Annotated in this window: 53 protein-coding genes (2 of these 53 running past the window's edge); 41 read left to right on the top strand and 12 right to left on the bottom strand. The window is 65.2% G+C overall.

The features are described 5' to 3' along the window. Both IB275_RS26720 and IB275_RS26715 read left to right on the top strand, forming a co-directional pair. Nucleotides 1-562: the 3' portion of an AraC family transcriptional regulator gene (locus IB275_RS26720; RefSeq protein ID WP_081520040.1), read on the top strand. Its footprint begins 446 nt before the window's first position; the window shows 562 of its 1,008 coding nt (coding positions 447-1,008); its start codon lies beyond the left edge, outside the window; the stop codon is at nucleotides 560-562. Nucleotides 563-626: 64 nt separating this feature from the next. After that, nucleotides 627-1,031 (top strand): EF-hand domain-containing protein, encoded by a 405-nt coding sequence (locus tag IB275_RS26715; protein WP_192292771.1) that lies wholly within the window; start codon nucleotides 627-629, stop codon nucleotides 1,029-1,031. A gap of 263 nt (nucleotides 1,032-1,294) precedes the next feature. On the opposite strand, the gene IB275_RS26710 is transcribed toward IB275_RS26715, so the two are convergent. Continuing rightward, a complete protein-coding gene (locus IB275_RS26710; protein ID WP_192292769.1) occupies nucleotides 1,295-2,650 on the bottom strand; it encodes a 3-oxoacyl-ACP reductase in 1,356 nt (451 codons plus the stop codon). A 166-nt stretch (nucleotides 2,651-2,816) separates the two neighbouring features. Between IB275_RS26710 and IB275_RS26705 the strand changes: the two genes are divergently transcribed. Continuing rightward, nucleotides 2,817-4,094 (top strand): acetyl-CoA C-acetyltransferase, encoded by a 1,278-nt coding sequence (locus IB275_RS26705; protein ID WP_192211212.1) that lies wholly within the window; start codon nucleotides 2,817-2,819, stop codon nucleotides 4,092-4,094. A 213-nt stretch (nucleotides 4,095-4,307) separates the two neighbouring features. Here IB275_RS26705 and IB275_RS26700 read toward each other — a convergent pair whose 3' ends face one another. Further along, the gene (locus tag IB275_RS26700; protein WP_081520044.1) at nucleotides 4,308-4,754 is read right to left on the bottom strand and encodes an Lrp/AsnC family transcriptional regulator; all 447 of its coding nucleotides are present in this window, start codon (nucleotides 4,752-4,754) and stop codon (nucleotides 4,308-4,310) included. A 165-nt stretch (nucleotides 4,755-4,919) separates the two neighbouring features. On the opposite strand from IB275_RS26700, the gene yedA reads away from it, so the two are divergent. The 7 genes from yedA to IB275_RS26665 all read left to right on the top strand — a co-directional run bounded on the left by yedA (nucleotide 4,920) and on the right by IB275_RS26665 (nucleotide 13,136). Then, nucleotides 4,920-5,807: a drug/metabolite exporter YedA gene (gene yedA / locus IB275_RS26695; protein ID WP_081520344.1), complete on the top strand. Its 888-nt coding sequence runs from the start codon at nucleotides 4,920-4,922 to the stop codon at nucleotides 5,805-5,807. A 171-nt stretch (nucleotides 5,808-5,978) separates the two neighbouring features. After that, nucleotides 5,979-6,881, top strand: a complete 903-nt coding sequence (locus IB275_RS26690) for an acyl-CoA dehydrogenase family protein (protein ID WP_192292767.1) — start codon at nucleotides 5,979-5,981, stop codon at nucleotides 6,879-6,881. A gap of 218 nt (nucleotides 6,882-7,099) precedes the next feature. After that, a complete protein-coding gene (gene tauA, locus IB275_RS26685; RefSeq protein ID WP_138214168.1) occupies nucleotides 7,100-8,119 on the top strand; it encodes a taurine ABC transporter substrate-binding protein in 1,020 nt (339 codons plus the stop codon). 194 nt (nucleotides 8,120-8,313) lie between these two features. Further along, nucleotides 8,314-9,117 carry a taurine ABC transporter ATP-binding protein gene (locus IB275_RS26680; RefSeq protein WP_192292765.1) on the top strand — a complete coding sequence of 268 codons (804 nt, stop codon included), beginning with the start codon at nucleotides 8,314-8,316 and terminating at the stop codon, nucleotides 9,115-9,117. Beyond that, nucleotides 9,107-9,925, top strand: coding sequence for an ABC transporter permease subunit (locus tag IB275_RS26675; protein ID WP_192292763.1), 819 nt, complete (start codon nucleotides 9,107-9,109; stop codon nucleotides 9,923-9,925). The genes IB275_RS26680 and IB275_RS26675 overlap by 11 nt, the downstream gene beginning before the upstream one ends. An 85-nt stretch (nucleotides 9,926-10,010) precedes the next feature. Continuing rightward, nucleotides 10,011-10,847 (top strand): taurine dioxygenase, encoded by an 837-nt coding sequence (gene tauD / locus IB275_RS26670; protein ID WP_192292761.1) that lies wholly within the window; start codon nucleotides 10,011-10,013, stop codon nucleotides 10,845-10,847. Between the two features lie 249 nt (nucleotides 10,848-11,096). Then, a complete protein-coding gene (locus IB275_RS26665) occupies nucleotides 11,097-13,136 on the top strand; it encodes an OPT family oligopeptide transporter (protein ID WP_192292759.1) in 2,040 nt (679 codons plus the stop codon). Between the two features lie 58 nt (nucleotides 13,137-13,194). On the opposite strand, the gene betT is transcribed toward IB275_RS26665, so the two are convergent. Further along, nucleotides 13,195-15,153 (bottom strand): choline BCCT transporter BetT, encoded by a 1,959-nt coding sequence (gene betT, locus IB275_RS26660; RefSeq protein WP_139791660.1) that lies wholly within the window; start codon nucleotides 15,151-15,153, stop codon nucleotides 13,195-13,197. A gap of 772 nt (nucleotides 15,154-15,925) precedes the next feature. Between betT and IB275_RS26655 the strand changes: the two genes are divergently transcribed. Further along, nucleotides 15,926-16,261 carry a hypothetical protein gene (locus tag IB275_RS26655; RefSeq protein ID WP_015478994.1) on the top strand — a complete coding sequence of 112 codons (336 nt, stop codon included), beginning with the start codon at nucleotides 15,926-15,928 and terminating at the stop codon, nucleotides 16,259-16,261. A 68-nt stretch (nucleotides 16,262-16,329) separates the two neighbouring features. Here IB275_RS26655 and IB275_RS26650 read toward each other — a convergent pair whose 3' ends face one another. From IB275_RS26650 to IB275_RS26640, 3 genes are all read right to left on the bottom strand, one after another. Further along, complete coding sequence (locus IB275_RS26650; protein ID WP_192292757.1) at nucleotides 16,330-17,271, bottom strand: sigma 54-interacting transcriptional regulator; 942 nt, start codon at nucleotides 17,269-17,271, stop codon at nucleotides 16,330-16,332. Between the two features lie 19 nt (nucleotides 17,272-17,290). Beyond that, the gene (locus tag IB275_RS26645) at nucleotides 17,291-18,481 is read right to left on the bottom strand and encodes a trans-sulfuration enzyme family protein (protein ID WP_192292755.1); all 1,191 of its coding nucleotides are present in this window, start codon (nucleotides 18,479-18,481) and stop codon (nucleotides 17,291-17,293) included. Nucleotides 18,482-18,599: 118 nt separating this feature from the next. Beyond that, nucleotides 18,600-19,379, bottom strand: coding sequence for a MetQ/NlpA family ABC transporter substrate-binding protein (locus IB275_RS26640; protein WP_081520055.1), 780 nt, complete (start codon nucleotides 19,377-19,379; stop codon nucleotides 18,600-18,602). A gap of 477 nt (nucleotides 19,380-19,856) precedes the next feature. On the opposite strand from IB275_RS26640, the gene IB275_RS26635 reads away from it, so the two are divergent. The 3 genes from IB275_RS26635 to IB275_RS26625 are packed head-to-tail and all read left to right on the top strand — an operon-like array spanning nucleotide 19,857 to nucleotide 22,465. Then, nucleotides 19,857-21,293, top strand: coding sequence for a cytochrome ubiquinol oxidase subunit I (locus tag IB275_RS26635; RefSeq protein ID WP_081520056.1), 1,437 nt, complete (start codon nucleotides 19,857-19,859; stop codon nucleotides 21,291-21,293). Between the two features lie 3 nt (nucleotides 21,294-21,296). After that, a complete protein-coding gene (gene cydB, locus IB275_RS26630) occupies nucleotides 21,297-22,304 on the top strand; it encodes a cytochrome d ubiquinol oxidase subunit II (protein ID WP_138214178.1) in 1,008 nt (335 codons plus the stop codon). 11 nt (nucleotides 22,305-22,315) lie between these two features. Beyond that, nucleotides 22,316-22,465, top strand: coding sequence for a DUF2474 domain-containing protein (locus IB275_RS26625; protein ID WP_192292753.1), 150 nt, complete (start codon nucleotides 22,316-22,318; stop codon nucleotides 22,463-22,465). 84 nt (nucleotides 22,466-22,549) lie between these two features. Here IB275_RS26625 and IB275_RS26620 read toward each other — a convergent pair whose 3' ends face one another. Then, nucleotides 22,550-23,761, bottom strand: coding sequence for an MFS transporter (locus IB275_RS26620; RefSeq protein ID WP_192292751.1), 1,212 nt, complete (start codon nucleotides 23,759-23,761; stop codon nucleotides 22,550-22,552). 321 nt (nucleotides 23,762-24,082) lie between these two features. Here IB275_RS26620 and IB275_RS26615 point away from each other — a divergent pair, with 321 nt between their 5' ends. The 5 genes from IB275_RS26615 to IB275_RS26595 are packed head-to-tail and all read left to right on the top strand — an operon-like array spanning nucleotide 24,083 to nucleotide 30,198. Continuing rightward, on the top strand, nucleotides 24,083-26,914 hold the full coding sequence (locus IB275_RS26615) for a xanthine dehydrogenase family protein molybdopterin-binding subunit (protein ID WP_192292749.1): 2,832 nt from the start codon (nucleotides 24,083-24,085) through the stop codon (nucleotides 26,912-26,914). Further along, nucleotides 26,907-27,446: a (2Fe-2S)-binding protein gene (locus tag IB275_RS26610; protein ID WP_024764769.1), complete on the top strand. Its 540-nt coding sequence runs from the start codon at nucleotides 26,907-26,909 to the stop codon at nucleotides 27,444-27,446. Before IB275_RS26615 ends, IB275_RS26610 begins: the two co-directional genes overlap by 8 nt. 2 nt (nucleotides 27,447-27,448) lie before the next feature. After that, a complete protein-coding gene (locus tag IB275_RS26605) occupies nucleotides 27,449-28,660 on the top strand; it encodes a cytochrome c (RefSeq protein ID WP_192292747.1) in 1,212 nt (403 codons plus the stop codon). 3 nt (nucleotides 28,661-28,663) lie between these two features. Continuing rightward, on the top strand, nucleotides 28,664-29,635 hold the full coding sequence (locus IB275_RS26600) for an XdhC family protein (RefSeq protein ID WP_192292745.1): 972 nt from the start codon (nucleotides 28,664-28,666) through the stop codon (nucleotides 29,633-29,635). Next, entirely contained in the window at nucleotides 29,632-30,198 is a 567-nt protein-coding gene (locus tag IB275_RS26595) for a nucleotidyltransferase family protein (protein ID WP_192292743.1), read from the top strand. Before IB275_RS26600 ends, IB275_RS26595 begins: the two co-directional genes overlap by 4 nt. Before the next feature lie 124 nt (nucleotides 30,199-30,322). Here IB275_RS26595 and IB275_RS26590 read toward each other — a convergent pair whose 3' ends face one another. Together IB275_RS26590 and IB275_RS26585 are read right to left on the bottom strand one after the other, a co-directional pair. After that, nucleotides 30,323-31,186: an alpha/beta fold hydrolase gene (locus IB275_RS26590; RefSeq protein ID WP_225601721.1), complete on the bottom strand. Its 864-nt coding sequence runs from the start codon at nucleotides 31,184-31,186 to the stop codon at nucleotides 30,323-30,325. A 65-nt stretch (nucleotides 31,187-31,251) separates the two neighbouring features. Further along, nucleotides 31,252-32,376, bottom strand: a complete 1,125-nt coding sequence (locus tag IB275_RS26585; protein ID WP_192292741.1) for a methyltransferase — start codon at nucleotides 32,374-32,376, stop codon at nucleotides 31,252-31,254. Nucleotides 32,377-32,713: 337 nt separating this feature from the next. On the opposite strand from IB275_RS26585, the gene IB275_RS26580 reads away from it, so the two are divergent. The 3 genes from IB275_RS26580 (at nucleotide 32,714) to IB275_RS26570 (ending at nucleotide 36,383) form a co-directional block, all read left to right on the top strand. Then, the gene (locus IB275_RS26580; RefSeq protein WP_192292739.1) at nucleotides 32,714-33,706 is read left to right on the top strand and encodes a TRAP transporter substrate-binding protein; all 993 of its coding nucleotides are present in this window, start codon (nucleotides 32,714-32,716) and stop codon (nucleotides 33,704-33,706) included. Between the two features lie 120 nt (nucleotides 33,707-33,826). Beyond that, complete coding sequence (locus IB275_RS26575; protein WP_024764776.1) at nucleotides 33,827-34,603, top strand: ferredoxin--NADP reductase; 777 nt, start codon at nucleotides 33,827-33,829, stop codon at nucleotides 34,601-34,603. 229 nt (nucleotides 34,604-34,832) lie between these two features. Next, a complete protein-coding gene (locus IB275_RS26570; protein WP_192292737.1) occupies nucleotides 34,833-36,383 on the top strand; it encodes a TerC family protein in 1,551 nt (516 codons plus the stop codon). 36 nt (nucleotides 36,384-36,419) lie between these two features. On the opposite strand, the gene mscL is transcribed toward IB275_RS26570, so the two are convergent. After that, nucleotides 36,420-36,836 (bottom strand): large-conductance mechanosensitive channel protein MscL, encoded by a 417-nt coding sequence (gene mscL / locus IB275_RS26565; RefSeq protein WP_045216609.1) that lies wholly within the window; start codon nucleotides 36,834-36,836, stop codon nucleotides 36,420-36,422. A gap of 182 nt (nucleotides 36,837-37,018) precedes the next feature. Between mscL and IB275_RS26560 the strand changes: the two genes are divergently transcribed. From IB275_RS26560 to radA, 3 genes are all read left to right on the top strand, one after another. Beyond that, nucleotides 37,019-37,261, top strand: coding sequence for an HP1242/YdcH family protein (locus IB275_RS26560; RefSeq protein WP_081520069.1), 243 nt, complete (start codon nucleotides 37,019-37,021; stop codon nucleotides 37,259-37,261). 76 nt (nucleotides 37,262-37,337) lie between these two features. Further along, nucleotides 37,338-37,580: a hypothetical protein gene (locus IB275_RS26555; RefSeq protein ID WP_081520070.1), complete on the top strand. Its 243-nt coding sequence runs from the start codon at nucleotides 37,338-37,340 to the stop codon at nucleotides 37,578-37,580. Between the two features lie 199 nt (nucleotides 37,581-37,779). After that, entirely contained in the window at nucleotides 37,780-39,159 is a 1,380-nt protein-coding gene (gene radA, locus IB275_RS26550; protein ID WP_081520071.1) for a DNA repair protein RadA, read from the top strand. A 68-nt stretch (nucleotides 39,160-39,227) separates the two neighbouring features. On the opposite strand, the gene IB275_RS26545 is transcribed toward radA, so the two are convergent. Further along, entirely contained in the window at nucleotides 39,228-39,596 is a 369-nt protein-coding gene (locus tag IB275_RS26545) for a PilZ domain-containing protein (RefSeq protein WP_081520072.1), read from the bottom strand. A gap of 179 nt (nucleotides 39,597-39,775) precedes the next feature. On the opposite strand from IB275_RS26545, the gene IB275_RS26540 reads away from it, so the two are divergent. From IB275_RS26540 to yjiA, 4 genes are all read left to right on the top strand, one after another. After that, complete coding sequence (locus IB275_RS26540; protein ID WP_081520073.1) at nucleotides 39,776-40,285, top strand: DUF3015 domain-containing protein; 510 nt, start codon at nucleotides 39,776-39,778, stop codon at nucleotides 40,283-40,285. A gap of 185 nt (nucleotides 40,286-40,470) precedes the next feature. Beyond that, a complete protein-coding gene (locus IB275_RS26535) occupies nucleotides 40,471-42,537 on the top strand; it encodes a carbon starvation CstA family protein (RefSeq protein WP_081520074.1) in 2,067 nt (688 codons plus the stop codon). A 12-nt stretch (nucleotides 42,538-42,549) separates the two neighbouring features. Beyond that, nucleotides 42,550-42,753, top strand: a complete 204-nt coding sequence (locus tag IB275_RS26530) for a YbdD/YjiX family protein (RefSeq protein WP_015478970.1) — start codon at nucleotides 42,550-42,552, stop codon at nucleotides 42,751-42,753. Nucleotides 42,754-42,846: 93 nt separating this feature from the next. Further along, a complete protein-coding gene (yjiA, locus tag IB275_RS26525) occupies nucleotides 42,847-43,845 on the top strand; it encodes a GTPase (protein WP_192292735.1) in 999 nt (332 codons plus the stop codon). 143 nt (nucleotides 43,846-43,988) lie between these two features. Here the strand turns inward: yjiA and IB275_RS26520 are convergent, their stop codons facing one another. Next, nucleotides 43,989-44,675: a GntR family transcriptional regulator gene (locus IB275_RS26520; protein WP_081520076.1), complete on the bottom strand. Its 687-nt coding sequence runs from the start codon at nucleotides 44,673-44,675 to the stop codon at nucleotides 43,989-43,991. A 140-nt stretch (nucleotides 44,676-44,815) separates the two neighbouring features. Between IB275_RS26520 and IB275_RS26515 the strand changes: the two genes are divergently transcribed. The 12 genes from IB275_RS26515 to IB275_RS26460 all read left to right on the top strand — a co-directional run. Further along, on the top strand, nucleotides 44,816-45,886 hold the full coding sequence (locus tag IB275_RS26515; protein ID WP_192292734.1) for an ABC transporter ATP-binding protein: 1,071 nt from the start codon (nucleotides 44,816-44,818) through the stop codon (nucleotides 45,884-45,886). Between the two features lies 1 nt (nucleotide 45,887). After that, entirely contained in the window at nucleotides 45,888-46,799 is a 912-nt protein-coding gene (locus IB275_RS26510) for an ABC transporter permease (protein ID WP_081520077.1), read from the top strand. Further along, nucleotides 46,796-47,587 carry an ABC transporter permease gene (locus IB275_RS26505; protein ID WP_192292732.1) on the top strand — a complete coding sequence of 264 codons (792 nt, stop codon included), beginning with the start codon at nucleotides 46,796-46,798 and terminating at the stop codon, nucleotides 47,585-47,587. Before IB275_RS26510 ends, IB275_RS26505 begins: the two co-directional genes overlap by 4 nt. Before the next feature lie 64 nt (nucleotides 47,588-47,651). Continuing rightward, nucleotides 47,652-48,704, top strand: coding sequence for an extracellular solute-binding protein (locus IB275_RS26500; protein WP_192292730.1), 1,053 nt, complete (start codon nucleotides 47,652-47,654; stop codon nucleotides 48,702-48,704). 242 nt (nucleotides 48,705-48,946) lie between these two features. Continuing rightward, entirely contained in the window at nucleotides 48,947-50,146 is a 1,200-nt protein-coding gene (locus tag IB275_RS26495) for an amidohydrolase family protein (protein WP_192292728.1), read from the top strand. Further along, a complete protein-coding gene (locus IB275_RS26490; RefSeq protein ID WP_192292727.1) occupies nucleotides 50,143-51,642 on the top strand; it encodes an amidohydrolase family protein in 1,500 nt (499 codons plus the stop codon). The genes IB275_RS26495 and IB275_RS26490 overlap by 4 nt, the downstream gene beginning before the upstream one ends. Nucleotides 51,643-51,653: 11 nt before the next feature. Beyond that, nucleotides 51,654-52,325 (top strand): flavin reductase family protein, encoded by a 672-nt coding sequence (locus IB275_RS26485; protein WP_192292725.1) that lies wholly within the window; start codon nucleotides 51,654-51,656, stop codon nucleotides 52,323-52,325. 886 nt (nucleotides 52,326-53,211) lie between these two features. Further along, nucleotides 53,212-53,868 (top strand): ABC transporter permease, encoded by a 657-nt coding sequence (locus IB275_RS26480; RefSeq protein WP_192292723.1) that lies wholly within the window; start codon nucleotides 53,212-53,214, stop codon nucleotides 53,866-53,868. Between the two features lie 29 nt (nucleotides 53,869-53,897). Beyond that, complete coding sequence (locus IB275_RS26475) at nucleotides 53,898-54,566, top strand: ABC transporter ATP-binding protein (protein ID WP_412548192.1); 669 nt, start codon at nucleotides 53,898-53,900, stop codon at nucleotides 54,564-54,566. Nucleotides 54,567-54,577: 11 nt separating this feature from the next. After that, complete coding sequence (locus IB275_RS26470; RefSeq protein WP_192292720.1) at nucleotides 54,578-55,333, top strand: glycosyltransferase family 2 protein; 756 nt, start codon at nucleotides 54,578-54,580, stop codon at nucleotides 55,331-55,333. A gap of 2 nt (nucleotides 55,334-55,335) precedes the next feature. Further along, on the top strand, nucleotides 55,336-55,953 hold the full coding sequence (locus IB275_RS26465) for a PI-PLC domain-containing protein (protein ID WP_192292718.1): 618 nt from the start codon (nucleotides 55,336-55,338) through the stop codon (nucleotides 55,951-55,953). 4 nt (nucleotides 55,954-55,957) lie between these two features. Beyond that, nucleotides 55,958-56,261, top strand: the start of a protein-coding gene (locus IB275_RS26460) for an HAD family hydrolase (RefSeq protein ID WP_038803369.1). 341 nt of this gene lie beyond the right edge of the window; 304 of the gene's 645 nt are visible here — the first part of the coding sequence; its start codon is at nucleotides 55,958-55,960; its stop codon lies beyond the right edge, outside the window.

Here is a 56,261-nt window from a genome sequence, read left to right as displayed (position 1 = left end):
TACCGAGGGCGACTTCAAGCCCCAGCAAGTACAGCTGATGCACGAGGAAGGCGCGCCCGCCGAGCGTTACCGCGAGGTCTACGGCTGCCCGGCGGTGCTGGGCGCTGATCGCTATGCGCTGGTATTCGACGCCGAAGTGCTGGAGAAGCCCTCACGCCATGCCGCGCCGGAACTGCTGCGCATGCACGAGTCCCTGGCGCGCCGGCAACTGGCGGAAGTGGAGCGGCTGGACTTGGTGCGCAAGGTGCGCGAACTGATCGGCGTGCTGCTGGTGGATGGCGGCGCGACGCTGGAGCAGGTCGCCGCCCGTCTCGACATGCCCGCCCGCCGTCTGCGCGAGCGTCTGGCCATGGCCGGGGTGCGCTTCAACGATCTGGTCACCGACTACCGCTGCCGCCTGGCCAAGGAGCTGCTGCTCAAGACCGATGAGCGCATCGAGGTGATCGTCGAACGCACCGGCTTCTCCGAGCCGAGCACCTTCTACCGCGCCTTCAAGCGCTGGGTCGGCGAGACCCCGGTGGAGTTCCGCCGCCGCGGCCGCCCGCAACCGCCGGCGGAGTGATCGAACCGTTTCGAGTCCGCCTCTGGCTAGGCTTTGCCGGTCAACTCCCGCCAAGGTACGCCCGATGCAAAGCCGAATCCGCCAGACCCTGCTGCTGTCCACCGTCCTGCTGCTGAGCGCTGAGTACGCCGTGGCGGGGGAAATGGAGCAGACGGCATTCTCCCGTCTGGACCGCGATGGCAGCGGCTTCATCGAGGCCGATGACCTGTCCGCCATGCGTGTGCGCATGTTTCACCGGCTGGACCGCAACCAGGATGGCCTGCTCACCCGCGAAGAAGTGACCCCGCCCAACCCCAGCGTGAACGTCTCCCCCAACGCCATTGCCTGGCCGGACCGGGATGGCGACGGCAAGGTCAGCCAGGCGGAGTTCATGACCCAGGAGCCGGCGCTGATCGTGCGCGCGGACCGCGATGGCGATCACCGGGTGAGTGCGGAGGAGTTTCGCGAACTGGTGGCGGCGCGCAGCTGATCTTTTGCCCTGGCTCGTTTAACGGCCTGTCGGCCGGAGTGGGGACAAAGTCCATTCCTGCCGGGGTGTTCCTCTGCGCACGTTAACCCTCTCCCCCCGCCCTCTCCCTGAAGGGAGAGGGAGCCATTCGGCGTTTATCGGCTAGCACGGAAGTTCGCCTGACACTGCACAGTCCCCTCTCCCTTCAGGGAGAGGGTTAGGGAGAGGGAAAACCCAGGTACGGACTATCAGAGAACGACAGCTTTCCCCACAGAGAAACGCGATCAGGCACCCAACAAACTCTGCCCGCAAACCCGCAGCACCTGGCCGCTCACCGCGCCGGAACCCGGCTGAGCGAACCACGCCACGGCTTCGGCAACGTCCTGCGGCAGGCCGCCCTGGCCCATGGAATTCATGCGTCGGCCGGCCTCGCGGATGGTCAGCGGGATGGCGGCGGTCATCTGGGTTTCGATGAAGCCCGGCGCCACCGCGTTGATGCTGATGCCCTTCTTGCCCAGCGCCGGCGCCCAGGCCTGCGCCAGTCCGATCAGGCCGGCCTTGCTCACCGCATAGTTGGTCTGGCCCATGTTGCCGGCGATGCCGCTGATGGAGGCGAGCAGCACCACGCGGCCGTCGTCGTGCAGCTTGCCGGCGTCCAGCAGCGCCTGGGTCAGCACCTGCGGGGCTTTGAGGTTCACGTCGATCACCGAATTCCAGAAGGCTTCGCTCATCTTGGCGACCGTCTTGTCGCGGGTGATGCCGGCGTTGTGCACCACGATGTCCACGCCATCGGGCAGTGCTGCCACCAGCTGAGCACCGGCGTCGGCGGCGCAGATGTCCAGTGCCACGCCACGCCCGCCCAGGCGCGCGGCCAGCGCATCGAGGGCGTCCTTCGCCGGCGGCACGTCCAGCAGCACGACCTCGGCACCGTCACGGGCGAGGGTCTCGGCGATGGCCGCGCCGATGCCACGGGCGGCGCCGGTTACCAGCGCGCGCTTGCCCACCAGCGGGCGGCTCCAGTCCTGTACCTGCTTGTCGTAGGCAGACAGGCGCACGACCTGCCCGGACACATAGGCGCTCTTGGGCGAGAGGAAGAAGCGCAGCGCGCCTTCGAGTTGGTCTTCGGCGCCCTTGCCGACGTACACCAGTTGGACGTTGCCGCCCCGGCGGATTTCCTTGCCCAGCGAGCGGCTGAAGCCTTCCAGGCTGCGCTGCACGCTGGCGGCGATGGGGTCTTTGACCGATTCCGGCGCGCGGCCGAGGATCACCACATGCGGGCATTTGTCCAGGCCCTTGAGGGCGCCCTGGAAGAAGGTGCGCAGCTCGAGGGTCTGCTCGAAACGGGTCAGGCCGCTGGCGTCGAAGACGATGGCCTTGAGCTTCGGCCCATGCTCGGCAGTCCAGCGTGGCAGGCCGTACTGGCCGTCGCTGAAGGAGAACACCGCATCGGTCAGGCGCTCGGCGAAGGGCAGCACCGCCTCGTTCAGGCTGCCCTCGCCGCCGAGCAGCAGCGCCCCGTCCACCGGCCGCGTGCGCCCGGCGCTCCAGCGCTCCAGGCGGACCGGCGCAGGCAGGCCGAGGGCTCCGACCAGGCGGCGGCCGACGTTGGAGTTGGCGAAGGCGATGTAGCGATCGGTCATGGAACGGGCTCCTGCACAGGGTCTCTAAAGTGCTGACCACTCTACGCAGCGGCGGGTTCGGCGCAATTGACCGCGCTGACCTGCGCAACGGCGGGGCGGCCAATGCGACACAAGCGGCTAAGGTTAGCCTTGACCGCACTTCAACGCTCATTCTCAGGAGCCCTGCATGACCCAACTGCGCCGGGTCGCCATCGTCGGCGGCAACCGTATTCCCTTCGCCCGCTCCAACACCGTGTATGCCACGGCGAGCAACCAGGAGATGCTGACCTCCGCGCTGGACGGGCTGATCGAGCGCTACAAGCTGCACGGCGAGCGCCTGGGCGAGGTCGTCGCCGGCGCGGTGCTCAAGCATTCGCGCGACTTCAACCTGACCCGCGAGTGCGTGCTGGGCACGCGTCTGGCGCCGGAAACCCCGGCCTATGACATCCAGCAGGCCTGCGGCACCGGCCTGGAAGCGGCGATCCTGGTGGCCAACAAGATCGCTCTCGGGCAGATCGACTGCGGCATTGCCGGCGGCGTGGACACCACTTCCGACGCGCCCATCGGCGTCAACGAAGGGCTGCGCAAGATCCTGCTGGAAGCCAACCGCGGCAAGTCCAACGGCGAGAAGATCAGGAGCCTGCTGAAGATTCGCCCGCGCCACCTGATGCCGCACATCCCGAAAAACGGCGAGCCGCGTACCGGGCTGTCGATGGGCGAGCACTGCGAACTGATGGCGCAGACCTGGGCCATCCCGCGCGATGAGCAGGACAAGCTGGCCTTCGAGAGTCATCACAAGCTGGCTGCTGCCTACGACGAAGGCTGGCAGAACGACCTGATGACGCCCTTCCGTGGCCTGGTACGCGACCAGAACCTGCGCCCGGACATCAACCTGGAGAAGATCGGCACCCTGAAGCCGGTGTTCGAGCGCGGCTCGCGCGGCACCCTGACGGCGGCCAACTCCACGCCGCTGACCGATGGCGCCTCGGTAGTGCTGCTGGCCAGCGAGGAGTGGGCGAAGGAGCGCGGCCTGCCGATCCTGGCGTACTTCAAGGATGGCGAAGCGGCGGCGGTGGATTTCGTCGGCGGCCACGAGGGCCTGCTGATGGCGCCGGTCTACGCGGTGCCGCGCCTGCTGGCGCGCAACGGCCTGACCCTGCAGGACTTCGACTTCTACGAAATCCACGAAGCCTTTGCCGCGCAGGTGCTGTGCACGCTCAAGGCCTGGGAGGACGCGGACTACTGCAAGACCCGCCTCGGCCTGGACGCACCATTGGGCTCGATCGATCGCAGCAAGCTCAACGTGAAGGGCAGTTCGCTGGCCGCCGGCCACCCGTTCGCGGCCACCGGTGGGCGCATCGTCGCCAACCTCGCCAAGCTGCTGGATGGCGCTGGCAAGGGGCGCGGGCTGATCTCCATCTGTGCGGCAGGCGGTCAAGGTGTGACCGCGATCATCGAACGGTAATCCAATACAGCGGGACCGATGTTTTTCGGTCCCGCGATGTAGCAACTCCGTGACTTCAGGCGGCACCGCGCGAGCGGCGCCGCCTTTTTTTTATCCGTGATTGCGGGCGTTACCTGTAGGAGCGGGCCATGCCCGCGATCGCGGACAAAGTCCGCTCCGGCAAGGGGACGCCGTCGTTTGGGGGCGTGCGCAATTTTCTTCTAGATGCGCACCTCAACCGCCCTGCAACATTCCCGGATGGATTCGCCGCGAGAACGGGGTGGAAAGCACCAGCGAGGTCTTGCTGGTTCCGAACTGGGCGAGGCGGTCGATCAGCTCTTCCAGCTCCTGGGTGCAACTGACCGCCACCTTGAGCATCACGCAGGCCTCGCCGGTGATGCGGTAGCAGTCGATGATCTGCGGGATTTCCAGCAGCGGGTCGAGCATGCTCTTGCTGCGGTGGTCGTTCAGGCGCATCTCGATCAGGCACTGGATCGAGCGGCCCATCTTCGACAGGTCTACGCTGGCGTGGTACCCGGTGATCACTCCTTCGGCCTCCAGGCGCGCCACGCGATCGGCCACGGCGGGCGGGGAGAGATTGATCCGCCGGGCCAGTTCGGCGAAGGACAGGCGGCCGTCTTCCAGTAGGGCGGCGAGCAGGGCGCGGTCATACTTGTCCATGCGAAGGCTCCGGTTTTGATTCGACGGCAAGGCTCGCGAAAATCCATCGAATGAAAAGTGTTATGCCCGTAATGGCGTTGTCTGTGCCTTATCCGGGGCGGTTGACCTGCATAAAATGAAGCGCTCCGCCTGCCTTGTCGAGCCCCACCCATGACCACGATGCCCATGCCCAGAGCCCGCGTCTCACTGACCCTGATTGCTGCCTTCTTCGCCCTCTACTTCATCTGGGGCTCGACCTACCTGGTGATCCGCATCGGCGTGGAATCCTGGCCGCCGATGCTGATGGCCGGCTGCCGTTTCATCATCGCCGGGGCGATCCTGTTCGTCTGGATGCTCACCCGCGGCGCACCCTTGCCGACGCTCAGGCAGTGCCTGTCGGCGGGCGCCATCGGCATCCTCCTGCTCAGCTGCGGCAATGGTGGGGTGACGGTGGCCGAGCACTGGGGCGTGGCCTCGGGCGTGGCGGCGCTGGCGGTGGCGACCGTGCCGCTGTTCACCCTGGTGTTCGGGCGTTTCTTCGGCAACCGCACCAACGCGCTGGAATGGGCCGGCATCGCTCTGGGCCTGTTCGGTATCGTGCTGCTCAACCTCGGCTCGAACCTGCAGGGCAGCCCGGCGGGCGCGGCGCTGATCCTCTTCGCGGCGGCGACCTGGGCGTTCGGTTCGGTGTGGAGCCGGCGCCTGGACCTGCCCGGCGGCGCCATGGCCAGCGCGGTGGAGATGCTGGTGGGCGGCGGCGTGCTGCTGCTGGGCAGCTTCCTCACTGGCGAGCGCCTGGAGCAGATGCCCACCGCTGCCGGCTGGGGCGCGCTGGCTTACCTGGTGGTGTTCGGCTCGATCATTGCCTTCAGCGCCTACATGTACCTGCTGGCCAACGTGCGCCCGGCGGCGGCCACCAGCTACGCCTACGTCAACCCGGCGGTGGCAGTGATGCTCGGCGTGGTATTCGCCGGCGAGCACATCGGCCTGGCGGAATCCCTGGCAATGGCGGTGATCATCAGCGCGGTGGTGCTGATCGGCCTGCCGCAGTGGCGGCGCAAGGAAGCCATCTGAGTCGCGGCATGAGCTAAGCCCGAAAGGTTATTTCGCGCGTCTCGCGCGATTCGCTAGGGTATGCAACGGCCTCCGTTCGGAGGCCGTTCTTCTTTGTTTCTTTCCTCCCTTTCAGTACACCCGCGCGCCATACGCCCAGGCCACTGATCCACCCTTCGAGCCGAGGTGTGCATGAGCCTGGTGGTGCCGTTTTCCACGCTTTCCGAATTGCCCCCCACCCAGCGCTGGAGCGATGCCCTGCGCGCGTCCAGCCTGCTGGCCCTGTCCGTACCGAGCGAGTACGGCGGCCGTGGTGCCGGCTGGGACGAGGTGCTGCAGACCCTGCGCGATCTCTCCGAGCGCGACGGCACCCTGGCTCGGCTGTTCGCCCTGCATCACCTGCAACTGGCCAGCGTGTTGCTGCTGGGCAGCAGCGAGCAGCGCGAGCGCCTGCTGCCACTCAGCGTGGAGCGCGAATGGCTGTGGGGCGAGGCGGTGGATCACCAGGAAAGCCGCCTGCTGGCGCGCGAGCATCGGCGCGGCGGTTTCCTGTTGCAGGGTGGCCGCCATGACTGCTTCGGCGCCGAGGCGGTGGACTGGCTGCTGATCTCGGCGCGCCATGCGCCCAGCGAGGGTTTGCTGATCGCCGCGCTGCCGGCGGATCGCAGCGGGCTGGATCGATTCGAGCCCAGCGGCGGCGGTCTGCTGCATTGCCATGAAGTGCGCCTGCATCCCGAAGACATTCTGCTGCCGCCCGGCCTGCCGTGGACGCCCCGTGCGCAACTGCGCGGCAGCCTCTCCGCATTATTGCAGGCGAACATTGCCCTGGGCCTTGCCGTGCAGGCCTTCGAGAACCTGCCGGCGCGGGCGGCTGCGGGGGAATTGCAGCGGCTGCTGGCGCTGGGGCTGCGGCTGTCCGAGCAGTCGGCAGTGGCCTTCGAGTCCGCCCAGGCGGCGGGCAACGGCCTGAGCTTCAGCCGCAGCGCGGCGCTCGCGACCCTGGTGGCGGAAACCGCAGCAGTGGCGCAGCACGCGGTGCAGGTCGGCTTGCGCCAGGAGGGCACTCGCGCCCGTGTGCTCGCCGGTGCTACCTGAGGCGCCGTAGCACGGGGCCTGTAGCCGAAACGAGACAAGCGCTGGTGCTCATAAGTTAAGAACTAAAAATTATTTATTCGAAGTTTTTTATATCGGTAATCTAGCTCTACCGGACCACCGGACAAAGTTCCTGCACCAGGCTTCTCCCCATCGAACCCCGTCCCGTGGTCCGTCCCCTCTGTGAGGCCGGCACCGCCGTTACCTTCAGAGGAAACACCATGAACAAACCTCGTTTCGTACGCCGTGCCGTGGCCGGCGTCGCTGTGGCGGCTGCCTTGTCCTTCCAGAGCGCCGCGTTCGCCGACATCGTCCTGGGCTACCAGACCGGCATCGACCCGACCAAGGTTCCGCAAGCCGATGGCACCTATGAAAAGGTCATCGGCGAGAAGCTCGACTGGCGCCGTTTCAACAGCGGCCCGGAAGTGGTCGCCGCGATCGCCTCGGGCGATGTGCAACTGGGCAACCTCGGTTCCAGCCCGCTGGCCGCCGCCACTTCGCGCGGCCTGCCGATCGTGGCCTTCATCGTCTCCGCGCAGATCAATGCCGCCGAGGCCCTGGTGGTGCGCAACGGCAGCAAGATCGAGAAACCCGAAGACCTGATCGGCAAGACCATCGCCACCCCCTTCGTCTCCACTTCGCACTACAGCCTGCTGGGCGCACTCAAGCACTGGCAGATCGACCCGACCAAGGTGAAGATCGTCAACCTCAACCCCACCGAGATCGCCGCCGCCTGGCGCCGTGGCGACATCGATGGCGCCTTCGTCTGGTCGCCCGCCCTGGGCGAGATCAAGAAGTCCGGCAAGGTGCTGACCGACGCCGCCGAAGTCGGCCAGTGGGGCGCACCGACCTTCGAGGTCTGGGTGGCCCGCAAGGACTTCGCCGAGAAGCACCCGGAAGTCATCGCCAAGTTCGCCCGCGTGAGCCTGGACTCCTTCGCCGACTACAATGCGCACAAGGCGCAGTGGACCGCCGATTCCGAGCAGGTGAAGAAGATAGCCCGGCTGACCGGCGCCGATCCGAAGGACGTGCCCGAGCTGCTGGCCGGTTCTGCTTTCCCCGAATCCCAGGCGCAGCTGTCGTCCGCCCTGCTGGGTGGCGGAACCGCCAAGGACATCGCCGGCACTGCCGCCTTCCTGAAAGAGCAGAAGCGCGTGCCCTCGGTGCTCAAGGACTACTCGCCCTACGTCAGCGCCGATTACGTGCGCCAGGCGGAGAGCGTGCAGGTCGGGCAGCGCTGAGCAGCTTGCAACTCCATTCGCGGGGGCACCCTCTCCCCCCGCCCTCTCCCTGAAGGGAGAGGGAGCTGTCCGTGCCGGCTGACGCCAAGGTTGCAACCTGCACCGAACGGTCCCCTCTCCCTTCAGGGAGAGGGTTAGGGAGAGGGAAAGCACCGCACCGAAACATCCCTTTCTCACCCTACGGAGGGCAGAACATGAGCCGTCTGACGGCCGAGGCAGTCAGCCTCACTTTCCAGCAGCGCGGACGCGAGCGCGTCGTGCTGCAGGACCTCACTCTCAGCCTGGCCAAGGGCGAATCGCTGGTGGTGCTCGGCCCGTCCGGCTGCGGCAAGTCCAGCCTGCTCAACGTGCTGGCGGGCTTCCAGGCGCCGGACAACGGCCGCGTGCAGATCGACGGCCGTACCCTCAGCGGCCCCGGCGGCGAGCGCGGCGTGGTGTTCCAGGACGACGCGCTGATGCCCTGGCTGAGCGCGCTGGATAACGTCGCGCTGGGTCTGCGTATCCGTGGCGTTGGCGCTGCCGAGCGCAACGCCCGCGCCCATGAAGTCCTCAAGCTGGTGGGCCTGGGCGAGCACGCGGACTACCGCATCTCGCAGCTTTCCGGTGGCCAGCGGCAGCGCCTGGGGCTGGCTCGCGCGCTGGCGGTGGAGCCGGATTTCCTGCTGCTCGACGAACCCTTCGGCGCCCTCGACGCGCTGACCCGCGAGCGCATGCAGGTGCTGACCCTCGACCTGTGGCGCAAGACCGGCAAGGGGCTGTTCCTGATTACCCACAGCGTCGATGAAGCGCTGTTCCTCGCCACCGACCTGGTGGTGATGGACGGCCCGCCGGCGCGCATCGTCAAGCGCCTGCCGCTGGACTTCGCCCGCCGCTACGCCGCTGGCGAGCCGGTGCGCTCGATCAAGTCCGACCCGGAATTCGCGCGCCTGCGCCAACTGCTGCTGGATCTTTTTTTGGAAGAGACGCTTGAGGAACCGGAGGCCGAACATGCCCACTGATACCCTCGCCGGCAAACTCCCCGCCGCCGTGCCTAATGCCCGCAGTGTTCCGCGCGACTACCGTCGCTGGGCCGCCGCCGGCAGCGTCGGTTCGATCTTCGTGCTCTGGTGGCTGGCCACGCACCTGGGCTGGGTCGACACGCTATTCCTGCCTGCGCCGGAGCAACTGGTGGAAGCCTTCCAGCGCCTGCTCGCCGAGGGCTACGTCGATGCGTCGCTGTGGCAGCACATCGGCACCAGCCTGCTGCGCGTACTGCTGGCCCTCGGCGCGGCGGTGCTGACGGCCATTCCGCTGGGCATCCTGATGGGCCTCAACCCGCTGGTGGGTGCGGCGTTCGATCCGCTGGTGGAGTTCTACCGCCCGGTGCCGCCGCTGGCCTACCTGCCGCTGATCGTCATCTGGTTCGGCATCGGCGAGCTGTCCAAGGTGCTGCTGATCTACCTTGCGCTGTTCGCGCCGCTGCTGATCGCCACCGCCGCCGGCGTACGCCGCGTGGACAAGTCGCGCATCCAGGCCGTGCGCTGCCTGGGCGCCAGCCACCTGCAGGTGGTGCGCCACGTGATCCTGCCCAGCGCGTTGCCGGACGTCCTCACCGGCCTGCGCATCGCCCTGGGCGTGGGCTGGTCGACCCTGGTCGCCGCCGAGCTGATCGCCGCCAATCGCGGCCTGGGCTTCATGGTGCAGTCCGCCGCGCAGTTCCTCGCCACCGATGTGGTGGTGCTGGGAATCCTGCTGATCGCCGCCATCGCGCTGAGCTTCGAACTGGGCCTGCGCTGGCTGCAGAAGCGCTTCGCTTCCTGGGAATAACAAACCGATTCGACACCCTCGCCTTGCCGGCGAGGGGTAGGGGAGAGCGTGGCTCTTCCCGTGAACCTCACGAGAGAACACGAACATGACCACCCTGAGTATCGAACCCATCAGCCCGGCCCTGGGCGCCATCGTTTCCGGCGTACGCCTGGCCGACCCGCTGGACGACGGGGCGCAGCGCCAGATCGAGCAGGCCCTGCTCGACCATCACGTGCTGTTCTTCCGCGACCAGCCGCTGACGCCGACCCAGCAGGCGAACTTCGCCGCGCGCTTCGGCGACCTGCACATCCACCCGATCTACCCCAGCTCGCCCGAACAGCGCGAAGTCATCGTCCTCGACACCGCTGTCACCGACGTGCGCGACAACGCCATCTGGCACACCGACGTGACTTTCCTGGAGACCCCGGCGCTGGGCGCCGTGCTGGCCGCCAAGCAGTTGCCGCCCTACGGTGGCGACACCCTGTGGGCCAGCGGCATCGCGGCGTTCGAAGCGCTGTCCAAGCCGCTGCAGCAGTTGCTCGACGGCCTCACCGCGACTCATGACATCAGCAAGTCCTTCCCCCAGGAGCGCTTCGGCGCCACCGACGCGGACCTGGCTCGCCTGGAAGAAGCGCGCAAGAAGAACCCGCCGCGCAGCCATCCGGTGATCCGCACGCATCCGGTCACCGGGCGCAAGGCGCTGTTCGTCAGCGATGGCTTCACCACTCGCATCAACGAGCTGGAGCCGGCGGAAAGCCGCGCCATCCTCGACCTGCTGTTCGCCCACTTCGCCCGCCCGGAGTTCACCGTGCGCTGGCGCTGGAAGGAGAACGACGTGGCCTTCTGGGACAACCGCGTGACCCAGCATTACGCGGTGGACGACTACCGCCCGCAGCGCCGGGTGATGCACCGCGCGACGATTCTTGGCGACAAGCCGTTCTGACGGTTCTAGTAGGGCGCATAACCCCGGAACGGGTTATCCGCCCTACGATCCGATCGGCTTTTCGTAGGAGCGAGCTTGCTCGCTCCTACGAGGGCAGTCGTGCCGTTCTCGGCGCAATATTTCCTGCGATCCCCGTGACTTGCGGCAACAAAGCCGCACCGCAGACCGCATTCGTCGCCATTCTGGGTCGCGGTGGTTGGCTCGCTGTCCTACGCTTTGGCGGTCGTGTTTATGTATGAGACTGCCTACATGCAAGAAAGGATTCCGGACGAGTCCAACCTCGCCGAGCTGACGGTTCGCGGCCTGATCCTCGGCGCGCTGATCACCGTGGTGTTCACCGCTTCCAATGTGTACCTCGGCCTCAAGGTCGGTCTGACCTTCGCCTCGTCGATCCCTGCGGCGGTCATTTCCATGGCCGTGCTGCGCTACTTCTCCGGCTCCAACATCCTCGAGAACAACATGGTGCAGACCCAGGCCTCGGCGGCCGGCACCCTGTCCTCGATCATCTTCATCCTTCCCGGCCTCTTGATGATCGGCTACTGGAGCGGCTTCCCGTTCTGGCAGACCGCCGCCATCTGCTCCATCGGCGGCATCCTCGGCGTGCTCTACACCATCCCGCTGCGTCGGGTGATGGTGGTGCAGAGCAACCTGCCGTACCCCGAGGGTGTGGCGGCGGCGGAGATCCTCCGCGTCGGCAGCCAGGACGAGGAAGAGGAAAAGGCTGGGAAGCCCGCGAAAGCCGGTGGCCCGGGCCTGCGTGACATCCTCGCCGGTGGCGTGGTCGCTGCCGCGTTCAGCCTGCTCAGCAGCGGTTTCAAGGTGCTCGCCGAAGGCTTCAGCTTCTGGCTCACCGCCGGGCAGGCGGCGTTCCGCCTGTCCACCGGCTTCTCCCTGGCGCTGGTGGGCGCCGGTTACCTGATGGGCATTACCGCCGGTATCGCCATCCTGATCGGCGTGGTCATCGCCTGGGGCGTGGCCGTGCCGCTGCTCTCGGTGAACAGTGTGCTGGCCGCCGGGCAGAGCCTGCCGGAGCTGGCCACCAAGCTGTGGAGCAGCCAGGTACGCTTCCTCGGCGCCGGCACCATCGGTATTGCTGCGCTGTGGACCCTGGCCACGCTGTTCAAGCCCATGGTGCAGGGCGTCTGGTCATCGCTCAGTGCCGTGCGCGGACGCGGTGAAGTGAGCGACCTGCGCACCGAGCAGGACCTGTCGGCGAAGTGGATCGTTACCATCGCCGGCCTGCTGCTGGTGGCGCTGTTTGTGGTGTTCTCCTACTTCCTCGGCGAGGCCGCACCGGACCTGCACGGCTTTGGCTTCTGGGGCCTGGTGGCGGTCTGCGTGATCTTCGCCTTCTTCTTCGGCTTCCTGATTGCCGCTGCTTGCGGCTACATGGCCGGCCTGGTGGGCTCGTCGAGCAGCCCGATCTCCGGTATCGGCATCATCGCGGTGATCCTGGTGTCGTTGCTGATCCTCGGCGTTGGCTCGCTGGAAACCGGCTTCCTCGACCAGCAGGGCGGCAAGCTGGCCATCGCCCTGGCGCTGTTCACCACCTCGGTGGTGATCGCCATCGCGGCGATTTCCAACGACAACCTGCAGGACCTGAAGACCGGTTACCTGGTCGGCGCGACCCCGTGGCGCCAGCAGGTGGCGCTGATCGTCGGCTGTCTGGTCGGCGCCCTGGTGATCCCGCCGGTGCTGGAGCTGCTGTTCAACGCCTACGGCTTCACCGGCGCCCTGCCGCGCGAGGGCATGGACCCGAACGCCGCGCTGGCCGCGCCGCAGGCGACGCTGATGACGGCGATTGCCAGCGGCATTTTCCACAATGCGCTGAACTGGAACATGATCCTCATCGGTGTGGCGCTGGGCATCGCGCTGATCCTGGTGGACGTGCTGTTGCGCCGCACCGGCAAGGCCAGCCTGCCGGTGCTCGCCGTCGGCCTGGGCATCTACCTGCCGCCGACCATCGGCATGACCCTGGTGGTCGGCGCCGTGATCGGCTGGTTGCTGGAAACTGCACTGGCCAAGCGCGCGGTAGCCGCCGGCAAGGATGTGGAGAAATTCTCCGACGAGCCCAAGCGCCGGGGTGTACTGCTGGCTTCGGGCCTGATCGTCGGCGAGAGCCTGATGGGCATCCTGCTCGCCGCCATCATCGGCACCACCGGCTCGGCCACGCCGCTGGCGCTGGTCGGCGACGGCTTCGAGGACACTGCGCAGTGGCTGGGCCTGGTGGTGTTCGTGGCGATCTGCGTGCTGTTCTACCGCAAGGTGCTGACCGGCACCCGCGGCTGATCCTTCGCCATGATGCGAAAAAGGCGCCTGCGGGCGCCTTTTTCGTCGGTTTACGGGCTCAGCGCACCAGGTGCAGGAACTGCAGGTGCCGTTCGTACTGGTCGAGCATGTCGTTGATGATCTGCTCCTTGCTGTAGCCCATCAGGTCGTAGTCCTGGCTGCCTTCGGAGAGGTGCACTTCGGCGCGGAAGTAGCGGCGGTTCTTCAGGTGCAGGCCGCCCATGCCGGCGCGGGCGAAGGACGGGGTGAAGTAGCCGCGCATCGAGACCTGGTAGAGGAACGGATGCTGCGCGCCGTGGCCGATCTCCAGGCCGATTTCCAAGTTGCTCAGGTCCAGGTCGGAATCGACCTGCAGGCCCTTCTCGCGGAACACTTCGGAAACTTCGGCGATCGCCGGGCTGACCACGTCGACCATGTAACGGTACACCTCGTCGCGGGTAGGGAAGTGCACCGCCTGGGAAATGCGCCGCTTCCAGCCGCCGGGCTTGGCCGAGGGCGGCGGCGCCAGCGAGTGGGTGCGTGCGCGCTGACGCTGGGACTCCAGGTAGAACGCCTTGTGCAGGCCCCACATCATCAGCAGCAGGATCAGCGAGAAGGGCAGCGAAGTCAGCACCACCGCTGACTTGAGCGCATCGATGCTGCCGGCGAACAGCAGGCCGCCGGTCACCAGCGCGGTGGCTACGCCCCAGAACACCCGCAGCCACTTTGGGCCGTCGTCGTCGGCGCTGCCGCCGTGGGCGGAGAGGGTGGAGAGCACCACGGTGCCGGAGTCCGCCGAGGTGACGAAGAAGACGAAGCTGACCAGCACCGTCACCGCGATCACCACGCGGCTGGCCGGATAATTCTGCAGCATCTGGTAGAGCGCCATGGACGGATCGCTGATGGCAACGCGGCCCAGCTCGCTGAAGCCATGGTTGAGCACCTGGTCCAGGGCGCTGTTGCCGAAGATCGACATCCACGCCAGGGTGAAGCCCAGCGGAATGAACAGCACGCCGAAGACGAACTCGCGAATCGTCCGCCCACGCGAGATGCGCGCGATGAACAGGCCGACGAAGGGCGCCCAGGCGATCCACCAGGCCCAGTAGAACACCGTCCAGCCACCCAGCCAGTCGCTGCCATCCTTGCCGTAGGCGTAGAGGTCGAAGCTCTTGGTCGGCAGGGCGCCGAGGTAGTCGCCGATGTTCTGCACCAGGGTGTTGAGCAGGTGCTGGGTGGGGCCGGCGAACAGCACGAAGAGCAGCAGCGCGCAGGCCAGCAGCATGTTGATGTCCGACAGCAGGCGGATGCCCTTGTCGACACCCGATACGGCGACCAGGATGGCCGCGCCCATCATCAGCGCGATCAGCGTCATCTGCACCGGATGGCTGTGGGCGATGCCGAACAGGAAGTCGAGGCCGGCGTTGAGCTGCAGCACGCCGAAGCCCATGTCCGCACCCAGACCGAATACCGTGGCGATGATGCCGAAGCAATCCACGGTGTAGCCGATGGGGCCATTGATGCGCTTGCCGATCAGCGGGTAGAGCGCGGAACGCAGCGCCAGCGGCAGGTTGTGACGGTAGGCGAAGTAGGCCAGCGCCATCGCTACCAGGGCGAACACGCCCCAGCCGTGCAGGCCCCAGTGCAGGAACAGCAGCTGCATGGCCTGGCGCGCCGCTTCGGGCGTGCCGGCCTCGCCCTGGGGCGGCTGGGCGAAGTGGGTCAGCGGCTCGGACACGCAGAAGAAGAACAGGGTGATGCTGATGCCGGCGGCGAACAGCATGCCGGCCCAGGACAGGTAGCTGAATTCCGGCTCGTCGTGGTCGGCACCGAGCTTGATCTTTCCGTAGCCGGAAAGCGCGGTGACCACCACGAAGATCAGGTACAGCGTCATCGCCAGCAGGTAGTACCAGCCGACGCTGTCGGCGGCCCAGGACTGCGCGGCGAGCAGCCATTCACCGGCCCGTTGCGGTTGGGCGATGACGGTCAGGGCGAAGATGAGAATCAGCGCGGCCGCACCGTAGAAGACCGGTGGGTTCATGCGCATGGCGGGGGAGGGTGTTACGGACGGGGGGGATTGTGCAACGGACAAAACGGGCGGGGTCCCTCGAAGTTTTCCTTGAACAAGCATTCAATGAAAACACGATTGAGCCCTGAAAGGCCAATCAGCGGGACCGGTGGTCCCGCCGCCGGCCCTGGTCGAGGGCCGAGCGGAGCGGGTACTGCTTTACTTGCGGCGGTTCTTTTTCGCCTCACGGATCTCACGGCGTTCCGGGTCGGCCTTCGCGGGCGCGGTCAGGAAAGCGGTGGCGGCGAAGAAGTTAGCAAGAGCGGCAAAGCTGGTCACGATAGTCTCCAATGGCGCCGGGGAAAATGGGTCCCGACCGCCTGATAGCCATTTTCCCTGAAGATTGTGACGAAAAGAAGTGAATGGTCTTGATGAGGGGTATTGATCTGGTCGATGGGACTGCTTTTTTCGATATTTGCGGGTAATCGACCTTATTTTGACTCTTTGCTCAGGATTCCCTCCTGCCGACCTGCAACTCGGCAAAGCCTTTCACTGCGACCGTTCGTCGCGAAAGGTGAAACGGTTCAGCGCCATTCGTGGCTTTGCCACGATTACCGGCTGTCAGGCGGGTGAAACAGTTCTCCGCATAGCACAGTTACCGGAATAGAGCGGGTTCCAGTCCGGAAACTTGAACGGGTGTGCAATTTTTCGTGAAAAACATGTGAAACGGCTATGGCGATTGACTTGCCGATTCCGTTAGTCTCCCTCGGCAGGACAAAAAACCACCAACAGGGAGCATCTCGAGATGGACTTCAAACGCATCGCCATTGCCACTGCACTCTTCGCTTCGCTGGCCGGTTGCCAGACCATGACCACCAACCAGGCCATCGTTCCGCTGCAAGCCGCTACCGCCCAGATGATCGGTCTGGCTTCCTCCGACGAGCTGGTTGTCAGCGACGTCAAAGCCGGGCAGCCGGATGCCCTGGGTGGCCAGGAACTCTCCTACGTCGCCACCACCACCAAAGGCCGCGTGTTCAACTGCACCTCGCGCATGATGCCGGGCCTGCTGACCGATCCGGCCAAGCTGACCAACCCGTCGTGCACCCCGGTGGTTGCTCACTCGAACACCGCCACCAAGTAATACCCCAGTTGCATGCAGTCGCCCGTGCGCGGCCCTTCGGGTCGCGCTGGCGACTACAGCGCGGCGACTCAGCCGCGCTCGTGCTCCAGGCGTTGCAGTAGCGCACGCAGCTGCGCTTCGACGCCGGGCTGGCGCACCAGATGCCCCAGCGCCTCTTCGCTTATCTGCGTTTCCCCGCCTGATCCCGCAACGCCGCCTGAAAAGTTCAGGTGCTCCGGGCGTATCTCCTCGTCCGGGCTGACCAGCAGGGCAAAGTGGATGACGTTCTCCAGTTCGCGGATGTTTCCCGGCCACGAATAGCCTTCCAGCGCCCGCTGCGTATCCGTGGCGATCTGTGGCACCGGCAGTTCCAGGCGTTGTGCATGTACGCCGAGGAAGTATTCCGCCAGCGGCTGGATATCGCCGATGCGTTCGCGCAGCGGCGGCAGCGTGAGGTTGCCGTCGTGCAGGTACTGCTGCAGCCCTTCGAGGAATTTCCCCGCTTTCACCGCCTGCCCCAGATCGATGCTGGTGGCGGCGACCAGGCGCACGTCCACTGGCACCGGCTCGCGCGCTCCGACGCGCAGCACTTCGCGCTCCTGCAGCACGCGCAGCAGTTTCTGTTGCAGCGACAGTGGCAGGTCGGCGATCTCGTCCAGGTACAGCGTGCCGCCGTTGGCCGAGCCGAACCAGCCGGCGCGGCTGCCCACCGGGCCGTTGTGCGCCCCCGGTGCGTAGCCGAACAGCTCGGCGTCGGCGTAGTTGCGGCTCAGGGCGCTGCAACTCACTGCGACGAACAGGCCGGGCCGCTCGCTGGCGCGGTGGATGTGGCGGGCCAGCAGTTCCTTGCCGGTGCCGGTCTCGCCGTGGATCAGCACCGGTTGCGGCAACGGTGCCAGACGCTCCACCTCGTCGCGCACTTCATGGGAGCGCGGGTCGAAGAACACCAGCGCCTTGGCGCGGATGCTCAGCGGGCTCTTGTCGGCGTCGGGGAAGGTCAGCAGCGGTAGCGGCGCGTGGGGTGCGTTCATGGGAAATCTCCTTCTGCTCTTACAGCGCGTCCAGCGCCTGCAGGAAGTCGCGGACGATGTCCTCGCTGTCCTCGATGCCCACCGACACACGGATGGTGCCGTCGTGGATGTCCAGCGCGGTCAGGGCCTCGGCGGACAGCGCACGGTGCGAGGTCTTGCCGGGGTGGGTGATGCTGCTGGCGACGCCGGCCAGCGACGGTGCGAAGGCGGCCAGTTGCAGCTCGCCGATCAGCGTGTCGACCCGGTCGAGGCCGCCCTTCAGGGTGAAGCTCAACATGCCCGAATGGCCTTTGCGGAATAGCCGCTGCGCCAGCTCGAAGTCCGGGTGCGAGGGCAGGCCGGGGTAAAACACGCGGGCCACCTGCGGGTGCGCTTCGAGGGCTTCGGCCAGCGCCTGGGCGTTCTGCGAGTGGGCCTTCATGCGCAGGGCCAGGGTCTTGGCGCCGCGGAAATTCAGCCAGCTCTCGAAGGGGCTGGCGCTGCCGCCGGCGTTGATCTGGAAGCGCCGCGCGGCGGCGATCCACTGCGCATCGCCGACCAGCGCGCCGCCCATGGCGTCGCTGTGGCCATTGAGGTACTTGGTGGTGCTGTGGATCACCAGGTCGGCGCCATCGCGCAGCGGCTGGTAGAGGACCGGCGAGAGGAAGGTGTTGTCCACCAGCAGCTTGAGACCGTGGCGGTGGGCAAGCTCGGCCAGCGCCGGGATGTTGCTGACGCGTACCAGCGGGTTGGAGGCGGTTTCGGTGTAGATCAGCTTCGTGGTCGGGGTGATCGCCGCTTCCACCGCCGCCAGGTCATTGAGGTCGAGCAGGCTGGAGGCGATGCCGAAGCGCGTCAGTTCCTTCTCGATCAGGCTCTGGGTGGTGCCGTACAGCTCACGGCTGGCGATCAGGTGATCGCCGGCGCCGAGCACGCCCAGCAGCGCGGCGGAAATGGCCGCCATGCCGGAAGCGGAAAACAGCGCGTCCTCGCCACCTTCCAGCTCGCGCAGCAGCTCTTCCACGGCGCTGTGGTTGGGGTTGCCGATGCGCGTGTACATGTAGTTGTCGGGGTTGCCGGCAAGGAAGTCGTCGACCTGCTCCAGCGAGTCGTAGACGAACACCGAGCTCTGGTAGATCGGCTGGCTCTTGGCGCGGGTGACCATGCGCCGGTCGGCATCGTGGCCGGCATGTACGGCGCGGGTGGAGGGGCCTTTGGCGTGGTCGCTCATGGCAAGTCCTGGGATAAGAAAAACGCCGGTGGAACCTGCCCACCGGCGTCGAAGCGGGCGCGCTACAGATGCGCCCAGCGTGGGAGTCGTTGCGCCCGGCCAGCGGCCGGGCGACGGATCAGAAGGCCGGCACCACGGCGCCGTTGTACTTCTTCTCGATGAAGGCTTTGACTTCCGGGCTGGTCAGGGCGGCGGAGAGTTTCTTCAGGGCATCGCTGTCCTTGTTGTCCGGGCGCGCCACCAGGTAGTTCACGTAGGGCGAGTTGCGGTCTTCGAGGATCAGGGCGTCCTTCACCGGGTTGAGCTTGGCTTCCAGCGCGTAGTTGGTGTTGATCAGGTCCAGGTCGACCTGGTCCAGCACGCGCGGCAGCAGGGCCGATTCCAGTTCCTTGAACTTCAGGTGCTTGGGGTTCTCGGCGATGTCTTTCGGGGTGGCCAGGGCGTTGCTCGGGTCCTTGAGCTTGATCACGCCGGCCTTCTGCAGCAGGAGCAGGGCGCGGCCGCTGTTGCTGCCTTCGTTGGGGATGGCGACGGTGGCGCCGTCAGGCAGCTGGTCGATGGACTTGTACTTCTTCGAGTAGCCGCCGAAGGGCTCGACGTGCACGCCGGTCACGGTGACCAGGTTGGTGCCCTTGCCGGAGTTGAAGTTGTCCAGGTACGGCTTGGTCTGGAAGTAGTTGGCGTCCAGGCGCTTCTCGGCAACCTGCACGTTGGGCTGTACGTAGTCGGTGAAGACCTTGATCTCCAGGTCCACGCCTTCCTTGGCCAGGGTCGGCTTGATCAGCTCGAGGATCTCGGCGTGGGGGATCGGCGTGGCAGCGACAACCAGCTTTTCGTTGGCGAAGGCAGTGGTGCTGAAGGCAGCGGCGAGGGCGGTCAGAAGCAGCAGCTTTTTCATTGCGATGTCCTTGTGGGGCAGATGACCGCTGGCGTCCGGGCCGGCCGGGATGGGGCCTTCGTACGGGCGGTGGATTCTTTTTCCGCGGCTCACTCGGCAGCGGTTGCAGCGAAAGTTACCCGGTCTTGTTATTCCAATAAAATATTAATTTTTCATTTTCATATTCGATTTTGTTCATATGGCTTGCGCGGGCGAGACCTGAGACAAGCTGTCGCGCGACACCCCGTCGCGCGGCAACCCACCACTCCAGCCACCGTCCGCCGGGCGCGTAAGATCGATGCAGTTTCTTGAGCGGCGTCAATGCAGATGGTGGTCCATTCTGATTGAGCGGCAAAAAGAACCCGAACCGACGCCAGATCGGTGGCTCGAAACTGAGTCATTGGAAACACAGACATCACGCAAGAACGCCCTGCGCATGCGCAAGGTACGGTGCCCGACCCTTCCGTGGGGTTGGCGTCAGCCTGAAGAGGAATCGTCATGTTCGGATTAGAGGCGCTCGACCTGGCCCGGATCCAGTTCGCCTTTACCGTGTCCTTTCACATCATCTTCCCCGCCATCACCATCGGCCTCGCCAGTTACCTGGCGGTACTCGAAGGCCTGTGGCTGAAGACCAACGAGGAGGTCTACCGCGACCTCTATCACTTCTGGTCGAAGATATTCGCCGTCAACTTCGGCATGGGCGTGGTCTCCGGCCTCGTCATGGCCTACCAGTTCGGCACCAACTGGAGCGCCTTCTCGGCCTTCGCCGGGAGCGTCACCGGCCCGCTGCTGACCTATGAGGTGCTCACGGCGTTCTTCCTCGAAGCCGGCTTCCTTGGCGTCATGCTCTTCGGCTGGCACCGCGTCGGTCCGGGCCTGCACTTCTTCGCCACGGTGATGGTGGCGATCGGCACGCTGATCTCCACCTTCTGGATTCTCGCCTCCAACAGCTGGATGCAGACCCCGCAGGGCCACGAGATCGTCAACGGCATCGTGGTGCCGGTGGACTGGCTGGCGATCATCTTCAACCCGTCATTCCCCTATCGCCTGCTGCACATGGCGATCGCCTCGTTCGTCGCCACCGCCTTCTTCGTCGGCGCCTCGGCGGCCTGGCACCTGCTGCGCGGCCGCGACAACCCGGCGATCCGCAAGATGCTCTCGATGGCCATGTGGATGGCGCTGATCGTGGCTCCCATCCAGGCCATGGTGGGCGACGCCCACGGCCTTAATACCCTCAAGCACCAGCCGGCGAAGATCGCCGCCATCGAAGGTCACTGGGACAACAGCGAAGGCGGCCCGACGCCGCTGATACTGGTCGGCTGGCCGGACATGGAACGTGAGGAAACCCGCTTCAAGATCGAGATTCCGGTACTCGGCAGCCTGATCCTGAACCACAGCCTGACCGAGCCGATCCCGGCGCTGAAGGACTTCCCGAAAGCCGACCGGCCCAACTCCACCATCATCTTCTGGTCATTCCGCATCATGGTCGGCCTGGGGCTGCTGATGATCCTGGTGGGCCTGTGGAGCGTCTGGCTGCGCTGGCGCAAGCGGCTGTTCGAGAACCGCGCGTTCCTCCATCTGGTGTTGTGGATGGGACCGTCCGGCCTGATCGCGATCCTCGCCGGCTGGTTCACCACCGAGATTGGTCGCCAGCCTTGGGTCGTCTACGGGCTGATGCGTACCTCGGACGCGGTGTCCAACCACAGCGTCGCGCAGATGAGCCTGACCCTGGTGATGTTCGTGCTGGTGTACTTCAGCCTGTTCGGCGTGGGCATCGGCTACATGATGCGCCTGGTGCGCAAGGGCCCGGTCACCCACGAAGGCCGCGAGACCAGCCATGGCGGCGCCGGCCAGAAACGTACCGCCGCGCGGCCGCTGTCGGCCACCGAAGAGGGTTTTGACGACGATGACAGCACTGACGCGGGGAGGAACTGAACCATGGGAATCGATCTTCCGCTGATCTGGGCGATCATCATCATCTTCGGCGTGATGATGTACGTGGTGATGGACGGGTTCGACCTGGGGATAGGCATGCTCTACCCGTTCTTCAAGGACGAAGGCGACCGCGACGTGATGATGAACACCGTCGCGCCGGTCTGGGACGGTAACGAGACCTGGCTGGTGCTGGGGGGCGCGGCGCTGTTCGGCGCCTTCCCGGTGGCCTATTCGGCCGTGCTCTCGGCGCTGTACCTGCCGCTGATCCTGATGCTCGTCGGGCTGATCTTCCGCGGCGTGGCCTTTGAATTCCGCTTCAAGGCGCGGGCCAACAAGCGTCACCTGTGGGACAAGTCGTTCATCATCGGCTCGCTGGTGGCGACCTTCTTCCAGGGCGTGGCGCTGGGTGCCTTCATCGAAGGTATCCCGGTGGAAAACCGTGCCTTCGCCGGCGGCTCGCTGGACTGGCTGGCGCCGTTCCCGCTGTTCTGCGGCCTCGGCCTGGTGGTGGCCTACACCCTCCTGGGCTGCACCTGGCTGATCATGAAGACCGAAGGTCGCCTGCAGGAACGCATGCATGACCTGGCCAAACCGCTGGCGCTGGTGCTGCTCGCAATCATCGGCATCGTCAGCCTGTGGACCCCGCTGGCCCACGAAGACATCGCCCAGCGCTGGTTCAGCCTGCCGAACCTGTTCTGGTTCCTGCCGGTGCCGCTGCTGGTGCTGCTGACCTTCTACGGCCTGCTGCGCTCGGTGGCGCGCAATGACCACGTGAAGCCGTTCCTGCTCACCCTGGCGCTGATCTTCCTCGGCTACAGCGGGCTGGGCATCAGCCTGTGGCCGAACATCATCCCGCCGTCGATGTCGATCTGGGACGCCGCGGCCCCACCGCAGAGCCTGGGCTTCATGCTGGTGGGCGCGCTGTTCATCATCCCCTTCATCCTCGTCTACACCGCGTGGAGCTACTACGTGTTCCGCGGCAAGGTGAAGCACGGCGACGGCTACCACTAGAGGTGCGCAGCATGACTCACGAGGAACCGCAGAAGGCGCCGCTGCGCAAGCGGCTGGGCTGGCTGGTGCTGATCTGGGCGCTGAGTGTCGCCGGCCTGGGTGTCGCGGCCTGGCTGATGCGCCTGTTCATGAGCGCGGCGGGGCTGGGCACACCGCACTAGTTCCGCACAATCGATCCCATCCGGGCGCCGTGCGCGGCGCCCGTTCCCACATCCCTCGCTGGTGCTTCCAGCGGGGGATTTTTTTCAGTGCAACTTGTCGCGCTTGGCCAGGGTGGGGAACAGTTTCATCCATGCGCCAGTGACGACCAGCGTGCCGACTCCGCCGAGCACCACCGCCGGCACGGTGCCGAGCCAGTGGGCGGTGAGACCGGACTCGAACTCGCCCAGCTGATTCGAGGCGCCGATGAACAGACCGTTCACCGCGCTGACCCGGCCGCGCATCTCGTCCGGGGTTTCCAGCTGCACGAAGGCGCCACGGATGACCATGCTGATCATGTCCGCCGCGCCCAGCACCACCAGCACCGCCAGGGAGAGCCAGAAGGAGGTCGACAGGCCGAAGGCGATGGTGGCGACGCCGAAGATACCGACGGCGAGGAACATGATCCGCCCGACGTTGCGCTCGATGGGGAAGCGCGCCAGCCAGAACGACATCAGCAGCGCGCCCACCGCCGGGGCCGAACGCAGCAGACCCAGACCCCAGGGGCCGGTGAGCAGAATGTCCTTGGCGAACACCGGCAGCAGCGCGGTGGCGCCGCCCAGCAGCACGGCGAACAGGTCCAGGGAGATGGCGCCGAAGATGTCCGGGCGGCTGCGGATGAAGCGAATGCCGGCGAGCAGCGACTCCAGGGTCGCCTTGCCCTGCGCCGCCGGCGACTGGCGTTTGGGCAGGGTGAGCACCAGCGTGCAGGCGATGAAGTACAGCACCGCGGTCGGCGTGTAGACCCAGAAGGCGCCGAAGGCATAGAGGAAACCACCGAAGGCCGGCGCCGCAATGGTCGCCGCCTGCATCGCCGAGGCTGAAGCCGCCACGGCGCGCGGGAACAGCGCGGTGGGCACGATGTTTGGCAGCAGCGCCTGGGTGGTCGGCATCTCGAAAGCCCGTGCGGTGCCCAGCAGGAAGGCCATCACGAAGATCATCTCGCGGGTCACGTTGTCAGTGCTGGCGCCAATCACCAGCGCGACAGCGATCAGGCCCTGGCCGATCTGGCAGAGCGAGGCGATGCGCCGACGGTCGTAGCGGTCGGCGACGTGGCCGGTGTGCAGCATGAACAGCACGCGCGGGGTGAACTCCACCAATCCCACCAGGCCCAGGTCGAGCACGTTGTGGGTCAGTTCGTAGATGTGCCAGCCGATGGCCACGGTGATCATCTGGAAGGCGCTGGCCGTGCAGACTCGCGCGAGCCAGAAAGCGAGGAAGGGGCGGTGGCGCAGCAGGGACGTGGCTTCGGCGGTCATGGAAAGTGCTTTCGTTAGGGGGCTAAGCAAGGGGTGCGCAGCGTAGCACGCTGTAACACTTTTGCGCCTGTCGTCGGCGAAACCCGCAATTGGCGAATAGTCTCGACCGGTCGACTAAAATTTTCATCGCCGCGACAGGCCGCCCGATTGACTTTGCTTCGCACTATTGAGGTGCGTTAAAGTTGACAGAAGAGTCAGGTTTTCCTGCAGGATCTTTCCTTCGGCGCCATCCCCGAGGCGCCCGCGATTCCGCGCCCTCCGAACTCTCTCCAGCACAGAAAAAACGACATGGGCGGGCCTTCACCGTCCAGAGGATGAACCATGTCCAACCGTGATATTTCCCGGCGCGCCTTCCTGCAAGGCGGGCTGATTGCCGGTGTCAGCGTGACCATGGCGCCGCTCGGTAGCCGGGCTTTCGCTGCCCTGATGGAAAACTCCGTCACCGTCTCCCCCCAGCAGTGGATGGGCCACGACGGCAAGGCGCGTTTCCGTAACGACGCGCTGTCCAAGGTCTGCGGCAACAAGGTGTTCGCCCGCGACATCCGTTCCAAGGACATGCCCGGCTGGCCGCAGCAGCAGGGCCACGCCATGTTGCTCAAGACCATCAAGGCCGACCGCATCTTCGACGGTATCGACCTTGCCTGGCTGGGCGCCGAGCTGCAGCCCGACCGCATCGTCACTGCCGAGGACCTGGACAAGGACGGCATCGTCTTCCCCGAAGCCCACGCCCCGGACCCGCTGCTGCCGCGCGGCAAGGTGCCGATGTTCATCGGCCACCCGGTGGCCATCCTGATCTGGAATGACTTCGAGCGCTTCCGTCAGGCCAAGCTGAAGATGAAGTTCAACGACAAGGCGATCCGCTACGGCGCGCAGGCCCCGCTGTACCAGGGCGATCCCTACGGCAGCTTCCGCTACGTGCGCGTCGGCGGCGCAACCTCGGCCGATCCGGACGAGTTCTCCAGCCTCAAGGACTCGATCCTCTTCCCGATGATCCGCGAGCGCAAACCGGCGTGGAACCAGCAGCCCAACCAGCACGGTGACCTCACCGAGCAGGGCCTGTTCTACGCGCAGAAGATCAAGGACCAGATCGACAACCCGCCGGAGAACTGGCTGGTCTTCGACGAACGCTACAAGACCCCCTCCATCGAGCCGGCCGCCATGGAGCCGGACAACGGCAACGGTTGGTACGACCCGGCGAGCAAAACGCTGCACTTCGTGGTCGCCACCCAGTGCCCGTTCGAAGCCGCCTTCGAGACGGCGCACATGATCGCCCCGTCGCGCTTCGGCCTGGCCAAGCTGAACATGCACCCCGGTTACACCGTGGGTTACGGCTCCAAGGACCACAACATCTTCGTCTATTACGCGGCCCTGGCTGCGCTGTACGGCAACGGTGTACCGGTGCGCCTGGCCAATGACCGCTACGAGCAGTTCCAGAGCGGCATCAAGCGCCACCCGTTCGATATTCGCTACCAGCTGGCGGTGGACAAGAAGGACATGACCTTCAAGATCTTCCGCACCGAGATGAGCGTGGACGGCGGTGGTCGCATCAACTACAGCCCGTCCGTGGCCGCCGTGGGCGCTACCGCTGCGCAGTCGATCTACTACATGCCGCAGAACGACCTGCAGGTGACTGCCTACCATTCCCGCGCCGTCGAGGCCGGCTCCATGCGTGGCTACGGCACCCTGCAGAGCATGGCCGCCACCGAGATGATGGTGGATGAGATCGCCGGTCGCCTGGGCGTCGATGCCATCGAGCTGCGCCGCGTCAACGCACTCAAGTCCGGCATGAAGAACACCCAGGGCGCGATTCCTGCCGGCGCCCTGCGCCTGCACGAGATACTCGACAAAGCCGCCGCCCACGAGTGGTGGAAGACTCGCGACGCGCGCAAGAAAGAGATGGACGCCAAGGACCCGGATCACTGGTACGGCGTTGGCTTCGCCATCTGCCAGAAGGACTTCGGCACTGGCTCCGAAGCGCCCATGGCGAGCATCGAGTTCGATGCCCAGGGCAAGGTGCACATGCGCCATATCGGCATCGAGATCGGCACGGGCATGTCCACTTCCCAGGCGCTGGTGGTGGCCGACTTCCTCGGCAAACCGGCGGACGAGATGAAGACCGCCGAAACCGAGTGGCCGGAGCTTCAGCTGCTCAGCGGCGAAGACCCCTACACCATGAGCCAGCCCACCCAGGACGAGAAGCTGCGCAACCCGCGCTGGGTCGGCAAGTACGCCTCGGCGTCGTCGGCGACCAACTCGGCCTACTACTTCAGCCACGCCACCCGTGAAGCGGCGCGCGTGCTGTTCAACCACGGCCTGTGGCCGGCGGCCCTGGAAATCTGGCGCCGCGGCCCGTTCAACGGCGCGGCCAACCCGCTGGTGGTGCGTCGCGAAGACGCCCACTGGGTCGACGGCAAGCTCACCGCCAACGGCCTGCAGCCGCTGTCGTTCGCCGAGCTGGCCAAGGTCGCCCACGACAAAGGCCTGGTTACCGGCGCTACTGTCCATGGTTTCAACCGCTGGAGCTGGGCGGAGTGCGATTACGTCATCGACGGCGTGCGCGACCGCTTGCCGCTGGACGCCCTGGCCGTGAAATACGGCGACGGCGCTCCCGGCGTGAAGAAGGCGCAGATGAACAGCGCCGGTTTCCATCTGCTTGACCGCCAGAACGTGGCCTATCCGCCGGTGCAGCTGAACAACGCCGCGGTGACCTACTACAGCCCGGTGGCGACCATCGTCGAGCTGAAGGTGAACAAGGGCAACGGAGAAGTCAGCGTGCTCAATCACCACAGCTGGATCGAGTGCGGCCGCGTACTGGTGCCGGAACTGGTGAAAGGCCAGATCGAAGGTGGCACCGCCATGGGCATCGGCCATGCGCTGCTCGAAGACATGCCGCTTTACGAGGGGGGGCCGGGCGAGGGCGACTGGAACTTCAACCGCTACCGTCTCCCGAAGGCGAAGGACGTGGCCGTCTGGCAGCAGAGCTCGGAAATCCTTCCGCCGCTCTCGCCCAGCGACCCGTCCAAGGGCATCGCCGAAGTGGTGATGATCCCGGTGGTCGGCGCCATCAGCAACGCCGTGGCCCACGCCATCGGCAAGCGTGTCCGCGACCTGCCCATCACCCCCGCTCGCATCAAGGAGGCCCTCCATGGCTAACCGTCCGCTCAACCTGACCCTGAATGGTCAAACCGTCGGTCCGGTCGAGGTTCCCGAGGACCTGCCGATGATCGACTACCTGCACGAATACCAGAACCTCACCGGTTCGCGCCTGGGCTGCGGCCAGGGCATCTGCCACGCCTGCGTGGTGATCGTCGACAACCCCGATGGCACGAGCGAGGAAGTGCGCACCTGCATCACCGGCGCGCACTACTTCGAAGGCAAGAAGGTGCGCACCATCGAGGGCCACGCCAAGCGCGAGGAAGATGGTTCGGTGAAGGAGCTGAACCCGATCCAGCAGAAGTTTGTCGACCGCTTCGCCTTCCAGTGCAGCTACTGCGCGCCGGGCTTCGTCAACGCAGCCACTGTGCTGGTGGAGAAGGCCCAGCGCCAGCCGCTGAAGAAGAGCGAACTGGAATCGACCATCGAAGCGAGCCTCGGCCACCACATCTGTCGCTGCACCGGGTATGTGCGTTATTACGACGCCACCCGCGAAGTGCTGACCGATCTCGGCCTGGTCAAGGAGGGCTAAGCATGCAGCGCATTCTTTCCGGCCTCACGCTGGCCATTGGTCTTGGCCTGGCGCTTAGTGCCCAGGCGGCCGACCAGGAGCTGATCAAGCGCGGCGAGTACGTCTCCCGCGCCGCCGACTGCATGGCCTGCCACACCGCCGAGGGCGGCGCGCCGTTCGCCGGCGGCCTGCCGATCCACTCACCGTTCGGCACCATCTACGGCAGCAACATCACCCCGGACAAGGAGTTCGGCATCGGCAACTACAGCGCCGACGACTTCTTCGCCGCCGTCACCCAAGGCAAGCGCAAGGACGGGGCCAATCTCTACCCGGCCATGCCCTACACCTCGTACCACCTCATCAAGCGCGAGGACAGCGATGCCCTCTACGCCTACCTGATGAGTCAGACGCCGGTGCACCGCGCCGCACCCGAAACCAGCCTGAGCTTCCCGTTCAACGTGCGCATGGGACTGTCGGGCTGGAACATGCTCTACGGCAAGAGCGTTCAGCTGGAGAACGTCGAGGGCAAGAGCGCGGCGTACCAGCGCGGGCAGTACCTGGTGGAAGTGCTCGGCCACTGTGGTGAGTGCCACACCCCGCGTAACCAGATCGGCGCCCTGCAGCAGGACAAGCGCCTCACCGGCGGCCTGCTAAACGGCTACAGCGCCCCGAGCCTGCTGGCCCAGGACCTGGCCGAGCGCGGCTGGACCAGTGCCGACCTCACCGGCTTCCTCAAGCACGGCATGAGCCCGCAGGGCAGCATGTTCAACGAGATGTTCCCGGTGATGCACCTGAGCACCCAGCACCTGGCTGACGAGGACCTGGCCGCCATGTCCACCTACCTGCTCGGCGAACAGCCGCCGCAGGCCAAGGTGGTCAAAGCGGTGGCCGAGGACCAGCTCAGCGACAGCGCCAAGCGCGGCCGCCAGCAATACCTCAACGTCTGCGCCGGCTGTCACGGCAACGACGGCGAGGGCAAGCCGCATATCGCCGTGGCCATGCAGGGCAACACCACCCTGCGCCTGGCCGATTCGCGCAACCTGGCCAAGGTCATTGTCGAGGGTATCCGCGAGCAGCAATTCACCGGTTTCGAGCGCATGCAGCCGATGCCGGGCTTCGCCGACAAGCTCAATGACGAGCAGCTCACCGACCTGATCAACTACCTGCGCCAGGCCTGGGGTGGCTTGCCGGGTGACATGGGCGTACAACAGGTCGCTCAACTCAAGACGGAGTGAGTCGTGCAGCATCTCGATCTGCAAGTAGTCCGGCAGGCGCTCCAGTGGTCCAACGCCGGGCAGCGCGTGTGGCTGTGCAGCGTGCTCTTCACCTACGGCTCGGCGCCCCGCGCGCCGGGCTCGCTGCTGGCAGTCAACGCCAGCGGCCAGTGGGTGGGTTCGCTGTCCGGCGGCTGCGTCGAGGATGACTTTCTCGAACGCGTCGCCGAAGGCGAGTTCAGCGAGCCGGTAGTCGTCGTGCGCTACGGCGACGGCACCGATACCCGCACGAACATCCGCCTGCCCTGCGGTGGCATCCTCGACGTGCTGGTGGAAAACCTCGCGCCCGATTGCGACGTGCAGGCCCACCTGCGCGAACTGGAGTCGGCGCTGCTCGGCCAGCGCCGCCTGCTGCGCGAAGTGAACCTGCAGGACGGCAGTCGCCGCCTGAGCAACGACCACGAGCACGGCCCGCGTGTCGAGCGTGACGAAGCCCGCGTGCGTCTGCGCGTCGGTGCTGCTCAGCGCTTGCTGCTGGCCGGCTACTCCAGCGTCGCGCACTTCTGCGCGGAGTTCGGCAAGGGCCTGGGCTTCGAAGTCATTCTCTGCGACCCGCGTGAAGAGGCGCTGGATGGCGTGGTGCTGGACGGCATCGAAATCCGCCGCGAACTGCCGTCGATCTTCATCGCCAACGGCGGCTGCCACGCGGACACCGCTGTGGTCGCCCTGACCCATGACCCGAAGATCGACGATCTGGCGATGCTCGAAGCCGTGCGCACTGAGGCCTTCTACATCGGCGTGATGGGCTCGCGCACCACGTCCGACAAGCGCCGCGAGCGCCTGCACCGCATCGGCGGCCTGAACGACGCCGATCTGGCGCGCGTGCATGCCCCCATCGGCCTCAACCTCGGCAGCAAGACCCCGGCGGAAATCGCCCTGGCCGTGCTCGCCGACATCCTGCGCACCCGCAGCGGCATCGCCCGCGAGGCGCTGTGACGGTCGTGGCGCTGGTTCTGGCCGCTGGCCAGGGCTCGCGCTTTGGCGCGGACAAGCGTCGAGCCACCTTGCCGGATGGGCGCAGCCTGCTGGCGCACAGCGTCGAACGTGCATTGGCGGTATTCGATGAAGTGCGCGTGGTGGTGCGTGACGGCGAGCGGGCGGAGGATTTCGGCCTGCCCGCCGGCTGCCGGGTTATCCACAGCCCGGAAGCGGCGCTGGGCATGGGGCACAGTCTGGCGGCTGGCGCGGCATCGCTGAGCGACTCTCAGGCTGAGGCCGTGGCCATCCTGCTCGGCGACATGCCGTGGATCGCTCCGCAAACCCTGCGTGCGCTCGCCGATGCAGCCAGCGCCTCGGGCATTCTCTTCCCGCTTCATGACGGCCAGCGCGGCCACCCTGTGCTGTTCGGCCGCGAGTTCTGGCCGGTGCTGACACAGCTCACCGGCGACGAAGGTGCACGCACGGTGGTGCAGGCCAATCGAGATCGTTGCATCACCCTGGAAGTTACTGACGCAGGCGTGCTGCGCGACGTCGACACCCCGGCCGCACTGAACCTGTAGGAGCGGGCCATGCCCGCGACAGTCTGGCAGCCGCGTAGGGCGAATAACGCGCCAGCGTTATCCGCCGCAAAAGCCACCGGCGGATAACCTGTTCCAGGTTATGCGCCCTACGAGTCTACAAGGATCAATGCTGCGCCAGCCACTGGGTAATGCGCGGCCAGACTTCCAGGCTGGCATTGCGCGAGAGCAGCAGGCGGTTGTGGTTGTAGTCCTCCCGCGCCCCCGTCGCCAGCCCGAACAGCTCCAGCTTCGCCTGCGCTCCGCCAAAGGCCTTCACCAGCGCCTCGCACCCGGCGACCGGCGCGATAAAGGTATCGCCGCCGCCCGCTACGCCCAGCACCGGTAGCTCGACAGCGCCCAGCCCGGCCAGATAGTCGAAGCCTTCCAGCGAGTCGAAGCGCCGGCGGAAATTCCACTGGCACCACTGACGCATTAGCCGGGCGCTCTCCGCCTCGGGGCCGACGCTCTTCGCGCGGCTGGGCGCGATGCGCCGCCAGCGCAGCATCCAGTCGAAAGCCTGCAGCATCAGCCAGTGCCGCGGGCTGGTGCCGGCCGCGGTGGCCTGTGAACCGATCAGCACCAGTGAGCGCAGGCGGCGCTGCGCCGGTTCGGGATGGCGTGCGGCCCACATCGAGACGATCAGTCCGCCGCCGGAGTGGCCGACCCAATGCAGCGCCGCCTGCCCGGTGCGCTGGCTCACGGCATCGAGAATCGCCGGCACGTCCTGCTCGGCCACGTCGTCGAAGCTATGCAGGAATTCATTGCGCCCACTGTCGCCATGCCCGCGCCAGTCGAACAACCAGCAGGCGAAGCCCTGGCTGCCCAGGTAATTGGCGAGCCCCAGGCAGCTGCGGTGGTTGGAGAAGGTGCCGTGGGTCAGCACCACCGGCACGCCGTCCGCCGGGCCTATGCGGCGCAAGGCAAGATCGACGCCGTCGGCGGTGCGGATCAGTTCGGGCGGGAGGAGGGCGGCTTCTTGTGCGGTCATGGCGCGCATCCGGGTGGGGGCGAACCATGCTGCTCCGGCACGACGGCCGGAGCAATCCCGAGCGCTCATTTGGTCGCTTTCAGCACCACGAATTTCGGATTTGCCGCCACCTGCTCGACGCCGCGGAACAGCCGCTTGAGCTTGGCGTGGTAGCCCAGGTGGCGGTTGCCGACGATCCACAGCTCGCCGCCGGTGACCAGCGCGGCGCGGGCCTGCTGGAACATGCGCCAGGCGAGGAAGTCGCCGACCACCTGCTGCTGGTGGAAGGGCGGGTTGCACAGGATCAGGTCCAGGGAGTCGGTGGTCTGGCTGGCGAGGCCATCGTCGGGGTGGATATCCACCGGACGGTCGCCCAGGGCGGCCTGCCAGTTCTCCCGCGCGGACTGCACGGCCATGTACGACTCGTCCACCAGTGTCAGCTCGGCCTGCGGATTGAGCAGCGCGAAAGCGATGCCCAGCACGCCGTTGCCGCAGCCCAGGTCCGCCGCGCGCACGGCGTGGTGCACTTGCGGCAGGTGCGGGAGGAAGGCGCGGGTGCCGATGTCCAGGCCTTCGCGGCAGAACACGTTGGCGTGGTTCAGCAGCGTCAGCGCGGGTTTGTCCAGCCGGTAGCGACTCGGATAGGGTGAGGAGGGCGCGGGGCGCGCTTCGGCCGTCGCCACCAGCAGGCGGGCTTTCTTCACGGCGAGCGAAGCCTGCATCGGACCGATGTACTTTTCCAGCAGGTCGCCGGCGGCGCGCGGCAGGTGCTTGATCATGCCGGCGGCGACGACTTTCGCGCCCGGCGCGAGCTGGCCGTGCAGACGGATCAGCTGTTCCTCCAGCAGGGCGAGGGTCTTGGGCACGCGGATCAGCACGTGGTCGAACGGGCCTTGTGGGGTTTCGCTGGCGGGGACGAAGGTCAGCGGCGCTTCGGCGAGGCCGTTGCGTTCGAGGTTTCGCTCGAGGGCGATTAAGCCCAGGTGCGAGTCGCCGCTGCTGGTCAGGCGCACATGGGGAACGAGACTGGCGGCGAGGGCGCCGAAGCTGTCGTTGAGCACCAGCACGCGGCTGTCCGCACCGACGCCTTGCTCATGGAGATGGCTGAGCAGGTACTCGTCGGCCGCATCGAAGGCCTGCAGCGGGTCTTCGCGCTGTTCGGGGTGGCGGACCAGGTCGAGCTGGGCGAAGGGGCTGGCGAGGACGGGCATGGGACTCTCGAAACGACGGAAATGGCTGAGATAGAGGTGCTGCTTCGTTGGCAATGAGTAGTGGCTTATTGCAACGAGTTTGTCATCAAATTGAGACGTGGTTGACTCGCAATTGCTTGTGCGGGCCAGCGTTATACCGAAAAATTATGACCTATCCGCCCCGCCTTCGTCTGCGTGGCGGCTTCCCAATAATAACCGGGCGGTCCATGCGACCCGGTAGGGCCCGATCCCGGAGTTGCGCTCCGCCGACCGACGGCCACTCTTCCAAGTCTTCACGAATCCTCGACACGCGACAGTCGTTCGCGCGCCGGGCTATTGCCATTGCATAAGGATATCGATGTACCAGTCGTTGCTCGGGGTGGCGTTGTCCGCCCTTTTCCTCGTGGCTCAACCGGCCTTCGCCGAAGAGCCCATCGTCATCAAGTTCTCCCACGTCGTCGCCGATGACACGCCCAAGGGCCGCGGTGCGCTGCTGTTCAAGAAACTGGTGGAAGAGCGCCTGGCCGGCCAGGTGAAGGTCGAGGTGTTCCCCAACTCCACGCTGTTCGGCGATGCCGACGAGCTGCAGGCGCTGCAGGACGGCAAGGTGCAGATGCTGGCGCCGTCGCTGTCGAAGTTCGAGGGCTACACCAAGCAGCTGGAAGTCTTTGACCTGCCGTTCCTGTTCGACGACCTGGAAGCGGTGAAGCGCTTCCAGAAGCGCGACAAGAGCCGCGAACTGCTGCATTCCATGGCGCGCTCGGGCATCTACGGTTTGGCCTACTGGAACAACGGCATGAAGCAGCTCTCGGCCAACCGTGAACTGCGCGCGCCGGCCGATGCCAAGGGCCTGGCCTTCCGCATCCAGCCGTCTTCGGTGATCAACGCCCAGTTCGGCCTGCTCGACGCCACGGCGGTGAAAATGCCCTTCGCCGAGACCCTCAAGGCGCTGCAGGACGGCAAGGTGCAGGGCACCGAGAACACCTGGTCGAACATCGGCAGCCAGAAGCTCGACAGCGCCCAGCCGTTCATCACCGAGACCAACCACGGTGTGCTCAGCTACATGGTGATCAGCAACCAGAAGTTCTGGAACAGCATGCCCTACCCGGTGCGCACCCAGCTGGAAAGCATCATCGAAGAAGTCACCGTCGAGGTGAACAAGGACGCCGAAGCGCTGAACCAGAAGGAGCGCGAGCACGTGGTCGCCAACGGCAAGGCGCGCATCGTCGCCCTGACCCCGGCCGAGCGCGAAGCCTGGCGCACCGCCATGCAGCCGCTGTGGAAGCAGTTCGAGGGCGAGATCGGCACCGACGTGCTGCGCGCCGCCCAGGTGGTGAACCGCAAGCATTGATCCAAAGGGACTGATCCAGAGCAGGCTTGTGGCGATCTCCCCGGATAGCCACAAGCCTTGCGGGTGTTTCTTGCGCCGGGAATACGGGAAAATGGGCCGTTGCCTGCAAAGGAGCGGACGATGACCGCCAGCGAAGAGAAGTTCACCCGCCAGACCCTGGTGGAGGTGCAGACGCTCACCCCGAGCCTGTTCACCTTGCGCACCACCCGCGACAGCGGCTACCGCTTCCGCGCCGGGCAGTTCGCCCGCCTGGGCGTGTACAAGCCCAGCGGCAGCATCGTCTGGCGCGCCTACTCGATGGTCTCGGCGCCCCACGACGACTTCCTCGAGTTCTTCTCCATCGTCGTCCCCGGCGGAGAATTCACCAGTGAGCTCAGCCGCCTGCGCGTTGGCGACCAGTTGCTGGTGGACCGCCAGGCCTTCGGCTTCCTCACCCTCGACCGTTTCCCTGATGGCCGCGACCTCTGGCTGCTCTCCACCGGCACCGGCCTGGCGCCGTTCCTGTCGATCCTGCAGGACTTCGAGGTGTGGGAGCGCTTCGAGACCATCAAGCTGGTCTACAGCGCCCGCGAGGAAAAGGAACTGGCCTACCGCGACCTGATTGCCAGCTTCGGCGCGATGGAGCATCTGGCCGAACATATCCACAAGCTGCAGTTCATCCCGGTGGTCACCCGCGAACAGGTGCCCGGCTGCCTGAACGCGCGGATCACCACGCTGATCGAGAACGGCGAGCTGGAACGCGCCGCCGGTCTGGAGCTCACCCCGGAACATTCGCGGGTGATGCTCTGCGGCAACCCGCAGATGATCGAGGACACCCGTGCCGTGCTGAAGGCCCGCGGCATGAGCCTGGCGCTGACGCGCAAGCCCGGCCAGATCGCCGTGGAAAACTATTGGTAAGTTCGGCCCGATAGATTTTGAAAAGATTGTCCCCTTAGGGCCGCGGGGCTTTGCCCTTAGGATAAGCGTCCGTTTCCCTTTTTTCGGACCTTATGGACAGTCAAAGTACAACGCCGGCCCCGGTCGCTACCCCTGTAGAGCCGGCGTTCGGCGAACCTCCCCCGGCACCCGCGTTCGCGGATAAGCCTTCCCAGCCTGCCATGGCGCGCGCCCAGCGAGGTCGTTCGACATGGAATGGTTGATGGACCCCACGGCCTGGCTCGGCCTGCTCACCCTGATCCTGCTCGAGCTGGTGCTCGGCATCGATAACCTGGTCTTCATCGCGATCCTGGCGGACAAGTTGCCGCCGCACCTGCGCGACCGCGCACGGCTGATCGGCCTGTCGCTGGCGCTGCTGATGCGCCTGGGCCTGCTGGCGAGCATTTCCTGGCTGGTCACGCTCACCGAACCGCTGATCGAGGTGTTTGGCAAGTCCTTCTCCGGCCGCGACCTGATCATGCTGTTCGGTGGTCTGTTCCTGTTGTTCAAGGCGACGCTGGAGCTGCATGAACGCCTGGAAGGCCGCGTGCACACCTCCAACGGCAAGCGTGTCTATGCCGCCTTCTGGCCGGTAGTCGCGCAGATCGTGGTGCTGGACGCGGTGTTCTCCCTCGACGCGGTGATCACCGCCGTGGGCATGGTCGAGCAGCTGGAAGTGATGATGATCGCAGTCATCTTCTCCATCGGCCTGATGATGGTGGCCAGCAAGCCGCTGACCCGCTTCGTCAACGAGCACCCCACGGTGATCATGCTGTGCCTGGGCTTCCTGTTGATGATCGGTTTCAGTCTGACGGCCGAAGGCCTTGGCTTCCACATCCCGAAAGGCTACCTGTACGCCGCCATCGGCTTCAGCCTGCTGATCGAGATGGCCAACCAGCTGGTGCGCTGGAAACGCCAGAAGAGCCAGCGCGGCCAGCGTGGCCTGCGCCAGCGGACCGCCCACGCCGTGCTGCGCCTGATGGGCGGTAAGGTCGACGCCGACGAAGTGGGCGAAGACATCGCCGACCTGGTGGGCCCGGACGATGGCGGAGACGCGCCGTTCCACCGCCGTGAGCGGGTGATGATCAGCGGTGTGCTGGGTCTGGCCGAGCGTCCGGTCAAAGCCGTGATGATCGACCGCCAGCGCGTACACCGCGTGGACGTGGCCGACAGCCCGGAGAACATCCGCCGCGCGCTGCTGGAGTCGCCTTACTCGCGCCTGCTGGTGATCCGCGAAGGCAACATAGACGAGCCGCTGGGCTATGTGCACAAGAAGGAGCTGTTCTCTGCCCTGTTGCAGGGCCGTGAGCTGGACATTCTGCCGCTGCTGCGCGAGCCGCTGAGCCTGCCGGACAGCAGTACGGTGCTGGGCGCCCTGGAGCTGATGCGCGAGGCCTCGACCCACCTGGCCTTCGTGGTCAACGAGTTCGGTGGCTTCGAGGGCATGCTGAGCATGACCGACGTGCTGGAGGCGATTGCCGGTGAACTGCCGGACGCCAGCGAGGTGTCCGGTACGGACATCGAGGCAGAGGCGGGCGCCTACCGGGTGGACGGTGCCGTGACACTGTCGGCGCTGGCCGAACGGGTCGGCTTCCACGCCCGCCCGACGGCGGAGTACCAGACCCTCGGCGGCCTGGCGCTCAAGCACCTTGGCCGCTTGCCGGCCAAGGGTGACACGCTGGAGCTGGGCGGCTGGCGCCTGGAAGTGACGGACGTCAGCGAGCGGCGCATTGGCCGCGTGCTGCTGACGCCGCCGGACTGACGTCAGGGGCCGCCCCCGGCCCGGTCAGCGGTCTGCTCAAGGAGCGCGGTTGTTCTGCTGCTTGAGCAGGTCGCGGATCTCGGTCAGCAAGGTTTCTTCAGCGCTCGGCACCGGCGGGGCGCTGGGCTCCACGGCCTCTTCACGCTTGAGTTTGTTGATGGCCTTCACGCCCATGAAGATGGCGAAGGCCACGATGATGAAGTCCAGGCAGGTCTGAATGAATTTGCCGTAGGCCAGCATCACCGCCGGCGTCTGGCCCTCGGCGGCCTTGAGCGTGATCGCCAGGTCGGAGAAGTCCATGCCACCGATCAGCAGGCCAATGGGCGGCATGATCACGTCACCGACGAAGGACGAGACGATCTTGCCGAACGCCGCGCCGATGATGATACCGACGGCCATGTCGACCACGTTGCCCTTGACCGCGAAGGCCTTGAATTCGTTGAGCAGACTCATGCACAGACTCCTTGTTACGCAAAAAGAGGGGACAGGCGCAGTTTAGCGGCCCGTCGCCGTCTGAACACCCCGTGCGCGGTCAATTCCAACGGTATGACCGGCGGCGGTGGGCGGCATCGCGCCGTGGTCTAGGCTTATCGGGCAAGCCATCCACTCCAACGCATCCAACAAGGAGGCCCGCCATGCCGCTCGAGCATCATCCCCTGTCCCGCGAATTCCCCGACCAGAAGGCCCTGATGACCCGGTTGCACGGGAAGGACGCGAACTTCACCCGCATGGCCGCCAGCTACGAGGAGCTGGACAAGAAGATCTACGACATCGAGGACGGCCGCCAGGCGATGGACGACCTCGCCCTCAACTCCCTCAAGCTGCAGCGCGTGGCGCTGAAGGACGAGATTTCCGACCTGCTCAAGCGATCCGGTTGAGCTTGACCAGAGTCAAGGGTGGCTGCCTGCGCGAGGCGTAGGCTCCCGTCATCTCTTTCCAACCGGTGCCACCGCCATGCGTAAAGCCCTTTCGTCCTCTGGCAAGTCCGTCACCAAGCTCCCCAAACGCAACGCCGAAGCCCTGCGCGCCCAGGAGCGCCTGGTCCGCCTGAAGCTGCAGTACGAGCTGCTGGACCAGCGCATCGGTCGTGTGGAAGAGGGCATCGAACGCCCCGACTGCACCCTGGCCTCGCTGCTGATGCGCCGCGAAAGCCTCAAGCACGATATGGAAAGTCAGTATCGCCGCCTGGCGAGCTAAGAACCTGTCTACGGCCTGCTGCGCGTCGGCAGAACCACGCTGAAATCGGCCTCGGGGGGCTCATTTACTGCGTGTAAACTCCGCTCCCTCAACCGATTTCAGCGCACTTCTGCTCTAGCTCGCGAGACCGTAAATAGGTTCTGAACCGCTCCACCCGATTGGCTTATGATGGGGACTTTGCATTCGACGGAAGTCCCCCATGGCCAAGGCCAAGCGCATGTACGGCTGCACCGAGTGCGGCGCCACCTACCCGAAATGGGCCGGTCAATGCCCTGATTGCGGCGCCTGGAACACCCTGGTCGAAACCGTCATCGACACCACCCCCACCGGCGGCTCGGCCAGCAGCTCCTCCGGCCGTGGCGGCTGGGCCGGCCAGCAGGCCAACATCAAGACCCTCGCCGAAGTCAGCGTCGAGGAAATGCCGCGCTTCTCCACCGCCTCGGCGGAGCTGGACCGCGCCCTGGGCGGCGGCCTGGTCGACGGCTCGGTGGTGCTGATCGGCGGCGACCCCGGCATCGGCAAGTCCACCATCCTCCTGCAGACCCTCTGCAACATCGCCACGCGCCTGCCGGCGCTCTATGTCACGGGTGAGGAATCCCAGCAGCAGGTCGCCATGCGCGCCCGCCGCCTCGGCCTGCCCGAGGACAAGCTCAAGGTCATGACCGAGACCTGCATCGAGACCATCATCGCCACGGCGCGCCAGGAGCAGCCCAAGGTAATGGTGATCGACTCGATCCAGACCATCTTCACCGAACAGCTGCAATCCGCACCCGGCGGCGTCGCTCAGGTGCGCGAGAGTGCGGCGCTGCTGGTGCGCTTCGCCAAGCAGAGCGGCACGGCAATCTTCCTGGTCGGCCACGTCACCAAGGAAGGCTCCCTGGCCGGCCCGCGCGTGCTGGAGCACATGGTCGACACCGTGCTGTATTTCGAGGGTGAATCCGACGGCCGCCTGCGCCTGCTGCGGGCAGTGAAGAACCGCTTCGGGGCGGTGAACGAACTGGGCGTGTTCGCCATGACTGACCGTGGTCTGAAGGAAGTTTCCAACCCGTCAGCCATCTTCCTCACCCGCGCCCAGGAGTCGGTGCCGGGCAGTGTGGTCATGGCCACCTGGGAAGGCTCGCGGCCGATGCTGGTGGAGGTGCAGGCGCTGGTGGACACCAGCCACCTGGCCAACCCGCGCCGCGTGACCCTGGGCCTGGACCAGAACCGGCTGGCCATGCTGCTGGCGGTGCTGCACCGCCACGGCGGCATCCCGACCTACGACCAGGATGTGTTCCTCAACGTGGTCGGCGGTGTGAAGGTTCTGGAGACGGCGTCGGACCTGGCGCTGATGGCGGCGGTGATGTCCAGCCTGCGCAACCGCCCGCTGGATCACCAGTTGCTGGTGTTCGGCGAGGTCGGCCTGTCCGGCGAGGTGCGGCCGGTGCCCAGCGGCCAGGAACGTCTGAAGGAAGCGGCCAAGCACGGCTTCAAGCGCGCCATCGTACCCAAGGGCAACGCGCCGAAGGAATCGCCGCCCGGCCTGCAGGTGATCGCCGTGACGCGCCTGGAGCAGGCGCTGGATGCATTGTTCGAATAGGTCGTCGTGCTCCTGTAGGAGCGGCCCATGCCCGCGATCGCGCCCATAGGCCGCTCCTACGGGGAGTTTCAGTGTTCGCTGAGCAGCGTCAGCTCTCGCTCCAGCAGTGACTCGTCACCCAGGTTCAGCTCCACCAGGCGCCGCAGGTGGCTGATGGAGTCCAGGTCGATGTGCCGGCAATTGAAGCCCAGCAGGCCTTCGCGCTCCCAGGCGAGGTCGGCCTCCATATAGACGTTGACGTCGAAGCCCAGATAGATGCGCACCTGCACCGGTTCCTGCGCGACGATGCTCCAGTGTTCCGGTCGCTGCACCAGCAGGCCCTGCAGGGACAGGTCGAGCAGCGTCACCTTCCAGCGCTGGTCGCCCTGGCTGATCTCGGTGCCGGCGTCGAAGGCGATGCGCTGGAAGCGCCGGCGCTCGTCGTGATCGTCAGTCATGTCATGGCTCTCCGGCCGTTTCTGCTTCGCCTCACTATAGACGCAAGCCATTACCGACGCGTCGTACACCGAGTGCTGACGTTTCGTCCGTCAGACACAGCCCGCGCGGGTTTGACAGCCTGCAGACCCTCGCCAAAGCTCCATGTGCGTTTAACCACTACAACTGCGGAGTGCAGAGCATGGACAATAAAGTGATCAAGGGTCTGATTTTTGGGGTTATCAGCGTTGCCAGTCTGGCGGCGCACGCAGATGAAGCCGGGCAGAGCGGCAAAGGCTGCGGTTGGGGCAACATGGTCTTCGACGGTCAGCGCGGCCTGTTCCCGCACCTGCTGGCCACCACTACCAACGGCACCTCGGGCAACGCCACCTTCGGCCTGACCTCCGGCACCAACGGCTGCGACGCCAGTCAGCGCATTTCCTACGGCGGCCGCTCGATCTTCGCCATGAACGGCATGCTCGACAACATCGCCGAGAACATGGCCCAGGGCCACGGCGAGGCGCTGGACGCCTACGCCGTCCTGCTTGGTATCCCGACCCAGGATCGCGCGCACTTCGCCCAGGTCACCCAGCAGCACTTCGGTGAGATCTTCACGTCCAAGGACGCCACCGGCGAGCAGGTGCTCAACAACACCCTGGCGGTGATGAGCCGTGACCAGACCCTGGCGCAGTACGCCAAGCAGCCGGCCTGACGACCGCTACGCCGCAAAAGGCCCGCCCCAGGCGGGCCTTTTCATTTCCTGACCCTGCGGTCGAGCGCGTTGACCTCCGGCAATAAGCGCGTAACCGCCCTAGACTAAGGTCGTATGAATGGGTCGCCGGAAAAGACTAGAATTTTTCTGCGAATTCTCGCCTTCAAACTGTCGGAAGCCTCGCTATGAACAATAACAACAGCCTGCTACGTCACCTCGCCTGGCTGGCGGTGGCGATAGTCGGTGCATTTGCCTTGGGAGTCGTGGCACTACGTCGCGGCGAAGCCATCAACGCACTGTGGATCGTCGTCGCGGCGGTTGCCATCTACCTGGTCGCCTACCGCTACTACAGCCTGTTCATCGCCACCAGGGTGATGCAACTGGACCCCAACCGAGCGACCCCTGCGGTCCTCAACAACGACGGCCTGGACTACGTCCCGACCAACAAGCACATCCTCTTCGGTCACCACTTCGCTGCCATCGCCGGCGCCGGCCCGCTGGTCGGTCCCGTACTGGCCGCGCAGATGGGTTACCTGCCCGGCACGCTCTGGCTGATCGCCGGCGTGGTGCTGGCCGGTGCCGTGCAGGATTTCATGGTCCTGTTCATCTCCAGCCGCCGCAACGGGCGTTCGCTGGGTGAACTGGTACGCGAGGAAATGGGGCAGGTGGCGGGGACCATCGCTCTGTTTGGCGCGTTCCTGATCATGATCATCATCCTCGCGGTGCTCGCGCTCATCGTGGTGAAGGCTCTGGCCGAAAGCCCTTGGGGCATGTTCACCGTGCTGGCGACGATCCCGATCGCGCTGTTCATGGGCGTGTACATGCGCTACATCCGCCCGGGCCGCATCGGCGAGATTTCCGTGGTCGGCATCATCCTGCTGCTGGGCAGCATCTGGCTCGGTGGCCAGATCGCCGCCAGCCCCGAGTGGGCCCCGGTGTTCACCTTCCATGGCGTGCAGATCGTCTGGATGCTGATCGCCTACGGCGCAATCGCCTCGGTCCTGCCGGTGTGGCTGCTGCTGGCGCCGCGTGACTACCTGTCGACCTTCCTCAAGATCGGCACCATCATCGCCCTGGCCATCGGCATCGTGATCGTTTCGCCAGAGCTGAAGATGCCGGCCCTGACCCAGTTCACCGACGGCACCGGCCCGGTGTGGAAGGGCGGCCTGTTCCCGTTCCTGTTCATCACCATCGCCTGTGGCGCCGTCTCCGGCTTCCACGCGCTGATCTCCTCGGGCACCACGCCCAAGTTGCTCAACCGCGAGCCCGACGCCCGTTACATCGGCTACGGCGGCATGCTGATGGAGTCCTTCGTGGCCATCATGGCGATGGTCGCCGCCTCGGTCATCGAACCGGGCATCTACTTCGCCATGAACAGCCCGCCGGCCGTGGTCGGCACCGACGTTACCGCGGTGGCCGCGACCGTCAGCAGCTGGGGCTTCACCATCACCCCGGAAATTCTGACCCAGACCGCCAAGGACATCGGCGAGACCACCATCCTGGCCCGTGCCGGTGGTGCGCCGACCCTCGCCGTGGGCATCGCGCACATCCTTCACCAGGTGCTGCCGGGTGAGAACACCATGGCCTTCTGGTACCACTTCGCGATTCTCTTCGAGGCGCTGTTCATCCTCACCGCGGTGGACGCCGGCACCCGTGCCGGGCGCTTCATGCTGCAGGACCTGCTGGGCAACTTCGTCCCGGCGCTGAAGAAGACCGAATCCTGGACCGCCAACATCATCGGCACCGGCGGCTGCGTCGCGCTGTGGGGCTGGCTGCTGTACCAGGGCGTGGTCGATCCGCTGGGCGGTATCAACACGCTGTGGCCGCTGTTCGGCATCTCCAACCAGATGCTCGCCGGCATCGCGCTGATGCTCTCCACCGTCGTGCTGATCAAGATGAAGCGCCAGCAGTACGTCTGGGTAACCGCCCTGCCGGCCGCCTGGCTGCTGATCTGCACCACCACCGCCGGCCTGATCAAGCTGTTCGACAGCAACCCGGCCGTGGGCTTCATCGCCCTGGGCAAGAAATACTCCGCCGGCCTGGACGCCGGTCAGATCATCGCCCCGGCCAAGGACATCGGCCAGATGCAGCACGTGATGATGAATGCCTACATCAACGCTGGCCTCACCGTGCTGTTCCTGCTGGTGGTGTTCAGCGTGCTGGTGTACGCGATCAAGGTAGGCGCCAGCGCCTGGACCAAGAAGGAGCGCACCGACAAGGAAGCTCCGTTCCAGCCGATTCCGGACGCCTGACGGAGGAGCATCATGTTCAACGACCTCAGCCGCATGGGTAAGTATCTCGGGCAGGCCGCTCGCATGCTGGTCGGCATGCCCGATTACGACACCTACGTTCAGCACATGCAGAACAAGCACCCGGACAAGACTCCGATGACCTACGAGGAGTTCTTCCGCGAGCGCCAGGAGGCGCGCTACGGTGGCGGCAAGGGAAGGCCGATCCGCTGCTGCTGATCGCGCGGATGGGTGTATAACGGACGGGCCGCGAGCGATCGCGGCCCGTTTTCATTTCCGCCTGTTTTCCATTCTGATTGCCTGGAAGTTTCCATGACCGATTCCGCAAGCGCGCCGCAGATTCCGGTGACCGTCCTCACCGGCTTCCTCGGGGCCGGCAAGACCACCCTGCTCAAGCACATCCTCAAGGCAGAGCACGGCCTGAAGATCGCCGTGATCGAGAACGAATTCAGCGAGACGCCGATCGACGCTCAATTGCTCGGCGATGACGCGGTTCAGGTGACGACACTGTCCAACGGCTGCGTCTGCTGCACCATCAATAGCGACCTGGAGCGTGCGCTCTACGTCCTGCTGGAGCGGCGCGACAACGGCGAGCTGGACTTCGACCGCGTGGTGATCGAGTGCACCGGCCTGGCCGACCCGGCCCCGGTCGCGCAGACCTTCTTTGTCGACGAGACCCTGCGCGAGCGTTACCTGCTCGACGGCATCATCACCCTGGTGGACGCCGCCAACGCCGAGCGCCACCTGCAGGAGGCCATCGCCCAGGCCCAGGTCGGTTTCGGGGATCGCATCCTGGTGAGCAAGAGTGACCTGGTTTCGCCGGCGCAGTACGAGGCGCTGGTCGAGCGCCTGCAGCGCATCAACCGCCGCGCCGAGATCCATGCCGTGAAGCACGGCGCCATCGAACTGGAGCGCCTGCTCGACGTGCGCGGCTTCAACCTCAACGCCGACCTCGGCCTGCGTCCGCTGCTGCGCCCGGTGCGCCCGGCGGCGGATACGACCGACCGCATCACCACCCTGGTGCTGCGCAGCGACAACCCGCTGGATATCGAACGCCTCAGCGAATTCATGGACGATCTGCTGCAGTGGCACGGCAACTCGCTGCTGCGCTACAAGGGCGTGTTGAACATCGCCGGCGAGGAGCGTCGCCTGGTGTTCCAGGGCGTGCTGAGGTTGTATGGCTTCGACTGGGATACGCCTTGGAAGGGCAACGAGCAGCGCGAGAGCGTGATCGTCTTCATCGGCGACAACCTGCCCGAAGACGAGATTCGCCGGGGCTTCGACCGCATCACCGGCGGCCCGACCTCCTGAATGAAGAGCGCCCGGCCAATGCCGGGCGTTCTTCTTTACGCGCTTTGCGTAGGGCGCATAACGCGCCAGCGTTATCCGCCGCAGGTGTGCTGGCGGATAACCTGTTCCAGATTATGCGCCCTACGTTCATGTGCGACGGGGGCTCAGCCACCGATCAGATGCTTGAGCGGATGGTAATCCGCCTTCAGGTTCCCCGCCGCCTTGAGGATCGCCTGCTCGATCGCATTGAGGTGCATGCAGGTCAGCTCGATGGCCGCCGCCTGGTTGCCCGACTCGATGTACTCGATCAGCCGCTGGTGCTCGTTGCCGCGGCAGGTCTCGTGCTGATCGTCGTCCAGGGTGGTGGCGTAGAGCGAGGCGCGCTCGATCAGCTTGCGGAAGAAGTCCAGCAGCACCGGGTTGTTCAGCGCCGCTGCCAGCTTCAGGTGGAACTCGCCCAGCAGGTGGACGAACCTTGCGTGGTCGTGGTCGTGGGTGGCCTCTTCCAGCGCCACGTGGTCGCGCAGGTCCTGGATGATCGCGCTGTCCGCGCGGCGACAGAGTTCGCTGACGATGCCGATTTCGATCAGCCGCCGCGTTTCGAACAGCGAGCGGATCTCCTCGTCGCTGGGTAAGGACACCCACGCACCCTTGTTGAGCGCGCTGGAAACCAGCCCGTCCGCTTCCAGATGTTTCAGCGCCGCGCGCACTGAAGTGCGGCTGACCTTGAACAATTCCGCCAACGCCGCCTCGCCCAGCTTCATGCCGGGGCGCAGGGTGCGCTTGCTGATTGCCTCGTAAACCCCTTGGTAGACGCGTTCCACCGTGGACTCGGGGTGATTCTCCGCCATGAGCGACTCCGCCTCTTGCTTGACCCTTCAAAGGATGCCGCAAAACCGTCCGTGCAAAACCAGTTGCAGAAGAAAAATACATCAGCTATTTCTAGATTGCATTCAAATATTGCATACAAAAACAAGAGGAATGCACCAAAATGAATCACTCGTCGTCAGTCGAGGTGCGTCGGGTCAGCAAGCGCTACACCGATGATCCCAACGTCGCTCCCGCCCTCAACGAAGTGTCGGTCGACATTGCCCATAACGAGTTCTTCACCTTGCTGGGGCCGTCCGGCTGCGGCAAGACCACGCTGCTGCGCAGCATCGCCGGCTTCGAGAACGTCACCTCCGGCGACATCCTCGTCGGCGGCGAGCGGGTCAACGACCTGCCGCCGTACCGTCGCCGCATCAATACCGTGTTCCAGAGCTACGCCCTGTTCCCGCACATGTCGGTGAGCGAGAACATCGCCTTCGGCCTGGAGATGCAGGGACTGGCGCGCGGCGAGATTCCCGGCCGGGTGAAGGAAATGCTGGCGCTGGTGCAGATGGAACACCTGGCGCGTCGCAAGCCGGCCGAGCTCTCCGGCGGCCAGCAGCAACGCGTAGCCCTGGCCCGCGCGCTGGCGCCCAAGCCTTCGGTACTGCTGCTCGACGAGCCGCTGTCCGCGCTGGACCTGAAGCTGCGCAAGGAGATGCAGGTCGAGCTCAAGCGCGTGCAGGAAGAAGCGGGCATCACCTTCATCTTCGTCACCCACGACCAGGAAGAAGCGCTGACGCTGTCCGACCGCATCGCCGTGATGTCCCACGGCAACATCATGCAGATCGGCACGCCCAACGAGATCTACGAACGCCCGACGCATCGCTTCGTCGCGCAGTTCATCGGCGACATCAACTTCCTCCCCGGACAGATGCGCCAGGGCGGTTTCCACCCCAACGCCATGGCGGCGGAAATTCCCTGCGAACTGCCGGCGGGCCTGAGCAGCGCCAGCGTGCAGCTGGCCTTCCGTCCGGAGCGTTCGAAGCTGGTCGACCCGTCGCAGCCGCACCACCTGCGCGCGGTGATCGAGACGGTGATGTACGTCGGCACCGCCACGCTGTATCGCTGCCGCCTGCCCGATTCCTCGCAGATCACCCTGCGCGAGAGCAACGAGGGCGGTCGCGCCCGCGACGTCGGCGAGGCCGTGGCGGTGCACCTGCCGCCCCAGGCCTGCCTGCTGATGGAGGCCTGAGATGAACGAGTCGCCCACCACTCGCCGCTTGTTGCTGCTCAGCCCGGTGGCGCTGACGCTGCTCGGGCTGATCGCCATCCCGCTGGCGATCATGGGTTACATCAGCCTGCTGCCGCGCAACCTCTACGGCGGCGTCGACTGGCATGCCGACTGGCAGATCCAGAGCTACGTGCAGCTGTTCTTCCAGGAAGATTTCGACGGCAACCTGGAGCTGAACTGGGTCTATGCCCAGGCACTGCTGCGTTCGCTGTTCCAGGCCGGCGGCACCACGCTGCTGTGCTTCCTCTTCGGCTTCCCGGTGGCGCTGTGGATGACCAGCCTCAGCGAGCGTTCGCGCAACCTGATGGTGCTGCTGATCACCATCCCGTTCTGGACCAACCTGCTGATCCGTAACTACGCCTGGCTGATCATCCTGCGCGAGCACGGCTGGGTCGCCCAGTCGGTCAACGCGCTGTTCCCCCAGGCCGGCGGCATCACCCTGCTGTACAACGACTTCGCGGTCTGCGTCGGCCTGGTCTACAGCTTCCTGCCGTTCATGATCCTGCCAATCTACTCGACCCTGGAGAAGCTCGACTGGCGCCTGGTCGAGGCCGCCTATGACCTGGGTGCGAACCGCTGGAAGGCGTTGCAGCGGGTAATCCTGCCGCTGTCCATGCCCGGTGTGATCGCCGGCTCCCTGCTGGTGTTCGTCCCGAGCCTGGGCGCTTTCATCACCCCGGCGATCCTCGGCGGCGGCAAGACCCTGATGATCGGCAACCTGATCCAGCAGCAGTTCGGTACCGCGCGCAACTGGCCGCTGGGCGGTTCGCTGTCGTTCCTGCTGCTGGCGATCATGCTGCTCGCCCTGATCGCGTTCGCCCTGTATAGCCGCCGCGCCGCCAAGGCCGTCCACCTGGGAGGAGCCAACGCATGATCGCCCAGCACCTGAAGAAACTGCCCGGCACCCGCGAAACCAGCCTGCTGGTCCTGGCCTACCTGTACCTGCCGATCTTCGTGCTGATCGGCTACAGCTTCAACGCCAACCGCTCGGCCACGGTGTGGACCGAATTCTCCTTCGCCTGGTACGGCAGGATAGTCGCCAACCCCTCGATCCAGGCGGCGGCGTTCAACTCGCTGGTGGTCGCCGGCTTTGCCACCGTGCTGTCCACGGCGATCGCCCTGGCGGCGGCGCTGGCGACCTCGCGGCCGTTCTACGGACGGCGGCTGGTAGAGGGCGGCATCAACCTGCCGCTGATCCTGCCGGAGATCGTCATCGCGGTGGCCACGTTGCTGCTGTTCATGTCGCTGGGCATCAAGCTGGGCCTGATGACGGTGATCGTCGCCCATGTCGGCTTCTGCATTCCCTTCGCCTACCTGCCGATCCGTGCACGCCTGAATGACCTGGACAAGAGCCTGCTGGAAGCTGCCGGTGACCTCTACGCCAGCCCCTACCAGGTGTTCCGCCGGGTGACCCTGCCGCTGCTGTGGCCGGCGGTGCTGTCCGGCGCGGTGCTGGCGTTCGTGGTCAGCCTCGACGACTTCATCATGACCTTCTTCGTCGCCGGCCCCGGCTCGACGACGCTGCCGGTCTATATCTTCTCGGCCATCAAGGCCGGGGTGACCCCCGAGATCAACGCAATCTCGACCCTCATGCTGGTGATTTCCATCGTCCTCGTGGTGCTGTCGTACTGGCTCGGCCAGCGCGGCAAACCGGACGCCTGATCAAGACTGCCAACCTTTCGTTTTCTGACCTTTTGTTTCGGGCTTTTCGTTTAAGGAGAACGCCATGAAGTTGAATGCCCTGCGTCACGGCCTTGCCGGTTTGTCCCTCGCCCTGCTGGCTGCGGGCGTCGCCCGGGCCGAGGAACCCAAGCAGCTGTTCTTCTACAATTGGACCGACTACTACCCGGTGGAGCTGCTGGCCAAGTTCGAGAAGGAGACCGGCATCAAGGTCACCATGGACGGCTACGACAGCAACGAAACCCTGCTGGCCAAGCTGCAGGCCGGCGGCGCGGCATACGACGTGATCGTGCCGTCGCACTCGATCATGCAGACGCTGATCAACCAGGACCTGCTGCTGGAAATCGACACGCCCAAGCTGGCCAACTTCCAGTTCGTCAAACCGGCTTTCCGCGATCCGGGCTTCGACCCCGGCCGCAAGTACTCGGCCCCCTACCTGTGGGGCACCACCGGTTTCTCCTACGACAGCGCGCGGGTGCCGGGCGGCAAGCTGGATGACTCCTGGAAGGAGTTCTTCGAGCCGCGCCCGGAGCTGCAGGGCCAGGTCGCCGCGCTGGATACCCCGAGCAGCCTGATCAACGCCGCCGCGCACTACCTGAACGTCGACGAGTGCACCGAGAACCCGCAGGACGCCAAGAAGATTCTCGAGTTGCTGCAGAAGCAGAAGCCCTTCCTGAAGATGTACAGCTCCGACAACACCGTGGACCGCATGGCCTCCGGCGAAGTCGTGCTGATGCAGAACTGGAACGGCTCCACCGCCCGCGCCACGCTGCAGAAGAGCACCATCAAATACGTCTACCCGCGCGAAGGCGTGGCCTCCTTCCAGGACAACTTCGCCGTGCCGAAAAGCGCGCCGCACCCAGAGAACGCCAAGGTCTTCATCAACTGGATGATGAAGCCGGAGAACGCCGCCGCGGTGACCAACGCCATTGCCTATTCCAACGGCATCCAGACCGACCACCTGCTGGACGCCAAGTGGAAGGTCATGGACGCCATCAACATGCCCGAGGAGTACGCCTCGCGCCTGCGTCTGGAAAAGGAATGCAGCAACAAGTCCCGCGAGCTGCAGGACCGCATCTGGTCCAAGCTCAAGGGCTGATGGATTGGCCCGACCACGTGCCGGGCCTGCTCTTCGTAGGAGCGAGCTTGCTCGCGAACCGTATGGCACCGGTGCCTGACTGGCGGCCGTTCGCGAGCAAGCTCGCTCCTACAGGTGTCGCTCCGGTCTACCCCGTAGGGCGCATAAAGCGGAACGCTTTATCCGCCGTCGAGCACCTCGGCGGATAACCGCGAGCGGTTATTCGCCCTACGTCATTTATCCGATTTCTGTTCGAGGTCCCCATGACCGACAGCTACTGGCTGCGCAACATCCGTCCGCTGGGCAATGCAGCGGAAGACTTCCTCATCCGTGACGGCCGCATCACCGAGCGCCGCCCGGCGAGCAACGCTGCGCCGCAGGACGGCGACATCGACGGCGCCGGCCAGCTCCTGTTGCCGCCGCTGGTGGAAAGCCACTGCCACCTGGACAAGACCCTCTGGGGTCAACCCTGGCGACCCAACAGCGCCGGCCCCACGCTCAAGGACTACATCGCCAACGAACGTCGCGTGTTGCGCGAGATCGAAGCGCCCATCGCCGCACGTGCTGGCGCGCTGCTGGAGCAGTGCATCGCCCGTGGCTCACTGACCTTCCGCTGCCACGTGGATATCGACCCCGAACTGGGCCTGCGCCACGTGGTAGCGATGCAGGCGCTGCGCGAGCGCTATTCGGACTTGATCGACATGGAGTTCGTGGTCTTTCCGCAGACCGGTCTGGTCAGCCGCCCCGGCACCGCCGAGTTGATGCGCGAGGCACTGGCGCTGGGCGTGGAAAACGTCGGTGGGCTCGACCCCTGCGGTATCGATGACGACCCCATTGCCCAGCTCGATATCGTCTTCGGCCTGGCCGTGGAATTCGGCCGGGGCGTGGATATCCACCTGCACGACAAGGGCGAGCTGGGCCTCTGGCAGATCGCCCGCATCGCCGACTACACCGAGCGCCATGGCCTGCAGGGCAAGGTGATGATCAGTCACGCCTACTGCCTGGGCATGGCGCCCTGGGAGCAGGTCGAGCCGCTGGCCGAGCGACTCTCTGAACTGGGCATTTCCCTGATGAGTTCCGCACCGGCCGACACCCCGGTGCCGCCGTTCCTCGCCCTGCGCGAAGCTGGCGTGAACCTGTGCCTGGGCAGCGACGGCATCCGCGATGCCTGGTCGCCCATGGGCAACGGCGACATGCTCGAACGCGCCATGTTCCTCGCCTTCCGCTTCGATCTGTGCAAGGACGACGACCTCGCCGCCACCTTCGCCGCCGCTACCGACAACGGCGCTCGCGCGTTGGGTCGCGAGCCGGCGCGTATCGAAGTCGGCGCACCAGCGGACTTCCTCCTGCTGCCGGTGGAAACCCTCGGTGAAGCCGTGGTTGCACGCCCGGCGCAGCGCCAGGTGTTCAAGGCCGGCAAGCTGATCGCCGAGCACGGCCGCCTAGTGGAGTCGCGTCTGTGAGCACGCCTCGCATCGGCCTGAAAGCCAGCTTCGTGGTCGGCTTCGACGGCGCGCAGCACGTACTGTGGCGCCACGGCGAAGTGGTGTTCGAGAGCGGCAGGATCGTTTTCGTCGGCCGTGGCTATCCTGGCGAAGTCAGCCAGTGGATCGACTACGGTCACGCGCTGATCGGCCCCGGCTTCATCGACCTCGATGCCCTCGGCGACCTCGACTCCACGGTGCTCACCCTGGACAACGGAACCGAGTGGAACATGGGCCGCGTCTGGTCCGAAGACTACCTGCGTGCCGGGCCGAGCGAGTGCTACAGCCCGGACGAGGAACTGTTCAAGTACCGCTACGCCTTCACCCAGCTGATCCGCAACGGCATCACCACCGCCATGCCGATCACCTCGATGTACTACCGGCGCTGGGCCGAGCACTACGATGAATTCGCCGAGGTCGCCGCGCTTTCCCGCGAGCTTGGCCTGCGCACTTATCTTGGCCCCTGCTACATGAGCGGCATGACCTATGCCCGCGCCGACGGCCGCCCCGCGCAGCACTGGGACGAAGCTGCCGGTCTCGCCGGACTGGAGGAAGCCGAGCGCTTCTTCCATGACTTCGACGGCGCCCACCACGGCCTGGTGCGCGGCGCGCTGCTGCCAGACCGCATCGAAACCTGTACGCCTGCGCTGCTGGAACGCACCGCCGCTGTACAGCGCGAACTGAGCGCGCCACTGCGCCTGCACTGCTGCCAGTCGCGCTACGAGGTGGAGTTGGTGCGTCGCCTGCGCGACACGTCCTCGCTGCAGTGGCTCGACAGCTATGGTCTGCTCAATCCGCGCAGCGTTCTGCCACACGGTATCCTGCACAGCGGCGAGCATGAGTTGCAGCGCCTCGCGGATACCGGCGCGAGCCTGGTGCATTGCCCGGTGGTGTTCGCCCGCGAAGGCGACGCGCTGGATTCCTTTGGCGCTTACCGCGCACGCGGCATCAACCTCGCCATGGGCACCGACACCTTCCCGGCGGACATGCTCGACAACCTGCGCCAGGGCCTGAATATCGCGCGGGTGAAGGAAGGCGATGCCGAGCATACGCGCATGCTCGATCTCTACAACGCCGCCACCCTCGGCGGCGCCCAGGCGCTGGGCCGCGACGATCTTGGCCGCCTCGCCGTCGGCGCGCGTGCGGACATCACGGTGTTCCGCCTCGGCGACTTCCATCAGGGGCCGTTCTTCGACCCGTTGAAAAACCTGTTCACCGCTGGCCGCGGCGACGACTGCATTGCCAGCTTCATCGACGGGCGCAGCGTGATGCAGGGCGGCCAGGTGATCGGCGTCGATTACGCCGACCTGCAACACCGCGCCGACGCACTGTTCCAGAAACAGATGCAGCACCACGCCGAGCGAGCCTTCGGCAACCCGCCGTGGCGCACGCTGTTCCGTTCCGCAATTCCCTTTGCCGACTCATACAGCGCCGACGCGCCGCTGCTCGACGCGCATGCACCAACGGCCCCGTGAAGGATCACCCCATGCTCAGCTTCGACTTCCAGCAGCTCTCCGCCCGCGAGAAATACAAGATCCTTATTGGCAGCGTGGTGCCCCGGCCCATCGCCCTGGTCACCACCATCGACGCCGAGGGCCGCGCCAACGCCGCGCCCTTCAGCTTCTTCAACGCCCTCTCGGCCGACCCGCCGATCCTCGCCCTGGGCGTGGAGAACTACAGCGACCTGAGCCCCAAGGACACCACGCTGAACATCCGGCAGAACCAGGAATTCACCGTCAACATAGTCTCCGACGCGCTGGTGGAAGCCATGAACGTCTGCGCCGTGCCCTTCGAGCCGGGCTTCGACGAGTTGGTCGCCGCCGGCCTCACCGCCATCCCCGGCACCCGCGTTGGCTGCCCGCGCATCGGCGAGGCGCCGGTGGCGCTGGAGTGTCGGCGGATGATGGCGCTGTCCATCGGCCAGTCGCGGGAGATCATCCTCGGAGAAGTGCTGATGGCCCACGTGCGCGACGACCTGATCGACCCGGCCACGCTCTACATCGACCAGCTCGGTCTCGACGCCATCGGGCGTATGGGCGGGCATGGCTACTCTCGCACGCGGGAGTACTTCGACTTGCCGACGCGATCGCTGAAGCAGTGGATGGAGCAGAAAGGCGGTGGCGAGCGTCAATGGTCGGAGGGAAAAGTTCCGGCTTAGTAATTCCTTGCGGGCACGCTGGGAATTTTTGGGTGTGGCCCAATGCCGCGCATTTTCGTTGGCCTCGATGAACCTTAAGGTTTCATTAAGATTCATTAAATTCGTCGATAAATTGCTTATCTTGTAGCTATTCTGCAGATCATCGGCGAACTACAGGGTCGACGAAAATCAGCTCGGAGGGAGAAAATTCTCGCCTCACGAAATATTTTCCGACGAGCGCACAGTATTTTTCCCTACCCGTTAGGGTTTTCTGCAGCTTATCATTGTGCCATCAGTGGGAAATTTCCCGCTTTTTCATTGTTGTTTTGCTGTTTCACGAAATTGTCACATTGATGTGGCGCGCTTCGCTGTTTTCGGGACGTAAGGGACTGCTTTGCTTGAAAACTCCTTCCGTTTACGCCTGGTCGTCAACGCCCCGGCGCCTCTCGAATCAGCCTGGCAAGTGGTGATTGGCAGTTTTTTGCTAATCGCCATGCAAGAGTTTTTTTGCCGCTTTGTCCCTGTCTTGCCCGTCCGTCCGGGCGGCACCCGCAAGCTCGGGTACGAGCCAGGGCAGCAAGCAGAGGTACATCTGCTTTGGCAGTTGCAGAAAGTTTTCGGCGCGATTTGCGCTGAGGAAAACGGGGTGTCTCCGGCGGCCTGCTAAGGGCTGTACGGTGAAACTTTGCCTTGAACCCGATAAGTCCGGTGCGTGAATCGCGCTTTAACTGGAACGGGATCGTTCGGCCTTGAGAAAGTGTGAGGGTGAGTTGTGCGTTTGCAGCTAGGGGGAGGAAACGATATCTGGTCCGTTATCCAGATATCGGTAGAGCGAGCGCGCCTCGGATTGAAGTCCGAGTCCACCAGGACCCGTCTGGGACTCGCGTGGTGGGTGCTGGAGCCATTGATGATGCTTGGCATCTACTACATGGTCTTCGGGCAGCTGTTGCGCATCCCAATCGAAGACTACGCCGTCTTCCTGATCATCGGCGTGACCTTCTGGACGTGGTTCAACAAGAGCGTGCTGAACTGCACGGATGCCATCTACGAGAAAAAATTCATTCTCGAACACTGCACCGTGAACCCTCTGATTTTCCCTCTGACATCCATCTTCAAGGATGCGGTCAAGGAGTCGGTCGTTGTCGCCCTGTTGCTGGTGCTGCTCTGCTTCCTGGGGCTTCGGCCGTCACTGGTATGGCTGTATCTGCCGCTGATTGCATTCGTTCAACTGGTCATCACGGCAGGCGTCGGCGTTTTCGTGGCGGGCATCATTCCGTTCATGCCCGATCTGCGCATCCTGATTTCTACCGGTATGCAGTTCCTGATGTTTGCCTCCGGCATCTTCTACACCAAGGACATCGTTCCCGGTCAGTTCCATACCCTGTTCGAGCTCAATCCGTTGGCTTCGCTGGTCACCCACTACCGCGAGGTACTGATGTATGACCGCGCTCCGCCACTCGAGGATCTCTTCACGCTGCTCAGTGGAGGCCTTGCGGTGTGCCTGCTGGCCGCTCTTTTCGTGGCGAGCAACAAGAACTCCTATGCCATGGCGCTGAGCAAATGACCGGCACCTGCGCATTGACTGCCGATGGCCTGTCGCTGTCTTTCCGTAACGGCCTGGGGCTGTTTTCCAGGGGCTCGACCGATGTCCTCCACGATGTTTCCTTCTCGATCGCCGAGGGTGAAACATTCGGTGTAGTCGGCGGTAACGGGGCGGGCAAAAGTACTCTGCTCAAGGTCCTGGCAGGCATCTACCAGCCGACCCGGGGGCGAGTGCGCCGCTCGGTCTCCAATATCTCGTTGCTCAATCTGCAACTGGGCTTCGACGACAACCTCGATGCGCGGGACAACATAGTCCTCAGCGGCATGTTCATGGGCATGAGCCGAAAGCGCATGCGTGAGCTCTCGGATGAGATTCTCGATTACGCCGAACTGCAGGGGGCGGCGGCGCAACCCGTGCGCGGTTACTCCACAGGCATGCGCGCCCGCCTGGGATTTGCCATCGCCAAGTACTCGCGTCCCGACGTGATCCTCCTCGATGAGGTCCTGAGCGTCGGTGACGGCCACTTCCGCGAGAAGGCCGAAGCCACCATGCGGGAGATGCTGAAGGGTAATCAGACGGTGGTGTTCGTATCCCACGACTCCGGCCGGATCAGGGAGCTGTGCAGTCGTGTGTGCTGGCTGAAGGACGGGCGCGTGCAGATGCTCGGCCCGGCCAACGAAGTCATGGACGCATACGACGAATTCATCCTGCGCAAGTGAAGGAAAAGCAGATGCTCAACATAGTAGTTCCCATGGCCGGCGCCGGTAGCCGTTTCGCGGTCGCAGGATACAAGGACCCCAAACCGCTGATTCCGGTGCATGGCGTGCCGATGATCAAGGTGGTGATCGACAACCTCACGCCGGCTTGCGAGCACCGCTTCATCTTCATCTGCCAGGCAGCACACATCGAAGCCTACGGTCTGCAGGAAAAGCTGCAGGCCTGGGCGCCGGGATGCGCCATCGTCGAACTCGACGGCCTCACCGAAGGCGCCGCCTGCACGGTGTACGCCGCCAGGGAGCTGATCAACTCCGATGACCCGGTGATGATCGCCAACAGCGACCAGTACGTGGATATCGACATCAACGACTACCTGCGCTCCATGGAAGAGCAGCAGGCGGACGGCCTGATCATGACCATGAAGGCGGATGACCCGAAATGGTCCTTCGTCGGCTTCGACGAGGCGGGTCGCATCGACCGCGTCATCGAGAAGGAAGTGATTTCCGACGAGGCTACCGTGGGCATCTACAACTTCCGCAGCGGCCGCGAGCTGATCGCCGCGATCGAATCCATGTTCGACAAGGACCTGCGAGTGAACGGCGAGTTCTACGTGGCGCCGGCCTACAACGAGATGATCGGCGACGACGCCCGCATCGTGCACTACAGCATCGGTTCCGAAGGCGCTGGCATGTACGGCCTGGGCATTCCTGCTGACCTCGACCTGTTCCTCGGCCTGTCGGTCAGCCAGGCAGCCACGGCGGGTCGCTGATCATGCAGATCATCAGTCATCGCGGTTACTGGCTGGAGCGGCACGAGCGCAACCTGAAGGTTGCCTTCGATCGCTCCTTCGACCTGGGCTTCGGCACGGAGACCGACGTACGCGACGTCGCCGGCCGGCTCGTCATCTCCCATGACATGCCCAGCGGCGAAGAGATGTCCCTGGACGACCTGCTGAGGATCATGGCCGGGCGCAACCTGCCGCTGGCGATGAACATCAAGGCCGATGGCCTGTGCGAGCCGCTCAAGGCGACGTTCGAGGCCCATGGTCACAGCAACTGGTTCGTCTTCGACATGGCGGTGCCAGACATGCGCAGCTACCTCGCCAGCGGCGTCTGCACCTATACGCGTCTGAGCGAGGTCGAGCCGGTCCCCGCGTGGCTGAACGAAGCCGATGGCATCTGGCTGGATAGCTTCGGCTGCGAGTGGTACTCGCAGGACCAGCTGGCCGAGCTGCTCGCCGGTGGCAAAGAGGTCTGCGTCGTTTCCTCCGAGTTGCATGGTCGCGAGCAACTGCCGCTGTGGCAGCTGCTGGCCGAATTCCAGGGCGCTGCGAATCTGACCTTGTGCACCGACCTGCCTGAATCCGCCCGATCTTTCTTCAAGGAATGACCTCATGATCAAAGCTGTGATTTTCGACATGGACGGTGTGCTGATCGAAGCGAAGGATTGGCACTACGAGGCTTTGAACAAGGCGCTCAATCTGTTCGGCCACACCATCAGCCGTCATGACCACCTGACCACCTACGACGGGCTGCCGACCTCGCGCAAGCTGAACATGCTCAGCGTCGAGCACGACCTGCCGGTTGAGCTGCACAACTTCATCAACGAGATGAAGCAGGCGTACACGATGGAAATCGTCTACTCGCAGTGCAAGCCCACCTTCAATCACCAGTACGCCCTGTCCTCGCTGAAGAACC

The sequence above is a fragment of the Pseudomonas sp. PDM21 genome (genome assembly GCF_014852505.2).
GTDB lineage: Bacteria > Pseudomonadota > Gammaproteobacteria > Pseudomonadales > Pseudomonadaceae > Pseudomonas.
The sequence above is the reverse complement of the archived record's forward strand: the minus strand, read 5'-3'. Positions and strand labels throughout refer to the sequence as shown.

Bases quoted from the DNA above. Each gene is read 5' to 3' on its own strand.
- IB275_RS26610 (WP_024764769.1), top strand. From the start codon at position 26,907: ATGGCTAACCGTCCGCTCAACCTGACCCTGAATGGTCAAACCGTCGGT.
- IB275_RS26620 (WP_192292751.1), bottom strand. From the start codon at position 23,761: ATGACCGCCGAAGCCACGTCCCTGCTGCGCCACCGCCCCTTCCTCGCT.
- IB275_RS26540 (WP_081520073.1), top strand. From the start codon at position 39,776: ATGGACAATAAAGTGATCAAGGGTCTGATTTTTGGGGTTATCAGCGTT.
- IB275_RS26480 (WP_192292723.1), top strand. From the start codon at position 53,212: ATGATGCTTGGCATCTACTACATGGTCTTCGGGCAGCTGTTGCGCATC.
- IB275_RS26500 (WP_192292730.1), top strand. From the start codon at position 47,652: ATGAAGTTGAATGCCCTGCGTCACGGCCTTGCCGGTTTGTCCCTCGCC.
- IB275_RS26575 (WP_024764776.1), top strand. From the start codon at position 33,827: ATGACCGCCAGCGAAGAGAAGTTCACCCGCCAGACCCTGGTGGAGGTG.
- IB275_RS26465 (WP_192292718.1), top strand. From the start codon at position 55,336: ATGCAGATCATCAGTCATCGCGGTTACTGGCTGGAGCGGCACGAGCGC.
- IB275_RS26615 (WP_192292749.1), top strand. From the start codon at position 24,083: ATGTCCAACCGTGATATTTCCCGGCGCGCCTTCCTGCAAGGCGGGCTG.
- tauA (WP_138214168.1), top strand. From the start codon at position 7,100: ATGAACAAACCTCGTTTCGTACGCCGTGCCGTGGCCGGCGTCGCTGTG.
- IB275_RS26580 (WP_192292739.1), top strand. From the start codon at position 32,714: ATGTACCAGTCGTTGCTCGGGGTGGCGTTGTCCGCCCTTTTCCTCGTG.
- IB275_RS26680 (WP_192292765.1), top strand. From the start codon at position 8,314: ATGAGCCGTCTGACGGCCGAGGCAGTCAGCCTCACTTTCCAGCAGCGC.
- mscL (WP_045216609.1), bottom strand. From the start codon at position 36,836: ATGAGTCTGCTCAACGAATTCAAGGCCTTCGCGGTCAAGGGCAACGTG.
- IB275_RS26515 (WP_192292734.1), top strand. From the start codon at position 44,816: ATGAATCACTCGTCGTCAGTCGAGGTGCGTCGGGTCAGCAAGCGCTAC.
- IB275_RS26705 (WP_192211212.1), top strand. From the start codon at position 2,817: ATGACCCAACTGCGCCGGGTCGCCATCGTCGGCGGCAACCGTATTCCC.
- IB275_RS26520 (WP_081520076.1), bottom strand. From the start codon at position 44,675: ATGGCGGAGAATCACCCCGAGTCCACGGTGGAACGCGTCTACCAAGGG.
- IB275_RS26505 (WP_192292732.1), top strand. From the start codon at position 46,796: ATGATCGCCCAGCACCTGAAGAAACTGCCCGGCACCCGCGAAACCAGC.
- IB275_RS26495 (WP_192292728.1), top strand. From the start codon at position 48,947: ATGACCGACAGCTACTGGCTGCGCAACATCCGTCCGCTGGGCAATGCA.
- betT (WP_139791660.1), bottom strand. From the start codon at position 15,153: ATGAACCCACCGGTCTTCTACGGTGCGGCCGCGCTGATTCTCATCTTC.
- IB275_RS26675 (WP_192292763.1), top strand. From the start codon at position 9,107: ATGCCCACTGATACCCTCGCCGGCAAACTCCCCGCCGCCGTGCCTAAT.
- IB275_RS26715 (WP_192292771.1), top strand. From the start codon at position 627: ATGCAAAGCCGAATCCGCCAGACCCTGCTGCTGTCCACCGTCCTGCTG.
- IB275_RS26690 (WP_192292767.1), top strand. From the start codon at position 5,979: ATGAGCCTGGTGGTGCCGTTTTCCACGCTTTCCGAATTGCCCCCCACC.
- IB275_RS26635 (WP_081520056.1), top strand. From the start codon at position 19,857: ATGTTCGGATTAGAGGCGCTCGACCTGGCCCGGATCCAGTTCGCCTTT.
- IB275_RS26570 (WP_192292737.1), top strand. From the start codon at position 34,833: ATGGAATGGTTGATGGACCCCACGGCCTGGCTCGGCCTGCTCACCCTG.
- IB275_RS26590 (WP_225601721.1), bottom strand. From the start codon at position 31,186: ATGACCGCACAAGAAGCCGCCCTCCTCCCGCCCGAACTGATCCGCACC.
- cydB (WP_138214178.1), top strand. From the start codon at position 21,297: ATGGGAATCGATCTTCCGCTGATCTGGGCGATCATCATCATCTTCGGC.
- IB275_RS26510 (WP_081520077.1), top strand. From the start codon at position 45,888: ATGAACGAGTCGCCCACCACTCGCCGCTTGTTGCTGCTCAGCCCGGTG.
- tauD (WP_192292761.1), top strand. From the start codon at position 10,011: ATGACCACCCTGAGTATCGAACCCATCAGCCCGGCCCTGGGCGCCATC.
- IB275_RS26700 (WP_081520044.1), bottom strand. From the start codon at position 4,754: ATGGACAAGTATGACCGCGCCCTGCTCGCCGCCCTACTGGAAGACGGC.
- IB275_RS26710 (WP_192292769.1), bottom strand. From the start codon at position 2,650: ATGACCGATCGCTACATCGCCTTCGCCAACTCCAACGTCGGCCGCCGC.
- IB275_RS26470 (WP_192292720.1), top strand. From the start codon at position 54,578: ATGCTCAACATAGTAGTTCCCATGGCCGGCGCCGGTAGCCGTTTCGCG.
- IB275_RS26625 (WP_192292753.1), top strand. From the start codon at position 22,316: ATGACTCACGAGGAACCGCAGAAGGCGCCGCTGCGCAAGCGGCTGGGC.
- IB275_RS26605 (WP_192292747.1), top strand. From the start codon at position 27,449: ATGCAGCGCATTCTTTCCGGCCTCACGCTGGCCATTGGTCTTGGCCTG.
- IB275_RS26555 (WP_081520070.1), top strand. From the start codon at position 37,338: ATGCGTAAAGCCCTTTCGTCCTCTGGCAAGTCCGTCACCAAGCTCCCC.
- IB275_RS26545 (WP_081520072.1), bottom strand. From the start codon at position 39,596: ATGACTGACGATCACGACGAGCGCCGGCGCTTCCAGCGCATCGCCTTC.
- yjiA (WP_192292735.1), top strand. From the start codon at position 42,847: ATGACCGATTCCGCAAGCGCGCCGCAGATTCCGGTGACCGTCCTCACC.
- IB275_RS26655 (WP_015478994.1), top strand. From the start codon at position 15,926: ATGGACTTCAAACGCATCGCCATTGCCACTGCACTCTTCGCTTCGCTG.
- IB275_RS26585 (WP_192292741.1), bottom strand. From the start codon at position 32,376: ATGCCCGTCCTCGCCAGCCCCTTCGCCCAGCTCGACCTGGTCCGCCAC.
- IB275_RS26640 (WP_081520055.1), bottom strand. From the start codon at position 19,379: ATGAAAAAGCTGCTGCTTCTGACCGCCCTCGCCGCTGCCTTCAGCACC.
- IB275_RS26560 (WP_081520069.1), top strand. From the start codon at position 37,019: ATGCCGCTCGAGCATCATCCCCTGTCCCGCGAATTCCCCGACCAGAAG.
- IB275_RS26645 (WP_192292755.1), bottom strand. From the start codon at position 18,481: ATGAGCGACCACGCCAAAGGCCCCTCCACCCGCGCCGTACATGCCGGC.
- IB275_RS26650 (WP_192292757.1), bottom strand. From the start codon at position 17,271: ATGAACGCACCCCACGCGCCGCTACCGCTGCTGACCTTCCCCGACGCC.
- yedA (WP_081520344.1), top strand. From the start codon at position 4,920: ATGCCCAGAGCCCGCGTCTCACTGACCCTGATTGCTGCCTTCTTCGCC.
- IB275_RS26485 (WP_192292725.1), top strand. From the start codon at position 51,654: ATGCTCAGCTTCGACTTCCAGCAGCTCTCCGCCCGCGAGAAATACAAG.
- IB275_RS26530 (WP_015478970.1), top strand. From the start codon at position 42,550: ATGTTCAACGACCTCAGCCGCATGGGTAAGTATCTCGGGCAGGCCGCT.
- IB275_RS26665 (WP_192292759.1), top strand. From the start codon at position 11,097: ATGCAAGAAAGGATTCCGGACGAGTCCAACCTCGCCGAGCTGACGGTT.
- IB275_RS26535 (WP_081520074.1), top strand. From the start codon at position 40,471: ATGAACAATAACAACAGCCTGCTACGTCACCTCGCCTGGCTGGCGGTG.
- radA (WP_081520071.1), top strand. From the start codon at position 37,780: ATGGCCAAGGCCAAGCGCATGTACGGCTGCACCGAGTGCGGCGCCACC.